44 protein-coding genes and 1 pseudogene (2 of these 45 cut by a window edge) are annotated in these 57671 nt (G+C 42.5%); 37 read left to right on the forward strand and 8 right to left on the reverse strand.

Annotated features, from left to right (window positions below; translation table 11 throughout):
• The 14 genes from QVC79_RS16015 to QVC79_RS16080 form a co-directional block, all read left to right on the forward strand.
• A protein-coding gene (locus QVC79_RS16015; protein WP_270595438.1) for a hypothetical protein crosses the window boundary here: on the forward strand, nucleotides 1-255 show its 3' portion. It extends 9 nt beyond the left edge of the window; the window shows 255 of its 264 coding nt (coding positions 10-264); its start codon lies beyond the left edge, outside the window; the stop codon is at nucleotides 253-255.
• Nucleotides 252-626, forward strand: a complete 375-nt coding sequence (locus QVC79_RS16020; RefSeq protein WP_270595439.1) for a DUF6266 family protein — start codon at nucleotides 252-254, stop codon at nucleotides 624-626. The genes QVC79_RS16015 and QVC79_RS16020 overlap by 4 nt, the downstream gene beginning before the upstream one ends.
• Complete coding sequence (locus QVC79_RS16025; RefSeq protein WP_270595440.1) at nucleotides 623-991, forward strand: 3TM-type holin; 369 nt, start codon at nucleotides 623-625, stop codon at nucleotides 989-991. Before QVC79_RS16020 ends, QVC79_RS16025 begins: the two co-directional genes overlap by 4 nt.
• 145 nt (nucleotides 992-1136) lie before the next feature.
• Nucleotides 1137-1742, forward strand: coding sequence for an N-acetylmuramoyl-L-alanine amidase (locus QVC79_RS16030; RefSeq protein WP_270595441.1), 606 nt, complete (start codon nucleotides 1137-1139; stop codon nucleotides 1740-1742).
• A gap of 166 nt (nucleotides 1743-1908) precedes the next feature.
• Nucleotides 1909-2541 carry a hypothetical protein gene (locus QVC79_RS16035; RefSeq protein WP_087422559.1) on the forward strand — a complete coding sequence of 211 codons (633 nt, stop codon included), beginning with the start codon at nucleotides 1909-1911 and terminating at the stop codon, nucleotides 2539-2541.
• A 10-nt stretch (nucleotides 2542-2551) separates the two neighbouring features.
• On the forward strand, nucleotides 2552-2716 hold the full coding sequence (locus QVC79_RS16040) for a hypothetical protein (protein WP_270595442.1): 165 nt from the start codon (nucleotides 2552-2554) through the stop codon (nucleotides 2714-2716).
• Nucleotides 2717-3000: 284 nt separating this feature from the next.
• A complete protein-coding gene (locus QVC79_RS16045) occupies nucleotides 3001-3609 on the forward strand; it encodes a V-type ATP synthase subunit E (protein ID WP_270595443.1) in 609 nt (202 codons plus the stop codon).
• Nucleotides 3610-3680: 71 nt separating this feature from the next.
• Entirely contained in the window at nucleotides 3681-4520 is an 840-nt protein-coding gene (locus tag QVC79_RS16050; protein WP_270595444.1) for a DUF2764 family protein, read from the forward strand.
• A gap of 9 nt (nucleotides 4521-4529) precedes the next feature.
• Entirely contained in the window at nucleotides 4530-6287 is a 1758-nt protein-coding gene (locus QVC79_RS16055; RefSeq protein WP_270546840.1) for a V-type ATP synthase subunit A, read from the forward strand.
• Nucleotides 6288-6369: 82 nt separating this feature from the next.
• Nucleotides 6370-7692 carry a V-type ATP synthase subunit B gene (locus QVC79_RS16060; protein WP_270595445.1) on the forward strand — a complete coding sequence of 441 codons (1323 nt, stop codon included), beginning with the start codon at nucleotides 6370-6372 and terminating at the stop codon, nucleotides 7690-7692.
• 35 nt (nucleotides 7693-7727) lie between these two features.
• Nucleotides 7728-8108: a four helix bundle protein gene (locus QVC79_RS16065; protein ID WP_270595446.1), complete on the forward strand. Its 381-nt coding sequence runs from the start codon at nucleotides 7728-7730 to the stop codon at nucleotides 8106-8108.
• 36 nt (nucleotides 8109-8144) lie between these two features.
• Nucleotides 8145-8735 (forward strand): V-type ATP synthase subunit D, encoded by a 591-nt coding sequence (locus tag QVC79_RS16070; RefSeq protein WP_027201693.1) that lies wholly within the window; start codon nucleotides 8145-8147, stop codon nucleotides 8733-8735.
• A gap of 15 nt (nucleotides 8736-8750) precedes the next feature.
• A complete protein-coding gene (locus QVC79_RS16075) occupies nucleotides 8751-10586 on the forward strand; it encodes a V-type ATP synthase subunit I (RefSeq protein WP_270595447.1) in 1836 nt (611 codons plus the stop codon).
• 41 nt (nucleotides 10587-10627) lie between these two features.
• A complete protein-coding gene (locus QVC79_RS16080) occupies nucleotides 10628-11083 on the forward strand; it encodes an ATP synthase subunit C-like protein (RefSeq protein ID WP_027201691.1) in 456 nt (151 codons plus the stop codon).
• A gap of 67 nt (nucleotides 11084-11150) precedes the next feature.
• On the opposite strand, the gene QVC79_RS16085 is transcribed toward QVC79_RS16080, so the two are convergent.
• Nucleotides 11151-12002, reverse strand: coding sequence for a helix-turn-helix domain-containing protein (locus tag QVC79_RS16085; RefSeq protein ID WP_270595448.1), 852 nt, complete (start codon nucleotides 12000-12002; stop codon nucleotides 11151-11153).
• Nucleotides 12003-12177: 175 nt separating this feature from the next.
• On the opposite strand from QVC79_RS16085, the gene QVC79_RS16090 reads away from it, so the two are divergent.
• From QVC79_RS16090 to QVC79_RS16130, 9 genes are all read left to right on the forward strand, one after another.
• Nucleotides 12178-14124: an alkyl/aryl-sulfatase gene (locus QVC79_RS16090; protein WP_270595449.1), complete on the forward strand. Its 1947-nt coding sequence runs from the start codon at nucleotides 12178-12180 to the stop codon at nucleotides 14122-14124.
• A gap of 123 nt (nucleotides 14125-14247) precedes the next feature.
• Nucleotides 14248-15168 (forward strand): L,D-transpeptidase, encoded by a 921-nt coding sequence (locus tag QVC79_RS16095; RefSeq protein WP_270595450.1) that lies wholly within the window; start codon nucleotides 14248-14250, stop codon nucleotides 15166-15168.
• Between the two features lie 15 nt (nucleotides 15169-15183).
• Nucleotides 15184-15879 carry a murein L,D-transpeptidase catalytic domain family protein gene (locus tag QVC79_RS16100; protein WP_416336087.1) on the forward strand — a complete coding sequence of 232 codons (696 nt, stop codon included), beginning with the start codon at nucleotides 15184-15186 and terminating at the stop codon, nucleotides 15877-15879.
• 24 nt (nucleotides 15880-15903) lie between these two features.
• A complete protein-coding gene (locus QVC79_RS16105) occupies nucleotides 15904-16506 on the forward strand; it encodes a rhomboid family intramembrane serine protease (protein WP_124317569.1) in 603 nt (200 codons plus the stop codon).
• Nucleotides 16507-16596: 90 nt separating this feature from the next.
• Complete coding sequence (locus QVC79_RS16110; RefSeq protein WP_270595451.1) at nucleotides 16597-17178, forward strand: sigma-70 family RNA polymerase sigma factor; 582 nt, start codon at nucleotides 16597-16599, stop codon at nucleotides 17176-17178.
• 45 nt (nucleotides 17179-17223) lie between these two features.
• Nucleotides 17224-18384: a FecR domain-containing protein gene (locus QVC79_RS16115; RefSeq protein WP_270595452.1), complete on the forward strand. Its 1161-nt coding sequence runs from the start codon at nucleotides 17224-17226 to the stop codon at nucleotides 18382-18384.
• Between the two features lie 106 nt (nucleotides 18385-18490).
• Nucleotides 18491-22063, forward strand: coding sequence for a SusC/RagA family TonB-linked outer membrane protein (locus QVC79_RS16120; protein WP_270595453.1), 3573 nt, complete (start codon nucleotides 18491-18493; stop codon nucleotides 22061-22063).
• Nucleotides 22064-22082: 19 nt separating this feature from the next.
• A complete protein-coding gene (locus QVC79_RS16125) occupies nucleotides 22083-23558 on the forward strand; it encodes a RagB/SusD family nutrient uptake outer membrane protein (RefSeq protein WP_270595454.1) in 1476 nt (491 codons plus the stop codon).
• Between the two features lie 29 nt (nucleotides 23559-23587).
• Nucleotides 23588-24772: a TlpA disulfide reductase family protein gene (locus QVC79_RS16130; protein ID WP_270595455.1), complete on the forward strand. Its 1185-nt coding sequence runs from the start codon at nucleotides 23588-23590 to the stop codon at nucleotides 24770-24772.
• A 359-nt stretch (nucleotides 24773-25131) separates the two neighbouring features.
• On the opposite strand, the gene QVC79_RS16135 is transcribed toward QVC79_RS16130, so the two are convergent.
• Both QVC79_RS16135 and QVC79_RS16140 read right to left on the reverse strand, forming a co-directional pair.
• Nucleotides 25132-26499, reverse strand: coding sequence for a sensor histidine kinase (locus QVC79_RS16135; RefSeq protein ID WP_270595456.1), 1368 nt, complete (start codon nucleotides 26497-26499; stop codon nucleotides 25132-25134).
• A gap of 4 nt (nucleotides 26500-26503) precedes the next feature.
• Nucleotides 26504-27205 (reverse strand): response regulator transcription factor, encoded by a 702-nt coding sequence (locus QVC79_RS16140; protein WP_270595457.1) that lies wholly within the window; start codon nucleotides 27203-27205, stop codon nucleotides 26504-26506.
• A gap of 147 nt (nucleotides 27206-27352) precedes the next feature.
• Here QVC79_RS16140 and QVC79_RS16145 point away from each other — a divergent pair, with 147 nt between their 5' ends.
• Together QVC79_RS16145 and QVC79_RS16150 are read left to right on the forward strand one after the other, a co-directional pair.
• Nucleotides 27353-29800: a TonB-dependent receptor gene (locus QVC79_RS16145; protein WP_270595458.1), complete on the forward strand. Its 2448-nt coding sequence runs from the start codon at nucleotides 27353-27355 to the stop codon at nucleotides 29798-29800.
• A 141-nt stretch (nucleotides 29801-29941) separates the two neighbouring features.
• Nucleotides 29942-30835, forward strand: a complete 894-nt coding sequence (locus QVC79_RS16150; RefSeq protein WP_270595459.1) for a lysophospholipid acyltransferase family protein — start codon at nucleotides 29942-29944, stop codon at nucleotides 30833-30835.
• Nucleotides 30836-30885: 50 nt separating this feature from the next.
• On the opposite strand, the gene QVC79_RS16155 is transcribed toward QVC79_RS16150, so the two are convergent.
• Both QVC79_RS16155 and QVC79_RS16160 read right to left on the reverse strand, forming a co-directional pair.
• Complete coding sequence (locus QVC79_RS16155) at nucleotides 30886-31884, reverse strand: GGGtGRT protein (RefSeq protein ID WP_087422584.1); 999 nt, start codon at nucleotides 31882-31884, stop codon at nucleotides 30886-30888.
• 109 nt (nucleotides 31885-31993) lie between these two features.
• Nucleotides 31994-32686, reverse strand: coding sequence for an iron-sulfur cluster assembly scaffold protein (locus tag QVC79_RS16160; RefSeq protein ID WP_027201981.1), 693 nt, complete (start codon nucleotides 32684-32686; stop codon nucleotides 31994-31996).
• Between the two features lie 244 nt (nucleotides 32687-32930).
• Here QVC79_RS16160 and QVC79_RS16165 point away from each other — a divergent pair, with 244 nt between their 5' ends.
• The 12 genes from QVC79_RS16165 to QVC79_RS16220 all read left to right on the forward strand — a co-directional run bounded on the left by QVC79_RS16165 (nucleotide 32931) and on the right by QVC79_RS16220 (nucleotide 54528).
• Nucleotides 32931-34328, forward strand: coding sequence for an alkaline phosphatase (locus QVC79_RS16165; RefSeq protein ID WP_270595460.1), 1398 nt, complete (start codon nucleotides 32931-32933; stop codon nucleotides 34326-34328).
• Between the two features lie 105 nt (nucleotides 34329-34433).
• On the forward strand, nucleotides 34434-34988 hold the full coding sequence (locus QVC79_RS16170; RefSeq protein WP_270595461.1) for an RNA polymerase sigma-70 factor: 555 nt from the start codon (nucleotides 34434-34436) through the stop codon (nucleotides 34986-34988).
• Between the two features lie 109 nt (nucleotides 34989-35097).
• Complete coding sequence (locus QVC79_RS16175; RefSeq protein ID WP_270595462.1) at nucleotides 35098-36264, forward strand: FecR family protein; 1167 nt, start codon at nucleotides 35098-35100, stop codon at nucleotides 36262-36264.
• Nucleotides 36265-36531: 267 nt separating this feature from the next.
• Complete coding sequence (locus tag QVC79_RS16180; protein ID WP_270595463.1) at nucleotides 36532-39969, forward strand: SusC/RagA family TonB-linked outer membrane protein; 3438 nt, start codon at nucleotides 36532-36534, stop codon at nucleotides 39967-39969.
• A gap of 13 nt (nucleotides 39970-39982) precedes the next feature.
• The gene (locus QVC79_RS16185) at nucleotides 39983-41485 is read left to right on the forward strand and encodes a RagB/SusD family nutrient uptake outer membrane protein (RefSeq protein WP_270595464.1); all 1503 of its coding nucleotides are present in this window, start codon (nucleotides 39983-39985) and stop codon (nucleotides 41483-41485) included.
• Nucleotides 41486-41498: 13 nt separating this feature from the next.
• Nucleotides 41499-42236 (forward strand): DUF4843 domain-containing protein, encoded by a 738-nt coding sequence (locus QVC79_RS16190; RefSeq protein ID WP_270595465.1) that lies wholly within the window; start codon nucleotides 41499-41501, stop codon nucleotides 42234-42236.
• A gap of 16 nt (nucleotides 42237-42252) precedes the next feature.
• A complete protein-coding gene (locus QVC79_RS16195) occupies nucleotides 42253-43908 on the forward strand; it encodes a PKD-like family lipoprotein (protein ID WP_270595466.1) in 1656 nt (551 codons plus the stop codon).
• Between the two features lie 102 nt (nucleotides 43909-44010).
• Nucleotides 44011-46347, forward strand: coding sequence for a S9 family peptidase (locus QVC79_RS16200; RefSeq protein WP_270595467.1), 2337 nt, complete (start codon nucleotides 44011-44013; stop codon nucleotides 46345-46347).
• 3 nt (nucleotides 46348-46350) lie between these two features.
• The gene (locus QVC79_RS16205; RefSeq protein WP_270595468.1) at nucleotides 46351-48678 is read left to right on the forward strand and encodes a S9 family peptidase; all 2328 of its coding nucleotides are present in this window, start codon (nucleotides 46351-46353) and stop codon (nucleotides 48676-48678) included.
• Between the two features lie 5 nt (nucleotides 48679-48683).
• Nucleotides 48684-51401 carry a S9 family peptidase gene (locus tag QVC79_RS16210; RefSeq protein ID WP_287642520.1) on the forward strand — a complete coding sequence of 906 codons (2718 nt, stop codon included), beginning with the start codon at nucleotides 48684-48686 and terminating at the stop codon, nucleotides 51399-51401.
• 44 nt (nucleotides 51402-51445) lie between these two features.
• Nucleotides 51446-51850, forward strand: a complete 405-nt coding sequence (locus QVC79_RS16215) for a lipocalin family protein (protein ID WP_270595593.1) — start codon at nucleotides 51446-51448, stop codon at nucleotides 51848-51850.
• Between the two features lie 179 nt (nucleotides 51851-52029).
• A complete protein-coding gene (locus tag QVC79_RS16220; RefSeq protein WP_270595470.1) occupies nucleotides 52030-54528 on the forward strand; it encodes a S9 family peptidase in 2499 nt (832 codons plus the stop codon).
• A 1151-nt stretch (nucleotides 54529-55679) separates the two neighbouring features.
• Here the strand turns inward: QVC79_RS16220 and QVC79_RS17830 are convergent.
• The 3 genes and pseudogenes from QVC79_RS17830 to QVC79_RS16235 all read right to left on the reverse strand — a co-directional run.
• Nucleotides 55680-56228 (reverse strand): annotated as a pseudogene (locus QVC79_RS17830) (PKD-like family lipoprotein); the annotation flags it as partial.
• 17 nt (nucleotides 56229-56245) lie between these two features.
• Nucleotides 56246-56938: a DUF4843 domain-containing protein gene (locus tag QVC79_RS16230; protein ID WP_270595472.1), complete on the reverse strand. Its 693-nt coding sequence runs from the start codon at nucleotides 56936-56938 to the stop codon at nucleotides 56246-56248.
• A 16-nt stretch (nucleotides 56939-56954) separates the two neighbouring features.
• Nucleotides 56955-57671 carry the end of a RagB/SusD family nutrient uptake outer membrane protein gene (locus tag QVC79_RS16235; protein WP_270595473.1) on the reverse strand. 771 nt of this gene lie beyond the right edge of the window, so the window shows 717 of its 1488 coding nt (coding positions 772-1488); the start codon falls outside the window, past its right edge; its stop codon occupies nucleotides 56955-56957.

The following is a 57671-nucleotide window of genomic DNA, read 5'->3' on the forward strand; positions in this document are numbered from 1 at the left end:
TTTAAAAATGATTTTGGATTAAACGGGAAATTGGGGGATGTGGTTATTTATCAAATAGGTAACAAGTCGTATGCAAGAAGAACGTTTCGAGCGAATAATCCGAAGACAATGAAACAACAGGAAGTGAGGGCGAGATTTTTAGTTGCAATCCGGTTTTACCAGAAGTTGAAAGAGACTTCGTTAAGGAGAATATTGAAGGTGTCTGCTCAAGGAAACAGTTTCAATGGTTATACGTTTTATCTTGAAAAAATATGAAGGTGTTCTGTGCGGATGGGCGTATCGGAGATTTCTCTCAACTTCAGTTTTCCGCGGGAAAGAGGCAACGAGTGTTTCATTTAAGAGGAGAGATTGATCCGGAAGGTCGTGTTTTATTGCAATGGGAAAAGGTGGGTGGACGAGGATTTGTGGAGGATGATGATCGTTTGATGGTGGTCGTGTTACATGAAGGGCGGGCGTTTTGTCCGAGGGTGTTGGAGAATATAGGGGGAGTGCGGAAAGATGGTGTGGCGAGTTTTACGATTGACGGGTGGAAGGGGGAAACGTTGCATTTGTATTGTCTCTTTATTTCGCCTGATGAGAAGCAGTTATCTATGAGTCAGTATGTACGTTTACAGGGAAGGAAATGAAACCGATAGCAGATGTTGTCAATGCTATTAGCGGGGTGATTAATGGCGTGACGCTCCCGGCACGGGAGAAGAAAGAGTTACAGGCGGAGATACTGAGATTGGTGTACGAGCGGGAACGTGAAATGATTGAAGCTCGGGCTGGCGTGATAAGAGCCGAGGCTACCGGAAGTTGGCTACAGCGTTCGTGGCGGCCATTGGTGATGTTGATATTTGCTGTTATTGTGCTTATTGGCACTTTCACGAGTTTGCCCATGTTGGCGGATACTTCCCGGTTCTGGGATTTGCTGGAGATTGGGTTGGGCGGGTACGTGGTGGGGAGGAGCGGGGAAAAAATCATGCAGGCATTCGCACGAAAGCCACGCTAATTTTAGATTTAGTGATTGTAGATCCTATCGATTAAGTGATTTAATGATTTTCGATTTAGTGATTTTAATCACCCAATCATCGAATCGGCAATCACGGAATCTTTTTCATACTAAACTCTAAATTTTAAACTTTAAACTTTTTATTATGGATGTATTTTCAAGTTTTAATTCATCTTTTTCAATTGTCAATCACCGGTTAATGGGTGGTGGGGTGATTCATCTGGAATGCCCGAAGAATAGACAGGGGCTAGGAGAGCCGGATATGATTATTTTACATTACACGGCAGGTGCTAGTGCCATATCTTCAGCAAAATTCTTGATAAGGCCGGATGTGAAGGCATCGGCTCACGTGGTGATCGGGCGGGACGGGCAGGTGATACAGATGGTGCCGTTTAATATCGAGGCGTGGCATGCCGGGAAGAGTAGTTACGGGGGAAGGAACGAGCTGAATCATTACTCGATCGGGATCGAGCTGGATAACCTGGGGCAGTTGCGACTGGAAGGGGGAAAGTTCGTGGCGGAATGTGGAAAGGAGGTTCCCGTGGGGGAAGTGTACACGGAAGATTCGGGAGAGGTGCCGACGTACTGGCATGATTACACGGACGTGCAGATGCGGGTGTTGAACGAGGTGTGTGGCTTGCTGGTGGATACTTATCCCATCGGGGATATCGTGGGACATTCGGACGTGACATCGAGGAAAGTTGATCCGGGACCGGCGTTGAGGGTGGCGGACTGGATTAAATTCTACTGATTTTAGATTTTAAATTTTAGATTTTAAATTCCAACAGTACGAGGCTGTGTTTCCATTCTAAATTTTAAATTCTACATTCTAAATTCCATTCTTCGTGTAGGGCCCATGCGGGGAGTGCGGAATCATTTTAAATTTTCTGATTTATTCATTTTTAAATTTTATTATTATGGCAAAATTTGATTCTTATTTATTGGGTAAGGTAACGAAAACCCTTGGTAACGTGACGATGTGTTACATGAACAAACAGAATATCGCTAGGGCGAGGATATTCTCGAGAAAGGATAAGCCGACTTCGGAGATGTTGGATCAGCGAGCCCGCATGAAGGTGTTGATCGAGTTGTCCCGTTTCTTGTTGCCGGTTGTGCAGAAAGGATTCGTAGGGATTGGGAACGGAACGACTTCGAATGCTTTCGTCGCGAAAAACATGAAAGCGGTAGACGTGGATGAGAAACACGTGGCAACGGTAGATTACGAGCGGCTGAAAATGGCTACCGGAGTTCAAGATGTTCCGGAAGTCTCGGTCACGTATTCCTCGGAAAATAAAATGTATTCTTTCGAACAGGAGATGCAGACGGAGGAAAACGGGTTCGCTTTGGTTGACGATCTGGTGTATGCCGTGGTATTCGAGAGCGTGTTGATGCGGGTGAAATTGATCTCGTTAAGAAGTCGGGGGGAGAATGGCAATACCAGCGTGGCACTTCCGAAAAATTGGAACCACGCGAACGTGAAGATCTATTGTTTTGCAACCTCGAAGAACGGGAAAAGTATTTCGCCTAGCCAGTATCTCACGGTTGAGTGATTTTAAGGTTATGATGAGCTTATACTTTTTCACGGGAATATTTTTCACGCTGAGTTTGAATGCTTTTTTCGCGCAGTTGGCAAATGATTTTGTCGCGGGTGTGTTAAGCATCGTGGGAGGAGTGATCAGTTCGGTCGTGGTGGCTTGGTGCAAACGTCGATGGGAACAACATTGATGCGGATGGGGTGGCAGAGATTCTTTGCCACTCCTTATCGTTTATAACGCGGCTTCGTTGTGCTATGAATTTTGTCTCTTTTATGGTTTGAGTGGAACCCTTGACGGTGGAATTCGTATCTGATACGGGGATATTTTCAAGTGTCCTATTGTATAATTTTTATTTGTTATTGTCAATGTTTTTTAATATCTTGACGCCGTTTTTCTGGATTACTGGCACATTTATTGACACTTAGTTTTAATGAAAGTTTGTAAGATAAAATTAATATATAACACGTTTTTAGTATGGAGAATAAATTAGATATTTTGACCCAAAAGCTTTACAACGAGGGGGTAGATAAGGCTCGCCAGGAGGCGGAGAATATCATCAACCAGGCAAAGCAAGAGGCCGAAAAGATTATTGCCGATGCGAAAGCGAAAGCAGCACAGATGAATGCTGATGCGGAGACAGAGGTTTCTAACTTGAAAAAGAAGGTCGAGTCTGAAATGACGTTAAGTGCACGCCAAGCTATCACTGCTTTAAAACAGGCAATCACGAATCTTGTTGCCGGTGATGTTGCCGGTGATGTTGCCAAGATCGGGTTCGAGGAAAAAGCTTTTATTCATGAGTTGCTTATGACGATCGTGAAGAAGTGGGATGTTGCCGGTGGAAACCTGAACATGGAAATTCTTCTTTCCGAGGATGAAAAGGCAAAGTTCGAATCGTTTGTTGCGGCCAAGTACAAGGATCTGTTGGATAAAGGTCTTGATGTAAAGGTTGGTAATTTAGAAGAAGGGTTTGTGATCCAGCCTAAAGATGGTGGTTTCCAGATTGCTTTCTCTGAGAAGCTATTTGAGGCTTTCTTTAATCAGTACATGAAGGGCTTCACGAAAAAACTGTTATTTAAGGATTGAGTGATTGGGTGATTATAGATTAAGTGATTGAATCACAAAATCGTTGAATCATTAAATCACAGAATCACAGAATGAATAATATGATATTAAAAAATAATTACTATTGTTTTATTGCAGGACTACCGGAGGTCTTTCTGGATGATCGAAAACTAGCGTTGTCCGTGAACGGGTTTCGGGAGTTGGCTCGGGAGGCTCTGAAGAAGGAGGATGTGAAGTTGATGGAGTTGTTTTTTCTGCCTGCCGATAATAAACAAGTTCTGCGGTTGCTAAATAAAATGGCTCCCGATACCAATCTTGAAACAGTATATCCATTACAACGTCTGGAAGACGAAATTACCGAACCGACGAATTCTTTACCTGCTTACCTCAATCAATTTATTGCAGATTTTAAAGGGGAACATTTGAAATATGATGTTTCTCCGGAGAATGTGTTGAGCTGGATGTATTACGATCACTTGATGAAGAGTGGTAGTAAGTTTGTCCGGAATTACGCAGAATTTGTGATGAACGTGAAGAATCTGGAGACGGCCTTGACTTGTCGGAAGTACGGGAAAGAGGTTGCCCCGGAGATTATTGGTGATAACGCATTTTCTAAGGCGCTGAGAACTTCGAACTCGAAAGATTTCGGTTTGGGGATGGAATTCCCGTACGCGGAGAAGGTGATTTCTCTGATGGGAAATACAAACCTTGTCGAACGGGAGAGAGGACTGGATTTACTTCTTTGGGATTATATCGAAGAGGCCGTGGTTTACGAGTATTTCTCCATGGAGAAAGTTTTGAGTTTCATGCTTGAGCTGATGATCGTTGAGCGATGGAGCAAGATGAGTTCCGAATCGGGACGAAAAGTCTTCATGGAAGTCGTGGATAAGTTCAGAAAGAGTTTCGAGTTTGCGGAAGAATTTAAAAATTAAAATTGAGACATGAATAAGACACAAGGAAAAGTTCATAGTATTATTTCCAACCTTGTACTTGTGCGTACCGAAGGACCGGTATCTCAGAATGAGATTTGCTTTATCCAGCTTGGAAACGAGCGGTTGATGGCCGAGGTGATCAAGGTTGTTGGGGATATTGCTTATGTACAGGTTTTTGAAAGTACCCGGGGATTGAAACCCGGTTCCCTCGTGGAGTTCGAAAACCATATGTTGGAAGTTACATTGGGTCCCGGTTTGCTGTCAAAGAATTTTGACGGTCTTCAAAATGACCTGGATAAGATGACGGGTGTATTCTTGAAACGAGGAGAGTACACGAACCCGTTGGAAGAAGATAAAAAATGGAGTTTTACCCCGTTGGCCAAGGTCGGTGATAAGGTGACCGGTGCCGATTGGTTGGGTAACGTGAAGGAGAACTGGCTGGATCATAAGATTATGGTACCTTTCAAGTTGAAAGGGGAATATACCATCGCATCAATTGCCGCTGCCGGAGAATACACGATAAAGGACACGATTGCCGTGCTGAAAGATGAGGCCGGAAAAGAGATTCCTGTTACGATGATCCAGAAATGGCCGGTGAAGGTGGCTATCCGTAATTACGTGGATAAACCTCGTCCTTCCCGTCAGATGGAGACCGGAGTACGTGTTATCGATACGATGAATCCGATACTGGAAGGGGGGACCGGTTTTATCCCGGGACCGTTCGGTACGGGAAAGACCGTGTTACAACACGCATTGTCCCGGTTTGCCGATGCTGATATTATTATCATGGCTGCCTGTGGTGAGCGTGCGAACGAGGTGGTGGAAATCTTTACCGAGTTCCCGGAATTGGAAGACCCTCGTTCCGGTCGTAAATTGTACGAGAGAACCACGATTATTGCTAATACGTCCAATATGCCCGTGGCTGCCCGTGAGGCTTCCGTGTACACGGCTATGACGATCGGGGAATACTATCGTTCCATGGGAATGAAGGTGTTGCTGCTGGCAGACTCGACTTCTCGTTGGGCGCAGGCTTTGCGTGAGATGTCCAACCGTATGGAGGAGTTACCGGGACAGGATGCGTTTCCGATGGACTTGTCGGCTATCATTTCAAATTTCTATGCTCGTGCGGGAATGGTGTATTTGAATAATGGTAAGACGGGATCCGTTACTTTTATCGGTACGGTATCTCCTGCCGGTGGTAACTTGAAAGAGCCGGTGACGGAGTCCACGAAGAAAGTGGCACGTTGTTTCTATGCCTTGTCTCAAGCTCGTGCGGATGCGAAACGTTACCCGGCAATTGATACGTTGGAATCTTACTCAAAATACTTGGAATATCCGGAATTTATCGAGTTCGCCAAGAAGAATATTTCCGATACGTGGATTGCTGATGTGAACGAGGCTCGTAATATGTTGGTTCGCGGTCGCGAGACGGCAGAACAGATCGACATTTTGGGGGATGACGGTGTGCCTTTGGAATATCACGTGGTATACTGGAAGTCCGAGTTGATCGACTTCGTGATTCTGCAACAGGATGCTTTTGACAACATTGACGGTTCTACCGCAATGGAGCGTCAGAAGTATATGCTGAACATGGTACTGGGTGTGGTTCGTTCCGAATTTAATTTTGACACGTTCGAAGAGATTAACCCCTATTTCAAACGTATCATTAATGGTTTCAAACAGATGAACTATTCCGAATATCAATCGGAAGCGTTTAAAAAGTATGAGGCAGAAGTGAACGAGATCATTAACGAAAGAAAAAAATGAGATAATTGTAAATTTTAAATTTTGAATTGTAAATCGATAAAGAAGAGCAATCTAAAATTTAAAATCTAAAATCTAAAATTATATGACGACTGCTTTTCAAAAAGTTTATACAAAGATCACCCAGATCACGAAAGCAACGTGTACGTTGAATGCCCAGGGCGTCGGGAATGACGAGCTGGCTATTGTAGACGGACGGTTGGCGCAGGTCGTGAAGATTTGGGGAAATGATATAACCCTTCAGGTGTTCTCCGGGACAGAAGGGATTCCGACGAATGCAGAAGTGACATTCTTGGGAAAAGCGCCTACTCTGAGAGTGGGAGACGATTTATGCGGGCGTTTTTTCAATGCCTTTGGCGATCCGATTGACGGAGGGCCTGCTGTTGACGGGGAAGAAAGAGAGATTGGTGGACCTTCGGTGAACCCGGTGCGTCGTAAACAACCGTCGGAATTGATTGCAACCGGTATTGCGGGAATCGACTTGAACAACACGTTGGTGTCCGGTCAGAAGATCCCGTTCTTTGCCGACCCGGATCAGCCTTACAACCAAGTGATGGCGAACGTGGCACTGAGAGCGCAGACAGACCGTATCATCTTGGGTGGTATGGGGTTGACGAACGATGACTACCTGTATTTCAAAAATTTGTTTGACAACGCCGGGGTGTTGGATCGTATCGTTAGTTTCGTGAATACCACGGAGGCACCGCCTGTTGAGCGTTTGTTGGTACCGGATATGGCATTGACGGCTGCCGAGTATTTTGCGGTGGACAAGAACGAGAAAGTATTGGTGTTGTTGACGGACATGACGTTGTATGCCGATGCTCTGAGTATCGTGTCCAACCGTATGGATCAGATCCCGTCGAAGGACTCCATGCCGGGTTCATTGTATTCCGATTTGGCGAAGATTTACGAGAAGGCCGTGCAGTTCCCTGCCGGAGGTTCTATCACGATCATAGCCGTGACCACGTTGTCTGGCGGTGACATTACCCATGCTATCCCGGATAACACCGGGTACATCACGGAGGGACAGTTGTTCCTGCGTAAAGACACGGAGATTGGTAAGGTTATTGTTGACCCGTTCCGAAGTTTGTCTCGTTTGAAACAGCTCGTGATCGGTAAGAAAACCCGTAAGGATCACCCGCAAGTGATGAATGCCGCCATCCGTCTATATGCCGATGCCGCTAACGCCCGGACCAAGATGGAGAACGGTTTCGACCTAACGGACTACGACCGCCGTACCCTAGATTTCGCCAAAGACTATTCCAACAGCTTGCTTGCTATCGATGTAAACATCAGTACCGATCAGATGTTGGATTCCGCTTGGGATCTTTTCCGCAAATACTTTAACAAGGCGGAATTGGGAATTAAGCAGGAAATCGTGGAAGAGTTTGGAGGATTTAGTGATTAGGTGATTGACGATTCAGTGATTAATTAATACAGTTTATGAATCAGATAGAGTTTAAACGTAGAACAAAACAGTTGGGGTTAGCCGTGATCAGGATGACAGAAAAGTTTCCGGGGACACGGTTAGCTTGGGTCGTGAAAGATCAGATTTTACGTTCGGCTTTATCGGTTGGTGCTAACTATCGGGCTGTGTGTCGAGCAAAATCGGATAAGGATTTCATCAATAAAATGAGGATCGTTGAAGAGGAAGCGGATGAAACAGCTTATTGGCTTGAAATTATTGAAGAGTCTGATTTACTAAAATCAGATGATTTGAGAGAACTCAAGAGAGAAGTAAATGAATTAGTGGCTATGGTTGTGGCTTCTATCCGGACTAAAAGTATCGGGCTTAACAAAGAGCAGCAATCACAGAATCATTAAATCGCAAATCACAGAATAATTTAATAATTTGGTAAGGTGATAAAGTTTCAATATAATAAGACATCGCTTCAAGGGCTGGATAAGCAGTTGAAGATGCGAGTGAGGGCATTGCCTACCATCAAAAATAAGGAGTCGGCTTTACGTTCGGAGGTGAAGAAGGCGAAACAGGTGGCGGATGAGTTTAATGTGAAGTTGGAAGAAACGCTGAATTCATTGAACGATATGCTGCAACTTTATGACGAGTATAAGGAAGACATACTTGTCGTGAAGGATGTCAGGATGTCGGTGAAAAAGATTGCCGGGGTAAAGACGCCTGTTCTCGACGGGGTGGATTATGAGGTGAAGGATTTCAGCTTGTTTAATCAACCCGGGTGGCTACTCGATGGTGTGGAATACATCAAAGAGGTAGTAAGTATCGCTTTGGAGAGGGAATTTTTCACCCGGAAAATGGAGCTGTTGGATAGGGCGAGAAAGAAAACGACACAGAAGGTGAATTTGTACGAGAAAGTGCAGATTCCGGGATTCCAAGAGGCGATTCGCAAGATCAAGCGGTTCTTGGAAGACGAGGAAAACCTTTCCAAGTCGTCACAGAAGATCGTGAAAACCCGTAAATTGATGGAGGAATAGCCTATGATAGTACCTATGATGAAATTGTCCCTGTTGATATTTTACAAGGAATATCAAACATTTCTCGGAGAACTCCGGGAAAAGGGAATGGTTCATATTCATGAGAATACGGAACGTACGGCAGAAGATACGGATCTACAGGCGAAATTGATGTTGATCAGGCGGACTGGGGAGATGATCACGCACATGCAGAGTCGGAATGACGTGGAGCAGGTGGAAAAAGTGAAGGTGGATGACGAGCATTTGCTGGATTATCTGGAAGGTTTGTATAGTCGGCAGGATCAGATCGAGCAACAATTGGCAGGTTTGGAGAAGGACCATGCGGCTTATCGTCCTTGGGGAAAGTTTTCCCGGGAGATGATCCAAAAACTGGAGACTGCCGGTTGGGAATTTCATTTCTTTTCCGTGCCGGAACAGAAGTATCAGCCGGAATGGGAAGAGATGTATGACGCTGTTATAATCAGCGAGATGATGGGACAGAAATATTTTGTTACTGTTACTCCTGCTGGGACAAGCGTGAACTTGGAGGCTGATCCTTATCTTTTCCCTCAAGCCACGGCAGAAGAGTTGGCAAAGCAAATTACGGCTTTGCGAGAGGAATCCGTGAACATCGGGAAAGAGTTGGATGCTGTTTCTCAGGATGCGATTGAACGGCTGAAAAAGTATCGTTTGAAGATTACCGAGGTGGCAGACAAGATTAAAGTGGAGGATGCCGCTCAACATCTGATTGACGAGAAAGTCATTGCTTTGGAAGGATGGGTTCCGGTGGAAAGAGAGGCTGAAATGAGAAGTTTTCTGGAAACGAAAGATGTGTACTTCGAATTCACCCGGCCTACTCCGGAGGATGATGTTCCCGTGCAGCTGAAAAACAATGCTTACTCCAAGTTGTTTGAACCGGTAACGGAAATGTTTGCCCTGCCGCAATATAGGGAGTTGGATTTGACGCCTTTCTTGGCCCCGTTTTTCATGCTGTTCTTCGGAATGTGTATGGGTGATGGCGGCTACGGGTTGATCATCTGGCTGGCTTGTTTCATTATTGGCCGGAAAGCCTCGCCTTCGGTGAAGGGTTACCTTGTGCTGGGGCAATATTTGGGAATCATGACGGTTATTGTCGGCTTACTGACGGGTTCATTCTTTGGTATCGCTTTGGATTCCGTGGAATGGCCTTGGTTGGCTGGCGTGAAGTCACTCTTCCTGACGGAAGCGAACTACGGGAAGTATCTGGGGGGATATAACCCGATGATGATTATCGCGGTTGCCGTGGGTATTATCCAGATTCTTTACGGGATGTGCTTGAATGCCGCAAGGTTAACGAAACAGTTTGGATTTAAATATGCGGTATCGACGTTAGGTTGGGTCGTTGCCATTATCCTGTTGGGCGTGTTGATCGGGTTACCGATGCTAAAAGTTGTGATCCCGGAAGGTTTGAAATACGTGCTTTACGCTTTGTTGGGCCTTTCAGCGTTGACGATTTATTTCTACAATTCTCCGGGAAAAGGGATTTTCTCTAATTTTGGGTCAGGATTGTGGGGGACGTACAACATGGCTACGGGATTGCTGGGAGACACGCTTTCATATATTCGGTTGTTCGCGATCGGGTTAACGGGAAGTATCTTGGGAGGTGTGTTTAACACGCTGGCTTTCCAGCTTACGGATGGGCTACCGTTTATCGTGAAATTCATTGCCGTGTTCTTGATCCTGCTTGTCGGTCACTCGATTAACTTCGGGTTGTGTATGATCAGTTCGTTTGTACACCCGATGCGTTTGACCTTCGTGGAATTCTACAAGAATGCCGGATTTGAAGGCGGGGGTAAACAATACGCCCCGTTCAGAAAAAAAGTAAATGATTAAAAATAAAGATTATAAAAATAACAATTAAATAGATTAGAATTATGGAACCAATTTTATTAGCTTATCTAGGTGTTGCATTGATGGTGGCATTATCAGGAATCGGTAGTGCGTATGGAGTTACTATTTGCGGTAATGCCGCGGTAGGTGCTTTGAAGAAAAACCCGACTGCATCGGGTCAGTATATTGGTTTGTCTGCGTTGCCTTCCTCTCAGGGGTTGTATGGTTTCGTGGGATATTTCCTGTTAAGTAGTTTCTTGACGAACGTGGATATGGGTTGGGGGCCTGCTTCAGCTATCTTCGGTGCCGGATTGGGTCTTGGTTTAGTGGCTTTCTTCTCTGCTATTCGTCAAGCACAGGTATGTGCTAACGGTATAGTGGCAATCGGTAGCGGTTACAACGTGTTCGGAACCACGATGGTATTGGCCGTGTTCCCGGAGTTGTACGCCATCTTGGGATTGTTGGTATTGATCCTGATTACCGGGTTGATTCCTGCATAAGGGGATCCGGTTGAATAGATGATATAGGTGGGAGGTGTGGTCGTTTGTCACACCTCCCTTGTTCATTTTACAGATTACGATATTGTTCGGGAGACATCCCGGTTATTCGTTTGAAATACTTGCCTAGGAAAGATTGATCACAAAAATTCATCTCGTAAGCAATCTGCTTAATTGTCATATCTGAATGACGCAAAAGGATTTGGATTTCAAGAATGACATATTCTTCTATCCATTGTAAGGCATTTTTTCCACTGGTTTTTTTTATCGTTGTCGTGAGATATCTGGGTGTCAAGGATAGGCATTGAGCATAAAAAGCCACGTCTCGGTGGGTCTTGTAATGTTGGTAGATTAGTTCCAGAAAGTCATGTAACAATTTTTCGTGTTGTGATGTCGTTTGTTTTTGTGCCAATTGCTGTTTATAGACTTCTCCGATGGCATAAAACATGCTAATCACTAGATGTTTGATGATCTCATTTCGGTTTTCTGCATCCTTTAATTTGGTATGCGTGCGGATGATGGAAAAAAAATCCAGTAATGGTTTCTTCTGATCGGGTTCTATTGGAAGACAGGGGACGGTGCGGGTCAAGGCGTTGAATGCATGGGTGTGGAGTAATGTTTCTTCCCAGTATGCTTTGGAAAGAATGATCCCGACACATTTGAAGTCCTCGCTACGCTTAACGATACGCACGGCATGTTCGTGGGTGAAAACGAGAATATGATTTTCATCCATTCGCATAGGGGTAAGGTTTATTTCTACATCTAAAGTTCCGGCTGAACAGATGAAGATTCCGGTAAAATTAATCTTCACGGGATATCCCAGTGCTGGGAAAAGATCGTCTTCTTCCCATAAGAGAAAAGAGTTCGCCGTGGTTTCCTGCAAGCGTCGGGTGATGATTCTGAATGTGGGTTTTGTTTCCATGTCGTTCCTTGTTTATGGGTATAAAAATACCAATTATTGGGTTTATTTGGTCTATTTGTACGGAGCAAATCATACAAATAGACCAATAAAAGTAAAAAATATACCTTTACGTGTTTTCCGTCTGGTTTTATCTTTGTTATATAGATAATGTTTTATGTTTAAATGAAAGTGTATTATGAAGAGGAAATTGTTTACCGGGGGAATAGCTGTAATGCTTTGTTTGGCTATGAGTGGGAATGCCCAACAGAAAGCGACTTCTTACACAGAAAAAGAAAATATGGCGGTGAAAACTCGTTTGAATTTTAATAATCGGGCGGATTTTGAAGATGCGCATCGGGGGTTTATCGCGACATTGGAAGATGAAGCCATTAAAAATGAAAATGGAAGTGTTTCCTATCCTTTAAATGCGTGGAAATTTCTGGAAGGAGAAGCCCCGGCGACGGCAAATCCGAGTTTGTGGAGACAGTCTCAATTGAATGCCATTCACGGGCTTTTTGAGGTGGTTCCCGGGGCTATTTACCAAGTTCGGGGATTTGATTTGGCCAACATGACTTTTGTACGAACGGATCACGGATGGATTATTATTGACGCGACCACTTCGGAAGCGTCGGCCTTGGCCGGTTATCGTTTGGTTAAGCAACATTTGGGAGATTTACCCGTGCGGGCACTGATTATCACTCATCCCCATATTGATCATTACGGGGGAATGGACGCCATTTGTCGGGAAGTTTCAAATAAAGACATGAAGATCATTGTTCCCAAGGGATTTTATGAAGAAGCGTTGAGTGAGAACGTCATGGCGGGGACTGCTATGGGACGAAGGGCTTCTTACATGTACGGGCTATTATTACCCCGTCATGCCGGGGGAAATATCGGGACCGGGTTGGGAACAACCAATTCCCGGGGTAAGAGTATGCTTGTGCGGCCAACGGATGAGATCGAAACCACGGGGGAACGTCGGGTGATAGATGGGTTGGAGATGGAGTTTATGTTTGTTCCGGAAGCGGAAGCTCCGGTGGAGATGATGATTTGGTTCCCGAAATACAAGGCTTTCTGTGCTGCCGAAGAAATTACGCATACGATGCATAATTTGTTAACCTTGCGAGGCGCCAAGGTTCGTAATGGTTTATTGTGGAGTAAGTATATTGATGACGTGATTGCTCGCTACGGGAATGACGTGGAGGTGACTTTCTCCCTGCATCACTGGCCTACGTGGGGGAATGAGAAGATAAATACTTACTGGGCCGCACAGCGAGATATGTACCGGTATTTACACGATCAAACCTTACGCATGGCAAACCAAGGATTGACTCCGAACGAGATCGCCGAACAACTTGTATTGCCTGTCGGGTTGGATTCTTTATTTGCGTGCCGGGGATATTATGGTTCATTGAGTCATAATGTGAAGTCTCAGTACCAAATGTATTTCGGGTGGTTTGATGGTAATCCGGCTAATCTGAATCCGTTACCCCCGGTGGAGTTGGGACGTAAATACGTGGAGGCGATCGGAGGGGGAGAACGAGTGATTGAAGTTGCCCGGAAAGCTTATGATGAGGGGGAATATCGTTGGTGTGCTACTTTGTTGAATAATTTAGTGTTTGCGGAACCTGAAAATCAAACTGCCAGACAATTACTGGCGGATGTGTATACGCAACTGGGATATCAGGCAGAATCTGGCCCTTGGAGAAACTTTTACCTCACGGGGGCAAAAGAGTTAAGAGGTGAAATTAATCGTCAGGTACCGAATTTGGTGAATGCTAGTTCTGTAAGTAATTTGGGTGCGGACATGTTACTGGATTTTTGTGCCATCCAAGTGAACGGGATGAAGGCTGGGGATAAACGTATTTGTATAAATCTGACTTTTAAGGATTGCGGAGAGAAGGCCATGCTACTGTTGAACAATGGAGCACTGAATCATCGGATGGGTTACACGGATGCAAGCGCATTGTTGAGTCTACAAGTGACTAGAAATGATTTTGCCCGCTTAATCTTAAAAGAGGTTCGTCCGGAAGAGTTGATAGATACGGGGAAAATGAAGATTACCGGGGATCTTAATGAGTTGAAGGTTTTGCTTTCTCTGTTGGATAGTTTTGATCCGATGTTTAATATTATAGAACCTTGACGGATGATTGTAAGAGAGAGATTGTCGTTTAAAAATAAACTTGTTAGACAGTCTCTCTCCGATGATAACATAAGACATAACAAAATTCAATTTTTGACGTATTATCATTTAAAAATGTTGTAGATGATGATATGGATAAAATGTTATACGTTGTTGTTCTTTTTAATTTGTTTAAATAGTGTTGGGTATACTGTAAAAATAGAGAAACGTTTGTTATATGACCGACACACGCTACATGATACCTATAAATACGGGAAACAGGAACGACGATTTCAATGGGATAAGATATCGGCATTCCTTGATTCATTGATGGTCTTTCAGGAGAAGAATGACGGGTATGGGGTACTTCGGAATTATAAAAACGTGAACGGGATGCCACCCCTTTCGAGAAAATACAAAATTAACAAATATAAACAGACTCGGGATTCGTTCGGCGTGGATCGTTCTCAAGGAATTCCTTTATATCAACGGGGAAATTTTAGCGTGCCGGAACGTTATGGGCGGGATGGGGCTTATGTTGCCGTGATTAGTGACAGTGCTGGTTGTTTTCAGGTGAGTTCGGCTACTTTTGCAGGGGAATGGTATGTTCCTAAAAAATACATGAAGTTAATAGGGCCTCTTTCGATTAAAAAAGTTATATTTGTAGACCGAACGAATCAGAATATTGCAACTTTAGAACAAGAAGGGGTTACTTGGTTAGTGAGAAGTATGAATCCCGTGACGACGGGAGCTAATCGACCACCTTATCAAGAAGCCACACCACCGGGAATTTATTTTGTACAGAGGAAATTGTCGGAGATGCTTTACCTGAAGGACGGGACAGATGAGAAAGGAGGGTTTGCTCCTTATGCTTGTCGTTTTACCGGAGGTGCCTATTTGCATGGGGTTCCGGTCAATTATCCCGATAACAAGTTGATTGAATATAGTTGGACGCTCGGAACGACACCCCGGTCTCATATGTGCGTGAGGAATGCGACATCACATGCCAAGTTCATGTACGATTGGGCGGAGGTGGAAAAGACGTTGGTAATTGTGTTTGATTGATGAAAAAATGACTTTATGCGTGTGTTATCGCTTATCTTGATTATCGGAGGAATTTGTTGGGGATCGCTATCGGGGATTGCGGCAGAGAGGTCGTCAGTACCGAATAGCCGGGCGCTTTATCACGAGATGGCGTTAGCCGGAACGATTGATTACGCGGTGTTCGAGCGGGCTATTGCGGGGTACAACCGGATGGGCGGTCACGACAAGGACATCCTTACGGTGATTGATTTCACGAAACCTTCCACGGAAAAACGCTTGTTCGTGATTGATCTGAAACTGAAAAAGATCCTGTTTATTTCTTACGTGGCTCACGGTCGGAATAGCGGGGAGAAATATGCCACGTCATTTTCCAACCGGGAAGGCTCTTTCAAGAGTTCGTTGGGTTTTTACAAAACAGAAAACACGTATTACGGGAAGAATGGGTATTCTTTGGTGTTGGACGGTTTGGAGCGGGGAATTAATGACAAGGCGAAAGAGCGGGCGATCGTGATGCACGGGGCGGCATACGCAGACCCGTCAACCATTCGGTCATGTGGGCGGTTGGGGCGTAGCTTGGGATGTCCGGCATTACCATTAGCCGTGAGCAAAAAAATTATAGATACAATTAAAGGTGGGACCCTTCTGTATATTCATGGAGATGACAAAACTTACGCGAGCCGGAGTACGTTCATAAAACAAGATGAGGCACAGAAGGATCGGGCGGATATTTAATAACATTATTTTTTAGAGTAGATTATGATGACTTATGTTATACTTATTGTCACGGTTGTCGTGTCAATTGCTTGTTTTAACAATTATTCCCTGTTCAATAAATTGTCGTGTAACCCCTACCGGATGGTACATTCCAGAGAGTGGTACCGAATTATTTCTCACGGTTTTGTCCATGCCGACTGGACGCACTTGATCGTGAATATGTTCACCTTTCTCTCTTTCGGGTTATACGTGGAGAACCAGTTTGTCGCGTGGGGATTCGGTAGTTCCAGTTTCTTGATCCTGTATTTCGGGGGAATGGTGGCCGCTTCGGTCTATGACGTGTGGAAATACCGGAACAATCAATATTATTCTTCCATCGGGGCATCCGGTGCGGTTTCGGCTGTTTTGTTCACGGCGATATTTTTGCATCCTTGGGATAAGATTTACTTCTTTGCGATCGTTCCGATTCCCGGTATCGTGTTTGGTTTCATCTACTTGCTTTATTGCCAGTACATGGCAAAACGAGACGGCGATAACATCAATCATAATGCCCACTTCTATGGAGCGGTGTTCGGCTTGATCTTTCCCGTGTTACTGGAACCGAGATTATTACAGATGTTCATTCAGCAACTTTTAAGGCATTAATTCGTTGCGTACAGAAATAAGAACTTCATATTATCTTTTGTTCCGGAAATTAAATCTCCTATATTTGTATAGTTCAAGTGTGGAAAAGTTATGCGTCCGATAGATCAAGAGATTTGCTCGTTATTAAAAGTGCGGAAGATTGGTGGAATGGAACTTCTGTTTCGTGAATACTACAAGCCCTTGGTGGTTTGGGCCACGACTTTTTTACATGATACCCAGCGAGCCGAAGATATTGTGCAGGACTTTTTTGTGAAACTTTGGGAAAAACCTTATTCTGCGTTCCTTCCGGAAACGTTAAAATCTTACCTGTTTACCTCTATTCGTAATCTGGCATTAAACCAGTTAGATAAAATTGATCCTTTGCGTCAGGCTTGTGATGTGGCTTACTACGATAGTCCTTGGAATGAGTATGATAACTTTGAGGACGAAGTTTTTCGGCGTGTAGAGGAAGAACTGGAAAAATTGACTCCCCGGGCGCAGGACGTGATCCGTAAGATATATTTGGAAGGGATGAAATATAAGGATGTGGCAGATAAGTTGGGAATATCTGTTGCCACGGTAAATAGCATTCTGGTAAGGGCTTTAAAAAAACTCCGTCAACAGGCTGATAATAAGGATGAGTTGGCAATCTATTTATTTTTTCTTGAAAAAAGTTTGATTTCAGAGCAATGATTTTTGTTGTTGAGCTGTATTATAGTTGTAAAATGGATTATAACTATGATACAGCAAAACGAAATAGATGAAAAATTACTGGCGTATCTTCTTGATGAGCTGGATGATGTCGAGCGGGAGGAAGTCAAGGCATGGCTCGAAGAGAGTGAAGGTAACAAGGAATATTTTCGGGAATTTCAACGGGTACATCTAGAATTTCAATGGGGTGTGTATGCCCGGGAGGTAAAATCGGATTTTAATCTCTTGCGGAAAAAATTGAGAAAGCGCTCCTCTCTTCAAGTTTGGAATGGCGTGGCCGCAGCCGTGGTGATATTACTGAGTGTGGGTGGAATACTATTATGGAATTCGGGTGAGATAGAGGAAAAACCGGTACAGGTGGCAAAAAAGGTAACCATTCAACCGGGAAAATCACAGGCCATATTAGTGTTGTCTTCGGGAGAGGAAGTGGCGATGGGCAATGTTTCCCGGCAATTGGAAGAAAAGGACGGAACTTCAGTTGTGGTGAGTGAGACGGGTCGAATCTCTTACCAGTCAGCCGAAGGTAAAGGAGGAACAACCAAGGATACGGCAAGAGTAATGAATCGTTTGGTTATCCCGAGAGGGGGAGAATTTAATCTAACCTTGTCCGATGGAACCCGTGTGTGGCTGAATGCCGAGACCGAGTTACGTTATCCGGTACAATTCAATGGAAAAGAGCGGGTCGTTTATTTGAAAGGAGAAGCTTATTTTGAGGTTTCCAAGAATAAGGAAAAGCCTTTCTTGGTACAGGTTGATGATATGTCTGTCAAAGTGTACGGAACGGCATTCAACGTGAATACCTACAACAAGATCGAGACGGTTCTCGTGACGGGAAGTGTGAGTATGAATCAAGGCGGGAAAGAGGTCTTGCTGAAACCCAATCAGAAAGGAGTGTTTGATCAGACCTCGGGAAAGATCACGGTGGAGGATGTGGATGTATTGGCTTATGTGTCGTGGAAAAACGGGGATTTCATTTTCCGGAATGAATCTCTGAATTCGATCATGGATAAATTGAGTCGGTGGTACGGGTTGGAAGTGCTTTATCAAGATGCCGGGTTACAGGAGGTACGATTGTCCGGAAACTTGAAACGTTACAAGGACGTACGGGAATTGTTTGTTTCTTTTGAAAAAATATCAGATGCACGTTTTAAAGTACAAGGAAATAAAGTAATAGTAAGTAGTAAATAAAAAAAGTGAAGATGTTTCCCCCATCTCCACCTTTTGAAAGATCAATGAATAGGTCCATTGGCAAACGGATACCTATTCAGAATGTATAATCTTTAATAACAAAGTTATGAAATCTAATTGGAAAAGCGCTGTTTTCAGCGTGAAAAAATCAAAGACTTTTAAAATTATGAGACTGTTGATGATTTTTTGTTTCTTTTTCGTTTCCGGGGCCATGGCGAATGGTTACTCGCAGGAGCAAGTTGTTTCCCTCAATTTGCATCAATGCGACGTGAACACGTTGTGTCAGGAAATATGGAAACAGACAGGGTTACGCTTCATTTACAATGAAGAACACGTGAAAAATCTGACAGCTTTTGACGTGAAGGCGGACAAGAAAACGGTGCGGGAAGTGTTGGATCAGGTTTTTGACAACACCTCGTTGCGTTATTTCTTCGAACAGGATGTGATTTATATCCTCGCGAAAAGCGATCAGGTAAAAAAGCCGGAAACAAAACAGGCTTCCGGAACGGTAAAAGATAAAAAAGGAGAGCCACTCCCGGGGGTAACGGTGTTGATTAAAGGAACTCACAACGGGGTGGTAACCGACATCGACGGAAACTTTATGATTAAGATTCCGAGTGACACGGTCACTTTTGTTTTCTCTTTCGTGGGAATGAAAAAGCAAGAGGTGAAATATGCTCCCGGCAAAAAACTGAACATCGTGATGGAAGAAGACGTGGAGCAGATGGAAGAAGTGGTCGTGACGGGATACCAAACCTTGTCAAAAGAGAGAAATGCCGGTTCTTTCGGTATTGTTTCCGGTAGCGAGATTAAAGAGCGTGTTGGTCTGACCGGTAGTGTGTTGGAAAGTATGGAGGGGTTGACTTCCGGTTTGAATATCAACTATGCTGACGGGCAGGATAAATACTTGATCCGGGGATTAACTTCAATTTCATCCAATCGAAGCCCGTTGTTTGTGGTTGACGGGGTGGCCATGAGTTCCGAGAATTTCGAGAACATGGTAAATAGCAATGACATTGAAAACATTACGTTTTTGAAAGATGCAACGGCAGCATCTATCTGGGGAGCCCGGGCGGCTAACGGTGTTGTCGTGATCACGACGAAAAAAGGTAAAGATACCGATCGGAAGATTAAAATCAGTTATGACGGTTCCTTTACTTATAAAGGAATGCCTGATTTCGGTTATATGCAGTATATGTCAAGCGGCACGTTAATCAAAAGTGCGACAGAAATCTTTGATCCGGAATTTTATACTTGGAATGCGGTAACGACAACCAACAACGGTATTGGCGGATTCCTCCCGATCGTGTATCCTCACGAACTCCCGATGTACAAGGCTGTCAATAAGGAGTACACTGAGGCCGAAAGGGATGAGGAACTCGCGAGACTGGCCTCTCTGAATAATCGTTCGCAAATTGAAGATTTGTTCATGCAACCGGCTTTTTTCACCAATCATAGCCTTTCCTTCATGGGGGGAAGCGGGGTACATCGTTATTACGGATCCTTGGGTTTCGGTAATGACCAGACCAATGATAAAGTGCGGACAAATAAATACATGCTAAACCTGAAGCAGGATTTTAATTTCACCGATTGGTTGAAAATTGATTTAACCGTCAATCTGGCCATGACAGACAAGAAAAATAAATCGATGTATTCGGTAGATAACAGCATATTACCTTATATGATGTTCAAAGACGAGAATGGAAATGCACTTTCTCATTCCGTGTTGAAGTTCTACGAGCCGGATCGCTTGAATTACGAAAATTTAAGTGGAGTTAGTCTGGATTATATTCCTTTGGAAGATAATCGGGATGGATTCAATAAATCGACACTTCTGAATGCCCGGGTGAATGCCGGAATTGAAATCAAACTGTGGAAGGGCTTGAGTTATAGCGGTCGTTTCCAATACCAACGCAGCGAAGGTAAAGCCGAACAATTTGATGACCAAGAATCCTTCTCCGTGCGTCGGGAATTAGTGGAATTTGCCCAAGCAGCCACGACAGAGAACGGGGTACCCACGTTCTATTTGCCGGAAACCGGAGGTCATTACACGAATACCTCGACGTATAACACGGACTGGACTGTACGTAACCAGTTAATGTATGATCGGAACTTTGAAGAGAGTGTCTCTCACGTGACCGGTCTTGCCGGAATGGAGGTGCGGGGAACCTTGACCAATAGTCATGGCACCTTCTCTCGTGGATATGACCCGCAGACGATGACGTATAATTCTTATGACGAGGGCGAATTAATAAAGAACGGGATCAAGAATCCGATTTTAAAACAAGGAACGTCTGCCGTGAACAAATTGACAAAGAAACATTTCACGGACAGCGAGACGGAATATCGTTTTGTTTCTTTCTATGCGAACGGGGCGTATACCTATAATTCCAAGTACACGCTGAATGCCAGCATCCGTGTGGACCAGTCAAATCTATTCGGGAGTGATCCGAGTGTTCAATACAAACCGGTATGGTCCGTCGGTGGTGCATGGACCTTGGGACAAGAAAACTTCATGCAGAACATTAGTTGGTTGGATCGCTTGGTTCTTCGCTTTAGCTACGGTTTGGGTGGAAATTCTCCGGATCCGGGTTTGGGCGGACCGTATGATGTATTGATTGTGACGCAGGATGCAGCCTATCCGGGTAAGGGGTATAACGTCGTGACTCCTGCCAATGATAAATTGACTTGGGAAAAGACCCGGACCGTCAATGCTGGGGTGGATTTCTCGGTGTTACAAGGACGTTTGAACGGAAGCTTGGATGCTTATTTCAAAAAAACGACCGATTTGTTGGGTAACGTGCCGTTGAATCCTGTTACGGGTTGGGTGAACGCCTTGGCAAACTTGGGAACGATGACGAATAAGGGATTTGAATTCTCGTTGAATAGTCAGAATATGAGTGGCGTGTTTAATTGGTCAACGAATTTTACTTTGACTTACAATAAAAACAAGATTGAAGAGTTATCCGTTGCAAATGCTTTATCTCCTTCCAGCATTATCTATGAAAACTATGTAGAGGGATATGCCGCCGGTAGTTTATTTGCTTACCGCTGGGCAGGTTTGGATAATATGGGAGACCCGCAAGTGTACGATGAGAACGGGGAGAAGGTGAAACTGACACAGGACCTTACCGATTTGAAATGTATGCGCTACATGGGAACCATGCAGGCTCCTTGGTATGGAGGTTTGACAAACACGTTTAGCTACAAGGGGATAGAATTGTCATGTATGTTTGTCTATAACTTGGGACATAAAATGCGGAATGATGTCAATCAATTTTATGCCGGACGTATCACCTCGAACCTGCACAAGGATTTCGACAAACGGTGGCGTCAACCCGGGGATGAAAACATTACGGACATTCCTTCTTACGAGGCGAACACGAAGACTTCAACTACTCGTCGGGATATAAGTCTCTATCGTTTCTCGGATCAACAGGTGTTGGATGCGTCGTACATAAAATTGCGTAATCTATCCTTGGCCTATGCTTTACCTAGTGGAATCTGTGATCGTCTGTCGGCAGAAAATATCAAGATACGTTTTCAAGTATCCAATTTATTCTACTGGGCGGCCAACCATCAAGGTATAGACCCGGAGGCAATGAATCTACGGAATGGCGTGCGGGCAACCCAGTTCGGACCCTCTTGGTCGATTGGATTAACAGTTAATTTTAAGTAATAATATAATGCGAAAAGATATGAAAACGAGATATAATATATTTTTTCTGATATGGGGGTTTTTGCTTTGCGGGTGTGATGATTTCCTCGATGTGAAGCCTAAAGGGAAGGATATTCCGGAAAAGATTGCTCATTATGACGGGTTGTTCAACAACACGATCCTGTCAAACCTGATCTTTTCAAAAGTAAATGAAAACGGTTCTATTACCGCACAGCAGTCCGAGATATATTTTATTTACATGACGGACGAATTGATCACGGATGAGGCTTCATACGCTAATATGGGACGTTCGGCCCGGGCGGCATACACGTATGATCCGGATATATTCTTGGAAGAAGATTACAGTGCCGAGTGGAGTGCGGCCTATCAGCAGATTTATTTATACAATGTTATCGCCAACGGTGTGATGGATGCCGAGGACGGAACAACCCAAAAGAAAAAGGAGCTTTTGGCCGAGGCCAGGGTGGGACGTGCATTCATGCATTTTTATCTGACCCAATTCTTCTGTAAACCTTATCAAGAAGCGACGGCAGCAACTGATCCCGGTGTGCCTGTCGTGACAAAGGCTAATTCAGGGGAGACCTCTTTCTCCCGGGGAACGGTAAAAGACGTGTATGATTTTGTTACCAAAGAACTGGAAGAAGCTTGTCCTGATTTACCGTTACAGACTCAACATCGTCAGCGGGTGTATCGTGCCGCCGGTTATTTCATGTTAGGTAAAGTGTATATGGCAATGGGTGAATACGGTAAAGCTTTGGAGGCTTTGGAAAGTGCCTACAAGGGAACTCAAAATTCATCCATTACCTTGGAATTGTTTGATTATAACCAAGAGATTTATAATTGGGGCTACACGGGAGCTTCCAATACATGGGGAATGACGTGTACCTATCCGATTAACTTGAGTGAAGATAATAATGAATTGATATACAACAAACAGGTAAGCATCCTGCCGATTACCTTATTCCTGTATCCCCCGCAAGTGTACGTGAAACCGGAATACATGGCTTTGTACTCGAAGAATGACCATCGGGCGAAGTTTTTCAGTGACAAGGATTATACCGGGGTAACTCAATGGCCTTATTCGAAGAGAGTATGTCGTTATATGTTTACCGTTTGTGGCGATCTCCCGGATTTGTACTTGATGCTGGCGGAATGTAAGGCCCGTACGGGGGACGAAACAGGAGCGAGAGCGGATTTACTGACACTGAGAGAAAAGAGGATGCCGGCAGTAGAGGCCGCTATCCCGGCAAGCGTGAATAGTAAAGAAAAATTGCTTCGTTTCGTGTTGGAGGAAAGAACACGTGAATTCATGATGAGTGGTATGCGCTGGTTCGATATCCGCCGCTTGTGGAATGATCCGCTTTTCCAAGATGATAAGAAAAATTATACCCATAAGGTGGGTGAACAAACCTACACGTTGACCGAAGATCGGTTGACTTACCGGATCCCGCCTAAGGTGATGAGCTTTAACAGCGGATGGGTGAATAATAATTGATAGTTAGTTGTGACATGAATTGAAATATGATGAAAAGAATAATATTGATCGGATTCATTTGCTTGTTTTGTGGAATACAGCAAATGATGGGGCAGACGGATAGTTACACGGTGAAAGGGAAATTATCCGGGATGAGTGAAGATATAAAAATTATCGTTTTGGACAGGCAGGGTGGAAATTCCAAGTTTGATACCTTGAAAGTGGAGAACGGTGAGTTCGTGTACTCCGGGAAAGCGGATCAACGACAACAACTGACGTTTATGCGTTTATCCCAAAAAGAGCAGGAAGCAAGTCGGGCGAAATGGAAAGGGAAAAGGGGAATGATTTTGTCCGGGAAATTTGATTTGACCTTTTTTGTCAGTCCCGGGGCCCAAATTGAGATTCAAGGTGACCAGAAAGATTTTCCTTTCGTGGAGGTGGTAAGCGAGGATGAATTTAACCAAGGGATGATGGAATTACAACATCTGAATCTGAAAGAGCTGAATGAGATAAACGTTTTACACGATGCGTTGAATGATGCCGTGTTGGCCGATGATTCGGTGGCCAAGATGGATGTTTTCGAGCAACAAAATGCTTTGCGGGCACGAATTTCTCAACGTACAACGGAGTGGATTACTTCTCACCCGAATCGGGAATACGCTATGTGGTTATACTTGAATTCCGGTTTGACCAGTAAGACTGCGGGGGAATTGAAACAACAATATGATCGGTTTTCAAACGAGGTGCAACAATCTGAAGCCGGAAAGAAACTTGCGGAATTGATTCGGGTTAGAACGGCTTTGGCTCCCGGAGCTCCGGCTCCTGATTTCACGTTGAAGAATATTTACACGGGCGAAGATATTCATTTGGCAGATTACAGGGGAAAATACGTGTTATTGGATTTCTGGGCCTCTTGGTGTGTACCTTGCCGGAAAAGTCATCCCCATCTGATTCAAATTAATCAAAAATACAAGGGTGAAAATTTTGTTCTTCTGGGAATTGCTTCGGACCGTAAGGATGAGGTCATTAAAAAAGCTGCCCAAGAAGATAAAATAGACTGGCCACAAATGAATATTTACGAAAAACGGGACCAGCAAAAACAACTCAACGAGATGTATGATATTTCAGCAATTCCGACTAAAATTTTGATTGATCCGGAGGGAAAGATTGTGGTGAAATATGTTGGCGACTCGGCTGGGCTTGATCGAGAATTAGAAAAGATATTCAAGAAATAATTAGCGTTGATATAGGGAAATTTTAGGTTTTTCATAGATTATTTTTTTTAATCTATGGAAGACCTAAAATTTTTGGATACAGTTGGATGGGAATTTGAGAGGAGGATAATAATAATTTCATGATGATTAAATGATTACTACTGCATGAATAGTCTAAGATATTTTTTTGATAGAGTTTAATAATACTTTATGAACCTTATTATATATAAGGTTCATATAAGGTTTTTATAAGGTATTTATAAGGTTCATGACGGTGTTCATCAGGTAATGATCAACTTGTAATAAAGAATTTAGGTATTAATTGGGATTAAAAAGTGGGTGTCTCCAAAAGTCATTTTTTAGTTGTTCCGGAAAATGTGTTATTCTGGTAGCAATATTTCAGTTGAAAAACCGTGTGGCTGTAAATTGTGAAAACAGATTTTTCCTTTATGTAGTTTCACGATCTGGCAAACAATGCTTAATCCCAAGCCGTGTTCCTGCCCGGGAAGGAGGTCCGGGATTTCCCCTTGAGCCAAAGTTTGTAATTTTTGCAGGAAGGCAGGAGAAACTCCTTTGCCGTTATCGGAAACGGAAAAGCGGTAGAAACCCGATTGATAGGTCAGGCTCAACGTTAATGTCGTTCCTGCCGAGGTGTGCTGGATACTGTTGTAAAGCAAATTGTTGATGGCCCGGGAGAGTAGGCCGGGGTCTCCATGCAGGGTGCTTTTTTCGATGTTCGGGTCTATACGGGTTTCAATTTGATAATATTGGGTGCGAGGGTCGTTGTTTAGAAAAGCGGCAATGGTTTGCCGGAAGAAAACGGAGGGGGGAAAGGTTTCTTCCCGCAAGGGTTGAGTCCCTTTTTCGAGTTGAGAAAAGAGGTTTAGGTCGTTGATGAGTTCCCGTAATTTAAGCGCTTGATTCTTGATATAAAGAGCCTGTTTACGAGTCTCTTCCGAGGAATAGTCTCCGTCTTCCAGTTGTCCGGCACGTCCGAGAATGACGGACAAAGGGGTGCGTACGTCATGTGACACGCCTGCGATCCAGTTTTCCCGATAAGCGGTTTGTTTATGCAAAAGGTCTGATGTCTGGTTCAGACAAGAGGCAACATCCGAGAAGATACCTTTTTCATTCACCCGGACGGTTTCCCCGCGAGATAATCTTTGTATCCCGCCAAGAATACTTTTCAGGGAATGCAGCATACGGCGATCAATGAACAAATAGCCTAAAATCAACACGGAAATGTTACCCAAGATCAAGAGGTGGTTGAGAACCGGGAAGAACTTCATTTCCGTGATTTGTTGCATGTTGTCGAAATTTGGAGAGTTATCATTTAGGTCGCTGGCAGCGAACATCTCTTCGTCTCTTTTGCAACCTGCAGGAGAATCGTTTTTCAGATGGGATTTTGCGAGCGTGGAGATGTCTCCTAGCGTGGTGGTGTCCGGTAATAATCCGGGGAGATTGACGGCCCAGCGGATATTTCTTTGCTTGTCATCAAGTAGCATGACCCATATTTGCTGTTCCTTGACCTGCACGAGTAACAGGGAGTCGACCTTGAAATTATTATCCTCGATGTGCAAGCGATCAGCCAGCTTGCGGATAAATTGTGCTGGCGGCTGGGAAACCCCGGCTTTCAGGTAATAGTGGACGACGAGCGAGTAGATGAGAATGTTCACGGAGATTAGCAAGATGGCCCCGATGAGAACTCGTTTCCCGATACGCTTTATGGAATGTTGCAGGTCTTTCATGGTTTTATAGGATAAGTTTGTAACCAAGCCCCTTGATCGTGATGAGAGATTCCGGGGAGGAAGGGGTCATTTCTATCTTTTCCCGGATACGCCGGATGTGGGCCATAAGGGAATTTTCATACCCGTAGAGATTATCGCCCCACGCTTCCGCGCAAAGGGCGTCCATGGTAACGATGCGGTTGGCCGATTTGTAGAGTACGTTCAAAATGGCGTGTTCTCTGGCGGTGAGCGGGAAGGTCTCACCTTGGCGGTTTATTTCTGCCTTGTCGAAATCGATGGTGCAATGGGCCAGCTCGATCACTGTTTTCTCATTTTTGTATGATCGGCGAAGAATGGCACTCAGCCGGAGAAGGAGTTCTTTGGGAAGAAACGGTTTGGTCATGTAATCGTCGCCCCCGGCATCCAGTCCCGTGAACATATCTTCGGGCTTGTCCCGGGCGGTTAGGAACAGGATGGGAATATCCTTGATCTGTCGGATGTCTTTCATCAGGGAGAACCCGTCTTTATCCGGAAGATTCACGTCCAAGATGGCGAGATCGGGGAAGGAGGTGTGGCAGGCGACAATGGCTTCTTGAGCGGAACCAGCGGTGGTGATGGAAGAGAACCCGTCGTCCCTGAGAATGCTCTCGATGAGGTCGAGTAATTGTCGTTCGTCATCGACAATCAGGATGTGTTTTCTTTTGATGAAATTGAATTCTTTATCCATAGTGACGCCGTTTTCCATGATTCTCTATACAAATCTAGGGAAAAAAAACGTGAAATCTAGCGGGTGGGATGAAATGTAAGGTAAATGTAAGGAAGGCGTAAGCTACTCGCAAGGATTCGGGAGTATATTTGTTAAAAAATCGAACGAATGGAGATCAATAAATATTTAGGCTTGATTTTATTGTTTTGCGTGACGTCGGTGGCGTATGCGCGGCAAGATGAGAAAGGATGTATCGTGAAAGGATGGGTGAAGGACACGGTGTCGTTGAAAGCGATCGCATATGCCACGGTGCAGGTGGCGGAGGCGGAACATCGAACAATTCCCGTGAAGCTGACGGTGACCGATACGAATGGCTTTTTTAAGGTGGGACCTTTGGCGGTAGGGAAGTATGTACTTACTTTTTCTCACGTGGGTTATCGGGGGGTAGTGTGGGAATTCCGGGTTGAGGCAGGACGGGACGAGATGAGTGTGGGAACATTGTACATGGTGGCGTCCGCGGAGAGATTGCAGGAGGTGGATGTGGTTGCTAGGAAGTTGCCGATCCGGTTTGAGGTGGATAAAATTACTTATGACATGGGGGATGATCCTGACGCGAAGAATGAAAGCGTGCTGGAGGTGTTACGTAAGGTTCCATTGGTGACCGTTGACGGGATGGATGGCATTGAACTGAACGGGAGAAAATGCAGTATTTATATAAACGGACGCCCGTCGGGGCTGGTGAAACAGCAACCGGGAAAGGGATTGAAAGGGATTCCCGCCGTAGCGGTGAAAAAGATCGAGGTGATCACGGACCCGGGTGCGAAATATGATGCATCGGAGGTGGGTGGTATTATAAATATTGAAATGGCGAGGATGGGGCTGGAGGGATATTCCTTGTATGTCGTGGGAGGCGGGGATGATTACGGGACTTGGAATGTGGCCGCGAACGGGATGTTGAAGTATGGTAAATTGTCGTTGTCGTCTTTCTTGTCTTATTATGACGTGGGGGCGAGGAGGTCGGAGTATCATAACGTGTTGGAGAACCTGAACGATCAGGAGCAACGTTATCTCGTGTGGGATATGAATAGCGAGGTGGTCCAGCCGATGACTTGGGGAAATGTCGAGATGAGTTACGAGGTGGATTCGTTGAATTTGTTGACGTTTTCTTTTTCTTCCCGGCAGACGGATTCGAGGTGGAAACAGACGGGATGGAATGAGGCGCGACGAGAGGATCATGCTTCTTTGTATGAATACGGGGTGTCAGAGAGAATCGGGATGGACGATGGAACACGGGAGCTGGCGTTTAATTATCAACGGACGTTCGAGAATCCGGATCACGTGTTTACGCTTTCTTATATGTATAATCGGACGCCCTCGGAAGGATATACAAACCGGGACGTGTTTGATTTCCAAAAGATGGATGAGGGGGTGAAGTTTTCTCCTTATGAAACTCGGAACCGGAATAAGGCTTACACGGGAGAACACACGGTGCAGGCAGATTACGTGAATCGGTTTAGTGCGGTACACGCTTTGGAGAGCGGGGTAAAGTATATTCGGAGGAACACGTCGAGCAAGAGTTTTTATCGGGAGCGAACGGATGCGGGAGCGGATTGGGGAATGCAGGCTGAACGGATGGAGAAACTTTTGCACGTGCAGGATATTTATGCTGCCTATGCCGCTTATTCGTTCAACTATAAGAAGTTCGGGATGAAGTTGGGGACTCGTTTTGAACAGGCAACTTTGGATGTTTCTCTGTACCCGGATACGCAACCGGATTTTGATGCCCGTTTTTCTAATTTGGTACCCTCCGTGGCGTTATCGTTTCAGGCGGCCCGGACACGGGTGTGGAAGTTGGGGTATAATATGCGGATCATGCGACCGGGAGTTGGTTTGCTGAACCCGTACCAGTCGGAAACGAATGCCAGCGTGGTGTCTTACGGGAATAGTCGTTTGAAGGCGGAACGCTTTCATCATGTCAGTTTCGGGTTTAGTTCCTTCGCTTCGAAATGGATGGTGAACGCCAGTCTCGATTATCGTTATGCCGGGAACGCGATTCAAGGGTATGGCTTTGTGAGCGAGGAAGGACGGGTGGAGAATACCTACGGAAATATCGGGAAGGAGAATAGCGTGGCGTTGAATCTGTTCGTGAATTGTAATTTGAAGAGTAAGACCAGCGTGCGTTTGAACGGAAACGTGGCATATATTGATTTGGAGAGTAAGGAAGTACCGTCAAGCGCATGTGGGTGGCAATATTCGGTGACGGGGATGGTACAACAGACGTTGAGATGGGGTATCCGGACGATGGTGCAGGGTGGTTATATCGGTTCCCGGGTCAGCCTGCAAACGGATTATCCGGGGAGTTATTACTACGTGTTGCAGGTGAATAAGAGTTTCTTGAAAGATCGTTTTACCTTGTCTTTGGCGGCTAGTAATATTTTTGATAATGAACGGAAGTCGGAAGGGAAGAAAATAGGAGCGGGGTATGTCCAGCATTTTGGGAATGTCATGGAATATTCGAGTGTTCAGTTTTGGTTGTCTTACCGGATCGGGAACTTACGGGCCGCGGTGAAGAAGGTAAAAAGAGGAATTGTGAATGACGATGTGCTGAAAGAGTGAGCGGGGGCTTTAGAATGCAATTTGTGTAGAAAAAGTATAAATATTGGATCATTTTTGTCAGATGGTTGATAATTGTGTTATCTTTGATTGACTTGCTGTAGGAATCAAGTTTAAAATGCGTGTGAAATTTATACTTTTTAGATGAAATTATTAGTTAATCTATGTTCGTATTTGGGATATGGAATGTTGTGGGGAGTTAGTTTTTTACCTTTACCCGTGATGTATCTGGTGACAGATGTGTTGTTCGTTATTTTGTTTTATGGTGTTCATTATCGTCGGAAGGTGGTCGATATGAATTTGCGAAATTCTTTCCCGGAGAAGAGCGAGGAAGAGCGAAAGGGAATCGCCCGGAAGTACTATCGCCATTTGTGTGATACTTTTGCCGAGTTTTATAAATTGTGGCATATCTCGGAGGACGAGATCAAGAGGCGTTGCGTGATGGTGAATATGGATGTACCGCACCGTTATTTCGAACAAGGACGTAGCGTGATTGCTTTTTCCGGGCATTACGGGAATTGGGAGATGATGTATTCTTATAAGTTGTGGGAGAAGGATGTCGAATTGATCCCGATTTATAAACCGATACATAATAAGGTGTTTGATCGGATGACGTGTAAGATCAGGAGCCGCTTCGGGGCCACGCCTTTGGCAAAAGCGGATACGCTACGGGTGATGTTGAGGAATCAACAGGAGGGAAAGATTACGATGACCGGGTTTATTGGTGACCAGACACCTAATAAACGCTCTCTTCATTTCTGGACTCGTTTCTTGAATCAAGACACGGCCGTACTGGAGGGAACGGAAAGGATCGCCCGGAAGTTAAACCAGCCGGTGGTTTTCGTGAATATGCGTAAGGTGAAACGGGGCTATTATCATGCCGAGTTTTACGACTTGTGTTCCGACCCGCAAAGTTTGGAACCGGGGGAGTTGACTCGTATGCACATCCAGATGCTGGAACGTTTTATCCGGGAGGAACCTGCCTATTGGTTGTGGTCACACCGGAGGTGGAAGCACAAGAGGGTGGTTGTTGCATAAAAAAATCCAGGACTGAAATCCTGGATTTTTTATGAAGTGATGTTTTAACACTATTTCATTGCTTCTTCGATGGAAACAGCGACAGCAACGGTTGCTCCAACCATCGGGTTATTACCCATTCCAAGGAATCCCATCATTTCCACGTGTGCGGGAACGGAGGATGAACCCGCGAATTGGGCGTCTCCGTGCATACGGCCAAGCGTGTCGGTGAAACCATAGCTAGCCGGTCCGGCTGCCATGTTGTCCGGGTGAAGGGTACGTCCGGTACCACCACCAGAGGCGACAGAGAAGTATTTTCTTCCGGTTTCCATACACTCTTTTTTGTAGGTTCCGGCAACCGGATGTTGGAAACGAGTCGGGTTGGTTGAGTTTCCGGTGATGGAAACGTCCACTCCCTCGTGACGCATGATAGCTACGCCTTCCCGAACATCGTCAGCCCCGTAGCATCTTACTTGGGCACGTTCGCCTTTAGAATATGCTTTTTCTTTTACGATTTTCAGTTCTCCGGTGTAGTAGTCGAATTCGGTTTGCACGTAAGTGAAGCCGTTGATGCGGGAGATGATCATGGCAGCGTCTTTACCCAAGCCGTTCAAGATTACTTTCAACGGTTGTTGGCGTACTTTATTGGCTGATTTTGCGATACCGATGGCACCTTCTGCCGCGGCGAAAGATTCGTGTCCAGCAAGGAATGCAAAGCATTTGGTTTCTTCACGGAGTAACATGGCAGCCAAGTTTCCATGGCCTAAACCCACTTTACGATCGGCAGCAACAGATCCGGGAATACAGAATGACTGTAAACCTTCTCCGATTGCTTCTGCGGCTTCAGCAGCTTTTTTGCATCCTTTTTTGATTGCGATAGCTGCACCGACTACATAAGCCCAAGCTGCATTTTCGAATGCGATGGGTTGAATATCTTTACACATTTTGTAGGGGTCGATCCCTTTGGCATCACAGATGGCTTTTGCCTCTTCGATGTCTTTTATTCCGTAATTATTTAGAACCGTGTTAATTTGATTAATCCGACGGTCGTAACTTTCAAATAAAGCCATAATTAATTTTAGATTTAATGATTACAAAGTCGCGGGCGACTTTTGTGATTTCAGATTTTTTGATTAGGTGATAATCACTTAATCATAAATCGTAAATCACTAAATTGTTTTATTCTTGACGCGGATCGATGTATTTTACTGCATCTGCGAAACGACCGTATGATCCTGTTGCTTTTTCGACAGCTTCTTTGGGATCAATACCTTTTTTCAACATATCGGTAAATTTACCCAAGTGGATGAATTCGTAACCGATGACTTCTCCGTCTTCATCAAGACCCATACGGGTTACATAACCTTCGGCCATTTCAAGGTAACGGGTACCTTTGGCTTTGGTTCCGAACATGGTTCCTACTTGACTTCTCATGCCTTTACCCAAGTCTTCGAGGCTGGCCCCGATGGGAAGTCCGCCTTCCGAGAAAGCACTTTGGCTACGGCCGTAAACGATTTGCAGGAAGAGTTCGCGCATAGCTGTGTTGATGGCATCACAAACGAGGTCCGTGTTCAAGGCTTCCAGTAAAGTTTTGCCCGGTAAAATCTCGGAGGCCATAGCCGCGGAGTGGGTCATTCCGGAGCAACCGATCGTCTCGATCAATGCTTCTTCGATAATCCCGTCCTTGATGTTCAAGGTCAATTTACAAGCTCCCTGTTGTGGGGCACACCAGCCGATACCGTGAGTCAATCCTGAAATGTCCTTGATCTCTTTGGAACGAACCCATTTCCCTTCTTCCGGGATAGGTGCCGGACCGTGATTCGGTCCTTTTTTCACAACACACATGTGTTGTACTTCATGTGAGTAAATCATTGTTTTTGTTTTTTTGTTGATATATTGTTAAATACCTTGTCTTTGTTTTAAAGTCGGGCAAAATTAACACATTTGTTTTGGATAAAAAACATCTTATAAAACATAAAATCGTGCATACGTTTGCATGATAAAATATTGTAATATAGTGTATTATTGGTGGAGTTTCAATGGAAAGGAAATAATGATTGTTGTGTTTGGCTTTTTGTTTCTTTATGCCTAGTTTTGAGGAATAAAATGTAAGAGGATGAGAAAGTTGTTATTTATTTGGCTTGTTGGAGTATTGGTTTTCCTTTTCGAAAGTTGTAGCGAGCCCCGGCATGTAAAGTACGTGTTCTATTTTATCGGTGATGGTATGGGGGTCAATCAGGTGAACGGGACAGAAATGTTTCTGGCCGAGTTGGATAGTGTTATCGGGGTGAAAGGGCTGAATTTTGCCAGTTTCCCGGTTCGTAATTACGCAACGACTTATTCTTCTTATCATGGTGTTACTTGCTCCGCTGCCGCCGGAACAGCCTTGGCTACCGGGGAGAAGACGAAGAATGGCACGATCGGGATGGATAAGGAACAGAAAGAGCCTTTATATAGTGTTGCCGTACGGGCAAAAGAAGCCGGACGTAAAGTGGGAATCATTACTAGTGTCGGGATGAATCATGCCACTCCGGCGGCGTTTTACGGGCATCAGCCCCGGCGGACGATGTATTTCGAGTTGGGGAAAGATGCCATCAAGGCCGGGTTTGATTTATATGGCGGTGGAGGTATTATTCAATCCGTATCCCCGAAAGATTCCACGAATCTTTTTGATTTGTTGCATGAGTCGGGATATTTGGTTGTTCGGGGAAACGAGATGTTTCGGGAAAAGATGGTTGAGTTGTCTAAACTGGTGGTCATTCAAGGCGGATTACAGACAACGTTACCTTACGCGATAGATCGGGAAGAGGATGATTTCACGTTAAGTCAGATGACGGAAGGGGCGATAGATTTTTTGAGCCGGGGAAAACAGGGTTTTTTCCTAATGGTGGAGGGTGGTTTGATTGATTATGCTTGTCATGTGAATGATGCTGCCACGGCTTTTCGAGAAGTGGAAGATTTTGCTGATGCGGTACAAAAAGCATACGAGTTTTATTTGAAACATCCGGATGAGACGTTGATCGTGGTTACTGCCGATCACGAGACGGGAGGCATCGTTCTCGGGACTGGCTCGTATCAATTGAATCTTCGGGTATTGGAGAATCAGAGGGTGTCTCTGGAGAAATTGACTCGTGAGATTCGGGAATTACGAGATATGAAGAGTAATCAGGTGGCGTGGGAGGATGTGCAGGAGCTTCTGGCGAAGAATTTAGGTTTCTGGAATACCGTAAATTTATCAACGGAAGACGAACAGGCCTTGAAGAATTGTTATCGGGAAACATTCTCGGGCAAGACCGTTGAAATGGTTAAAAATTTGTATTCGGAGAATGAGCCGATCGCTCAATTGTCCATCAATATACTGAATCGTCTTGCCAAAATTAGCTGGGCCAGCGGGGGGCATTCGGCGGGAGTTGTTCCGGTATATGCAATCGGGGTTGGTGCGGAATGGTTTAATGGACGCTTGGATAACACGGATATTCCTAGAATAATTGAGGCTTTGGCAAAATATGAGTAGTATTTAATTAACAATGTTTATTTTTTATTAGATGTTATTGGGTGGCGTGGTGTCGTTGAATTTAATTCCTTTATCAGTTTTTATTTCGTCAATAAAATTGATAGAATGGAAAAGCGAGAGATTACTGGAGTACAAGGTCAAGTTAACAATATTGAGGTAATATTCAAAGAGTATTACGGCTCTCTTTGTTATTTCGCTTCCCAGTTCTTGAAAAACGAGGAGGTGATAGAGGATCTTGTACAAGATGTTTTTATCGCTCTGTTGGAGAAAAAGATGCTTTTTCAATCCGAAGTACATTTGAAAAATTTCTTGTATTTATCCATTCGGAATTCTTGTTTAAATTATATCCGCAATACCCGTTCGAAAGATCGGTATATTGCTTCATTGGCTCATGAAGAACAGACTGAAGATTTCGAGGAAAGCATTATTTTAGCTGAAATTCATAGAGAATTGGCCACTGCTGTTGAAAAATTGCCGGAGGAGTGCCGGAAGGTCTTTCAGCTTTGTTATTTTCAAGGGTTGGATAATGAAAGTGCCGCACAAGAACTTGGATTGAGTGTTAATACTGTAAAAGCACAAAAGGCTCGCGGAAAAAAGATTTTAAGAGAAAATTTGAAAGATATTTTCCCATTATTAATGTTACTAAATCCCTTGTTCTAAGGGATAAACGTGGTGTGTGAAAATTAGGCGTAGGTGTGAATTGTATTTTTTTTGAAAAAAATGCGATCCCGTTTAATCCTTTCGAGGTAGGGTTGTGTAATAATAATGTATGAAAAATAGTATTAACACATATCCGTATGACATTGCCGCGATAATATTAGCTTATTTGCGGAGTGAAATAGATGAGAAAGGACAACAAAAACTAGATGCATGGTTGGAGGAGGCCGATTCTCATAAAGCTCTTTTTGCCCGGATTCAGGATGAAGCGATGCAATATGAAGACATTCAGAAAATATTGTCTTATGATGCTGGCGGAGCATGGCAGATCGTGAAACAAAAAGCAGCCCGGAGAAGGAGAAAACGTTTGATGAGGGTATATCAAGTTGCGGTTTCTGTTGTGGTTGTTTTGGGAGTGGCAATCGCTTTCTTGTTGAAGGAAGAGGCTACTGTTGTTCCGGTTGCCAAGGTGGAAGAGATTACTCCGGGGCGTTCCATTGCTAAACTGACTGTCGCATCAGGGGACGTCTATCATTTGGATTCATTGAATCAGGTCGATCTCGTTACTTCTTTGGCAGAAAATAACGGAAAAGAGGTTGTTTTTACAGATCGACAATTGGAGGAAAGTGTGAGAGAAATAAGGTATAATAAAGTCGAGATTCCAAGAGGGGGAGAGTATCAGATTGTGTTGGGAGATGGAACCCGGGTGTATTTGAATGCACAGACGGAACTTCGTTTCCCGGAAAGTTTTGCTAATAGCGAGCAGCGTTTGGTGTATTTGTCCGGAGAGGCTTATTTCGAGGTGGCTAAAAATCCGTCCAAGCCTTTTATCGTACAATGTAAGGATTATGCGGTGAAGGTTTTGGGAACTTCGTTTAACGTGAATAGTTACGAGGGAGACGAAACTTCTAAAACAACGTTGGCTACCGGTAAGGTCGAAATTGATATGGATGGGAAACAGACGATTTTGAATCCTGGTCAACAGGCGATTATAAAAGATGGAGAAGTGAACGTGAGGGAAGTGGATGTTGAGGTGTACACGACTTGGATGTATGAGAATTTCCGGTTTAAAAGTGAAAGTATTCAGGAGATTATGACGAAACTTTCTCGCTGGTACACGATAGATGTGTTCTATATGAACGAGGCTGTCAAAAATTATCACTTTACCGGTTACTTGCCTCGTTATGCCAAGATTGCTGATGTGTTGGAATTATTGAGTTTAACAACAAATATAAAATTTGATGTAAAGGGTAGAACAGTGACAGTAATGGAGAAGTAGTGAAATAGTAAAGCCGAAGCTGCAACTCCGACTTTACAAAAATGTGTACTAAAATAAACCCAAAGGGGATTTCACAAATATACTTGATTTTTCTCCAAAACAAAATGATGTGTCTCAAACAATGGAAAATAATTTCATTGAAGGTGCGTGTTATGTTTGAATTTTTAAGTTTTAATAAACATCAATTGCTTGGGCCAGAGGCAAATTCTTTGAATTTGCCGAAACGTCCGGGTGTATGTGTGCAAAAATGACCTAAATAAATTATCAATGAAAAGTAAAATTAAAAACTGCATGTTGGGTGGTAGCAAACGATCATTAGTCTGCAAGCTAATGATGATGATGCTATTGCTTACACATTTGGCATTTTCGGGCGAAAATGCGTTCAGCCAGCAGAGCATTACAGTTCGGTTTGAACAACAGTCTTTGAGCGAAGTCTTGAATGTTCTAAAACAAAAAACAGGTTACGAGTTTCTGTATAATGATGAGGAGATTAAAGGAGTGACCGGAATTACACGTTCATTCTCTAATGCCTCTCTTCAGGACATTCTGAATAGTTGTTTGTCAGGAACGAAGTATACTTTTAAGATTGTTGACAATCTGATTGTAATTACTCCCGACGACAAAAAAGATGAGGTAAAAAAAGTGACGGTACAAGGGAAAGTCGTTGATGATCGAGGAGAGATTCTTCCGGGTGTAACTGTGCTTTTGAAGGGTACAGCAGTTGGTGTTGTGACGGATATTGATGGAAAGTTTAAAATTGAATTACCCAAACGGGATACGATGGTGTTGATTTTTTCTTTCGTGGGGATGAAGTCACACGAGGTGGATTTGAATAAAGTAAGGGATTTAGGCAAGGAGATTTCTATTAAAATGTTTCCGGACACGGAGGATTTGGAAGAAGTTGTTGTGACCGGATATGCTAATGTGAAGAAAGAGAGTTTCACGGGTAGTTCCATCTCTGTAAAACGAGAAGATTTGCTAAAGGCTTCACCAACGAATGTGGTGCAGGCATTAGCCTCGTTCGATCCATCTTTTCGAATACAGAAGAGTAATATTTGGGGATCGGACCCGAATGCGGTACCTGAGATGTATATCCGGGGACGGTCGGGAATTGGTGTGAAAGGATTGGATAAGGATGCATTGTCAAAATCGTCTTTGGAGAATAATCCGAACTTGCCAACTTTTATCATGGATGGATTTGAGGTGAGCGTTCAAAAAGTGTATGATATGGATCCGAACCGGGTGGAAACGATTAATATATTGAAAGATGCTGCTGCTACGGCGATGTACGGTTCTCGTGCTGCCAACGGTGTGATCGTGATCACGACGAGAGCTCCGAAACCGGGAGAAGTGACGATTTCTTACAATTTGACGGGATCGCTTTCTTTGCCGGATTTGTCAGATTATAATTTGGCTAATGCCCAGGAGAAATTGGAGATAGAGAGACTTGCGGGGATATATGAACCGGAGAATGGATATTACGCTAATCGAGAAGATGCTATCCGGGCTTATAATAAACGTTTGGTGAATGTGCAGAAAGGGGTTAATACGGATTGGTTGTCATTGCCCTTGCGTAATGCGGTGAATCATAAACATAGTTTGTCGATAGAGGGGGGGAATGTTGATTTGCGTTATAACTTGGAGTTAGGGTACACAAACGAGAATGGTGTGATGAAAGGTTCTTACCGGGATAATGTGGACGTGGGTTTTACGGTAGACTGGAGGTTGAAAGATAAATTGCAGGTATTGAATAAGATTTCGTATAATTTCACGGATGCCCCAGATTCTCCTTATGGAAGTTTCTCGGATTACGCTCACTTGCAACCGTATGATCGTTTGTATAATGATGAGGGAATTTTGGTACAACAGCTTACGTTTTCAAGAGATAGGGGGGATAAGCAATTGAATAACCCGTTCTACGAAGCTAAATTGAATAATTATAACTGGAATAAACAGGATGAAATTATCGAACAGTTTATGTTCCAGTGGTTTATTAATAATTATTTAACCTTGAAGGGGCAATTGGCATTGACAAAGACTATGGGGAGAACGGAGCGTTTTATTGACCCGAAATCCTCTAACGCTACGGCAAGAACGGCGAATACCAGTACTAGTGCAAATTCTTCTTTATTGGGGGATCTTTACACAACTAGTAGTGATAACACGAAATGGGACACGCAGTTCTCATTGTATTATTCCAGATCGTTGGGGTTACACAATCTGAACGTGTCGGCTATTGTAAACGCTCAGTCCACGAAGTCTGAATCTACTTCGGCTCATTATAGAGGGTTCCCGTCGGGAGCATTCCATTCTCCGAACTATGCGGCAGAGATTTATCAGAAACCGGGTAAGAGCGAGAGCTTGAAACGTTTGGTCGGTTTTTTGTTAAGTGCCAACTACACGTGGAATGATATTTATTTGGCTGACTTATCCGTGCGTTTCGACGGTTCATCGGAGTTCGGGTCAGATCAAAAATGGGCTCCCTTCTGGTCTACCGGCGTGGGGTTGAATGTCCATAATTATGGTTTTTTGAAAGATAATGACGTGATAAACCAGTTGAAAGTGCGTGTGTCTTACGGGCAGACGGGTAAAGTGAATTTCCCATCGTATTCGGCCAAGACGGTTTATGCAACAAATGACCGTTGGTATGCGACCGGATTCGGAACACAGTTAAAAGCATTGGGGAATCATAATTTGAAATGGGAAACGACGAATAAGTTGAATATGGGTACGGACTTGCAGTTTTGGCACGAACGTATCTCGTTGAATTTTGATTATTATTACAACAAGACGGTAGATTTGATCACGGATGTGTCATTACCTGCGTCGGCTGGATTCACTTCTTATAAAGATAACCTAGGGGAAACATTGAATAAGGGATTTGATATTCAAGTACGTTTTGACGTGTATAAGGATAAGGATTGGAATGTGTCGTTGTGGGGTAATTTGAATCACAATAGAAATGAAATATTGAAGATTTCAGATGCTTTGCGAGCTTATAACCAACGAGTGAACGAGAAGTATGAGGCAGCGGAAAATGCGCAAGGTAATGTCCATTTATCTGAATGGGGGTCAGAGTATTCAGAACCGGAAATGAAGTATGAAGAGGGAGCCTCGTTAACCTCTATTTTTGCTATACGTTCGTTGGGTATTGATCCCATGACAGGTAACGAGTTATTCTTATATAGGGATGGTTCTGTCTCTTCACTTTGGAAAGCGACTGAAACAGTGCGTGTGGGTGACGAGGAGCCTAAAGCGAGTGGTTCATTTGGGGTGAACCTGACATACAAAAATTTGACGTTGTTTGCTTCATTTGCATACGATTGGGGAAAACAGACATATAACCAAACCTTGGTGGACGGAGTAGAAAATGCCGACATCGAGAATAGTAATGTGGATCGTCGGGTGTTAACTCAACGTTGGCAAAAACCGGGAGATATTGCTCCTTTGAGAAACATTAAGGATATGAACACTTCGACAATGCCGACCTCTCGTTTCGTGCAGGATGATAATGAATTGTCATTAAGTGCGTTGACGTTGAGTTATGATTTTAATACGGATTGGTTGAAGAAGATTCGTCTGAAGATGTTGCGTTTAGAGTTGAGTACGAATGACCTTTTCAGGGCGTCTACGGTAAGATTGGAACGGGGAACGAGTTATCCGTTTGCCCGGACATTTAATTTCTCTTTGAGAGCCACTTTCTAAAATGGGAAAAGTTATGAGAAAATATAGATTATTATCATTGTTGTTTTTAACGCTGTTTGCATATTCTTGCAATAGCTGGTTGGATGTGAAACCGGAAGACGAGCTTGATGAAAGTGATATGTTTGCTACCGGAGATGGGTATCGGCATGCTTTGAATGGTATTTATTATGGAATGAGTGGTCAGGCTCTGTATGGGGAAGATTTGACTTGGGGGTTGGTTGATGTATTAGGGCGTACCTACACGACATATAGCGTTTATGGCGGCGGTAATCGGGCTCTAACTATGTTTTATTATGGAATATATAAAAATAATTGGGATAACGATTTATTGAAACCGGAGATTGAGTCTATTTGGGAGAAAGCTTACAAGATGGTTGCCAATTGTAATAATTTGATTCAAAATATCTCGAAGGAGGATCCCAGTAAATTTGCATATAAAGAGCGAGAACAGAAGATGATCTGGGGGGAGGCACTTGCACTTCGGGCTTTTATTCAGTTTGATATGTTGCGATTATTTGCTGCATCTCCGGCAATGAATCCTGGAACAACGAAGTATATCCCATATATTTCGGAGTACCCGTCATACGTATCTATCCCGTTGACCGTGGATAGTTGTTTGAATAGTGCAATCCGGGATTTGAAGGTGGCACGGGAGTTATTATGGAAGGCTGATTCAGCAACAACTTTCACGGCGCAAAGACGTTTCGAGACGACTTCTTCAAAAGATGACTTTTTCTTAGAGCATAAGAGAGGTTACCGATTGAATTATCATGCGGCAACCGCTATTCTCGCCCGGGTCTGTTTGTATGCACAGCGGGAGGATGAAGCCTATCAATATGCCAAAGAATTGATTGATTACAACACGAAGACGAATAGCTTTACTGTGAAATACAGTAGTGTCAAAGATGGAGATATCAAGTTGTACGGAGATGTTCTCTGGGGGGTAGAGTCATTAGATGTGATAGAGTATATTAATATTTATAATGATTTGACGGATCCGAGCCCCTATAAACATACCTATTTAATGACAACTAATCTAGATGATATTTTCGAGGGAGAGGGAACTAAAGACATGCGCTATAAGAAATGGCAGAATAATAGTTCGGGCGAGTATCGTTTTAGTAAATATGAAAAATATGATGCTGGTAATACAGAAGCTAATATAAGCAATTATCTGGTGCCATTGGTACGCATGTCAGAGGCATATTATATTGCGGCAGAAACTATTTACAAGAAAAATTTGGATGAGGCAAAGGGATATTTGCGGGCAGTGAAACAGTCTCGTTATTCTTCTTATAATAGTCTTTCGCTAGACAAAGTGAATAATGCCGATGAGAATAATTTTATGGATGTGTTGATTAATGATATGCGTAGAGAATGGATTGGGGAAGGGCAAATTTTTTATTTGTATAAACGTTTGAAGAAGGATATTCCTTTTGAAGGTAGCGAGGTTGTGCCGATTGAAACGAAGTATGTAATTGTGCCGATTCCGGATACAGAAACGAATCTTAAATAAAATAGTAGAGAGTATGAAAAAAATATATGTTTATTCGATCATATTGTTCCTGTTTTTCTTGGGAGCTTGTTCGAAAGAAGAAATAAAATTATATAGCGGAGAAACCGTGTATATTTCTTTCGTGAAAAATTCAACGCAGGATAGCGCAGTGTATTCTTTCAAAACGTACCCGGAAGGAGAGATTGTGGCTGAAATTCCGGTGCAGATCCATGGGGCTTATTTGACCGAACCTCGTAAGTTCACGATTTCCCCGACAGATTCGACCACGCTTCCGGCGACCGCCTATGAGTTGCCGATGGCATGCGAGTTCACTCCCGGCCAGGATGTTGATACGATACGGGTGAAGTTCTTCAATAATTTTGACGAACTGGATAATAAGTCTTTCCGGTTGTTTTTGAAGATAGATAATAGCGAAAGTGTAAAGCAAGGGGATCGAGATTACCAAGTAGCGAAATTTTACGTGTCTGATAAATTAGAGATCCCTATTTGGTGGAGTCGTAATGATGGTACGGTAGACCGGCCATCTAATATTGTGGAAGATGTTTATCTGGGAGAGTATTCGGAAACAAAATATATCATGTTCTTGGAAGAGTTAGAAAAAGGAGGGGAGTCATTTGACGGTACGGATATGAATGTAATGAAGAAGTATGCAATCCGCTTGAAATATACGTTGGAGGAATACGAAAAGGTGAATGGTGAACCGATGAGAGATGAGAATGGGCGTGTAATAACAGTGCCTGTTGCAGGATAATTTAAATAGAAAAGTTATGAAATATATATTGTTTATATTTATATCGGTGTTTATTGCCGTGTCTTGTATTGATGATGAGACAAACTTGGATTACAAGGAGGTAAACGAGTATGAAAATTGGAAAGTAGAGGGGATTGATGCAAGTTATTCATTGTTTCCCGGGGAGTCGGTGACACTAACACCTAAAGTCCGTTTGTCAATTGACTCATTAAATCCAGATTTGAGTTACTCTTGGTTGTTGGATGGAAAAGAGGTATCTACGGAAGCTTCTTATACGTTCACGGCAGATGTGTACGGAGACTACGAATTGATCTTTAATGCTATTGATAACAAAACGAGTGTGGCTTTCCCGAAAGGGACTACCATGAATGTGACACCATTGTATAAATTGGGGTGGTTGTTTTTGGGGCGTACGGCTTCTGGAGCTAGCCGTTTGGATATGTTGATCACGAAAAGGCAAACGATTCATTATCTTCTTGATGGTAAATATGATCGGTGGAGAGATTCTTTATTGAATGTACAATTTGCCACAGGGCTAGGAGAACAATTAGGAACGGGGCCGATAAAATTAGTTGAAGAATTTTCCTATGATGATTATGTTTCAACTGAAAATTCGGAAGTAATGGTGTTGCAAGAAAGCGGTCCGGTTGAATTAAGTGGTAATGCATTAACCTATACCGGACGTCCGTTCGATGAATTTATGGGAACTTTTCCGGAAAATTTAGTCATTCGGGATGTAGCTCTTTCTAAAACAAGTAAATGGTTATTGGCGGAAAACGGGCTGTTGTATTACGCCGTTGCTAATGTGATGACGGATTTGCATTCGGGACGTTATAATGATGACCCGGCATTTAATGGAATGAAATTTACATCTTTAATTCAAACATCGAAGGCTGATAATGATTATTATATAAACGTGGTACCTGCAATTGATACAGAAGGAACAATGTGGGCATTTTATGATGAGTCTAGCAAGGATAATAAAACCTTTATTCTTGATCCGAAGAATGAAGTAGGACGGAAATTGGAGATTCGGAATAATACAGCAGGCGAGTTTGATATGAGTTTGTTTCAAAAGTTCAAAGGAGAGCGTATCAAGGATTGTTTTGTCAGTAAACATGATTATCTTTTATCGTTGCTGAAGTTGGAAAATGGAACTTGTGTATGGCATCGGTATGCTTTTGGTGATCATAAAAAAGCTGCGGATTTTATAGGTTTGGAAGAGTCTCAAGTGAGAGCGTTTGCAAATCAGTCAATGTTTACGGATTTTAAAGATGCTGCTTATTTCCATTATACTTATGGTTATGATCCTAATACTTATGACGATTATGATTGGCTATTTATTGCTGCCGGGAATCAACTTTACGGATGTAGTATGGTATGGGAAGGAATAGGGCAACAGCCTAGCGAGCATTTCTATACAGCGCCTGTAGAGATTCAATCTATAAAAATCCGATATATTAGGGACTTGGATTACATATTGGTTGGGGTGCTAATGGTAGACGGAACTTTTGAGGTGTTAGAGGTAAAACGGTCTGAAGAGGAAAGATTTGTGTATAAGAGTGTGTATAAAGAAAACTTGAAGACTCTGGATCCGGAGATGATGGACGTGGTTGATTTTATTCCTAAATGGGGAAGTGGGGCTAACCTATACCAAGGAACTTGTTTGTAATTCTGGTTGATGGAAGTTAATGCTTAAATGAGCCTCGCTTGCCCGTCATGCGGGGAGGCGGGGTTCATTTTAGATGTTGTATGTATGTTTGTTTTTACTTGTATGAAAAAGATATTTTTTTTGTTGGTCGGTTTGACGATGACCTCATTATTGTGGGGACAACAAAAAGCAAATTTTAAGTTAGCAGATCGTTTCACGAGTAGTAATTTTCGGGTTGCGGATGGAAATAGCATGAGTATATACCCTATGTATATCAATGACGGGGAATGTTTTTGGTATTCGTTCACGACAGAAGAGGGAAAACGTTATTACTATGTGAATCCAGAGAAAGGGGAAAAACGCTTACTGTTTAACCCGGAGAAATTGTTTGGATTTTTAAATCAGGAAACACATGGGGTGTGTGATGCAAAGAATTTCACGTTTCAAGAGTTGAAATTTGATAAAAAGGGGACTTCTTTTACGTTCAATTTTGAAAAGCGCAAGTATCGTTATAATATGATAACAGAGGACGTGACGAAATTGGATACCGTGATTAACGAGGGATTTGGGGACTCGTGGAAAAAATATTCACCGGATAGTACATATATAGTGTTTGCCCAACGGCATAATCTCTATGTCATGGGTAATAAGGATAAAGGGAAAGATACCACAATCGTGCAGTTGACGACGGATGGGGAGAGATATTTTTCTTACACCAAGGACGAGGACGAGATTGCGGCAGACACGTTTCCAACTGCACCCATAGCTGTGTGGATGAAGGATTCAAAAAAAATATATGCATTGCGTTGTGATAACCGACACGTGGATGAATTGTTTCTGGTAGATGTGATGACAGATCCCCGTCCCATGCTGAAAACTTACAAATATGCTATGGCAGGGGACCAGAAATTGGAAAAGTACGAGTTAACGGTTATTGACGTGGAAACGAAAGAGGTGAAAACGATTGATATTAATGGTTGGCAAGACCAGTACGTGGATATACTTTACACCTCAAAAGATGGCAATAAGATTTACTTTGAACGGAAGACCCGGGCTTTTGACGAACAAGAGGTTTGTGTTGCCAATCTCGCAACGGGAGAGGTGAAAGTGTTAATTCATGAAATAGACAAACCTTTTATGGATTATAAAATGGCGAATATTATGTTCCTGAACGACGGGAAAGATATTATTTATCGTTCCGAGCGTACGGGATGGGGACATTATTATCTCTACGATAACGAGGGGAATTTTAAACATGCCATTACTTCCGGAGAATGGGTGGCAGGACCTTGTGCGGAAATCGATACGGTGGGACGTACTCTTTATTTTTATGCATTGGGGAAAGATAAGAATATTGATCCCTATTATTATATTCCATGTAGGGTAAATATTGATAAGCCGGAGAGCTTGACTCAATTGACTTTTGATAACACGAATCATCAAGTGCATTTCTCGAAATCTTTCAAGTATTTTGTGGATATTTACGAGCGAGTGGATATGGTACCTCGTATCGTGTTGAAAAACCGGAATGGGGGAGAGATTATGGAATTGGAAAGGCCTGATATTCGCCGGGCGTTAGAGATGGGGTGGAAAGCTCCGGAGCGCTTTAAGGTGAAAGCTGCCGATGGAATGACAGACCTTTACGGGGTGATGTGGAAACCGTTTGATTTTGATTCGACGAAAGTTTATCCGATTATCTCTTCCGTGTATCCCGGTCCTTTTTATGAATACGTTCCGACGCAGTTCCGATTGATTCATGATGAAAATACCCGTTTGGCCCAATTAGGATTTATCGTAATTGCCGTGGGACATCGAGGTGGAACGCCTATGCGGGGGAAATTTTATCACACGTATAGTCATGGGAGATTGCGGGATTATCCGTTAGCGGATGATAAATATGCAATTGAGCAATTGGCTGATCGTCATTCTTTTATTGACGTGACGAAAGTGGGAATTTACGGCCATTCCGGGGGAGGATTTATGTCAACTGCCGCTATTTGTACCTATCCGGATTTTTATAAGGCTGCTGTGTCATCTGCGGGAAATCATGATAACCATATTTACAATCACTGGTGGGGGGAAACTCACAACGGCGTGAAGGAGGAAAAGAAAGTGATTAAGGATAGCGTGAATGGTGATCGGACCGAATCGACCTTTAAATTTAGAGTGGGGACGAATATGGAATTGGCAAAGAATTATAAAGGCGGTTTGTTGTTGGTACATGGTTGGATGGATGATAACGTACATCCGGCTCACACCTTGCGAGTGGCGGATGCGTTGATTAAGGCCGGTAAGAATTTTGATATGATTATGTTGCCGAGATCGAATCATGGTTTCAGTGGAGAGGAGAATACTTTTTATGAGCGTAAGATGTGGTTCCATTTTGCCCGCCTCCTGTTGGGGGATAATACCGGGGATTACTATTATGAAATTGAACAATACAAGAAATCTGATAAATAGGATATGTTAAAGAAATTAGTTATTAGTCTGTTTCTGCTTGTTTCTGTTGGAACATTCGGGCAGCAAAAAGCGAATTATGAGCTTGCCGAACGTTTCCGGCGTATAACACAAGTGCCTTTGACGAAGAATAGCTTGGAAGTGAATCCTTGTTTTATTAATAACACGGATCGTTTTTGGTATTCTTTTCGCACTAGTGAGGGGAAAAACTATTATTTAGTTGATCCGGCTAAGAAAGAGAAACGTTTGCTTTTCGACAATGCAGAGCTATTGATGAAAATCAGTGAGATCACTAAAAAGGGATACAATCATAAGGACTTGGAATTGAATTTTGACTTCGATGAGGATGGGGAAACTATTCGTTTCTGGTTTGATAGGAAAGATTTTACTTATAATATCAAAACGAAAGAATTAAAACTAGAGGAAAAGCAGAAGGGGCGGACGAAGTATGATCCTTATTGGATGTATTATTGTCAGGATAGTTCTTATATGTTGTTTGCTAAGCGGCATAATCTCTATATCGTGGGGAATGCGAGCAAGGGTAAGGACACGACTGAAGTGCAATTAACGACTGACGGGGAACGTTATTATACTTTTAATCGAGAGGATGAAGGCGAAGTAAATGAACGTATGGGATGTTCTGCCCAATGGTTTAAGACGGGACACAAGTTTTACGCTGTTCGAGACGATTCCCGTAAGGTGGAGGATTTGTGGTTGATTGATGCTTTAGCAGAGCCTCGTCCTCGCCTGAAAACTTATAAGGCAGAATTAGCGGGTGATAAAAACGTGATTCAATTTGAATTATTAATTGGGGATGCGAATACTCGGGAGGTAAAAAAGATTAATATTGATCGTTGGAAAGATCAATATGTAGATATTTTGTATGCTAGTAATGATGCAAAACGACTTTATTTTCAGCGTTACAAGAGGACGTGGGATGAATGTGAGATTTGTGTAGTCGATACGGAAACGGGAGAGGTGAAAGTGTTGATTCATGAAGTTGACAAGCCTTATTTAGATTATCAAATGCGAGCAATCCATTTCTTGAATGATGGAAACGAGATCCTTTTCCGTTCTGAACGTAGTGGGTGGGGACATTACTATTTGTATGATAAAGATGGAAATTTGAAAAATCAAGTGACATCTGGAGCATGGGTGGCCGGACCGATTATGAAGATTGATACCGCCCGTCGACAGATTTATTTTATAGGTTTGGGAAAAGAGAAAGAGATAGATCCTTACTATTATGTCCTTTACCGTGCTGATTTGGATAAGGCTAATGCAATAACATTGTTGACCCCGGAAGATGCTTCACATGACGTGGATATATCTCCATCAAGCAAGTATATTGTGGATTGTTATTCCCGGGTGGACATGGAGCCCGTCAACGTGGTGCGTGACCGGAAAGGAAAAGTGATTCTGGAGTTGGAGAAATCGGATTTGGAGAGCCTTTATGCTTTCGGATGGAAAAAGCCCGAGCGTTTTAAAGTGAAAGCTGCTGACGGGGTAACGGATATTTATGGTGTGATGTGGAAACCTGCGGATTTCGACTCCACGAAAATCTATCCGATTATTTCGTCTGTTTATCCGGGTCCTTTCTTTGAATACGTGCAAACTCGTTTCACGATAAATGATGATTTAAATACTCGTTTGGCCCAGGTCGGTTTTATCGTAGTTTCCTTGGGACATCGGGGAGGAACGCCTATGAGAGGTAAATATTACCATACATATGGGTATGGCAACCAGCGAGATTATCCTTTGGCTGATGATAAATATGCAATTGAACAATTAGCAGAACGTTATTCTTTTATAAATGGGGAAAAAGTGGGTATTTTTGGTCATTCCGGAGGTGGATTTATGTCTACGTCGGCTTTGTTGACTTATCCTGACTTTTATAGTGCTGCGGTGTCGTCTGCTGGAAATCATGACAATAATATTTATAATAAAGGTTTTGTCGAAATTCATTACGGGGTGAAAGAGAATAAGCGAGTCGTCAAGGATAGCGTGAATGGAGATAGAGAGGAGATTACTTTCGAGGCGAAGAGTAAAACGAATCAAGAATTGGTAAAGAATTATAAGGGAGGATTATTGATTGTGACGGGCGATATGGATAAGACTGTACATCCTTCGCATACGTTACGGGTTGTGGAAGCTTTGATTCAGGCCGGAAAAAATTTTGATATGATTGTACTGCCTGGTAGTACGCATGGTTTCTTTGGAGAAAATGGTGATTTCTTTGAACGGAAAATGTGGTTCCATTTTGCTAAATATTTGCTGGGCGATGATTCAGCCAATTATCAAGGAGATATCGATTACTTCATGAAAAAGCATTGATCTAAATGAGGAAAGGTATTATGTTTTTATGCAGTCTGCTATTTATTGGAATTGCAGACTGTATGTCTCAAAAAAAGCCTTTGGATATGGAGGCTTATAAATTGTGGCGAAGAGTGGAGGGACAACAGATGTCGGAGGATGGGAAATGGGTAACTTATCGCTTTGTTTTTATTGATCAAGAAGGGCATGATAAGGATGTTCCTGTTACTTATTTACGAGACATGACGTCTGGTAAGGTGTACAAGTTGCCGAATGTCCGGGAGGTGAGGTTTTTTAACCGTGGAAAGGGACTGAGGTACGTGGTACAGCCCTCTCCACTTGATACGTTGAAAGAAAAAAAAGATTCTCTTTTCTTGCTATCCTTGAAGGATATGAGAAAGACTTGTTGGGATAAACCTTACGGTTTTCGAGAGTCTCCCAATTCTCCCTTGATTTCTTATTCCTACCCGATTGATCAGAAAGGTAAGAACCGGGCACTTCGTCGGTTGATTGTTTGGAATTTCGAGACAGGAGATTCTGTACGAATAGATAGTGTGGAAAACTATTTTTCTGCAGATGATTATAAAACTGTAGCTTACATTCAAAATGTGAATGGGAAGAAATTTTTACGAGTGGGGCCAGTAAAAGGGCAACATCGGGTTATCTATGATGACGAAAAGGCTGTTGTTACTAATTTTTCTCTGAACCAAGGGGGACTGGAAGGCGTGTTCTCGGTGGCGTCGGATTCTTCTTATTTGAGTGAACCGGATTTGTTATATATGTTTTCAGTAGTAGATGGGAAGTGTCTGTTGGTGATGGATACAAAAAAAGTGGTTGTGTCGGACGAATATAAAGTTCGGGGGGGGATTTATTCTGTTTTCAATAATGGGAAATATATATTCGTGGACGTGGGATTACAGCAACCGGAGGAGCGGAAGTCGAAAGCAAAGCCGGATAAGAGTTTCGAGTTGGAGTTGTGGAAATGGGATGATGAAATTTCACAGAGTAGACAGTCGTATGGATCAGGGGGAGGTAGACGGAAGATGCCTAAATACGTGTACCATGTGGATACAAAAAAATGCATTTTAGTAGCCCCTCCTCATATGGATCAGATGTATCAGCCGGATTGTGACGAGTATAGTCATGTTATTATTGCAGATGAAACTCCTTATCGGGCGTTTACAGATTGGCGGGATGGAGTAACGGCTGACTTGTATTTGGTAAATTTGGAAACGGGTGAACGGACATTATTATTTAAAGATTTTCGGCAACATCCCATTTGGAGTCCGAATGGGAAATATGCCATGCTGTATCATGCTGAGAAGAAGGTATGGTATAAGTTGAACCCGAAAACGGGAGAATTGACTGATGTTTCGACACCAATAGGGTTTGCCATGTACAATGAAGAACATGACTTACCAAAACCTGCAGCTCCTTATGGTATTGCAGGTTGGTTGGCAGATGGAGATCAGGTTGTCCTGTATGATAAATATGATATGTGGGTGGTGGATCTTACTGGTAAACAACCCACGTATTCATTAACGGATGGTTGGGGACGAGAACATGGTATTTCTTTGCGTTTGTTGAAAGCGAATCGAGAGATACGTTGGATTAATCCGAAACAGGATATTTTATTGCGTGGTTTGGATCGGAAAACTTTGGATCAAGGTGTTTATGTGTTGACACCTAACCGGAAAGTAAAAAAACGGATGTCTGGAGCTTATGATTTGTATTTTAACCAACAGTCTGAGGATGGTAAATTTTATCTGTTTACCCGGCAAAGCTATACTGAATTCCGGGAGCTTTGGTGGAGTAAGAATGATTTCACACGTCCCGTACGAATAACGAACACAAATCCTCAGCAAGAAAATTATTTGTGGGGAAGCGTGCAATTGGTAGAGTGGACGAATTTTGAGGGAAAATCGAATCGGGGTTTGTTGTATTTGCCGGAAAATTATGATTCAACAAAGCGTTATCCTGTCATTGTAAATTTCTACGAGACTCACACGGGAGATCTTCATACTTACCAACTTCCCTCACTGAGTAGTGCGATGATTAATACGGTGACTTATGTGAGTAATGGGTACGTGGTGTTTATGCCGGATGTACATTTTACTATAGGAGCCCCAGGTGAAAGTTGTTATAATGCGGTGGTCAGCGGAACTCAAATGTTGATTGACCGTGGAATTGCGGATAAGGATCGTATTGGAGTACAAGGGCATAGTTGGTCCGGTTATCAAGTGGCTTATCTGGTGACACGAACCAATATGTTTAAATGTGCCAGTCCGGGAGCTGCTGTGTCTAATATGGTTTCTGCTTACACGGGAGTCAGGACGGGAAGCGGTATGCCTCGAATGTTTATGTACGAGGAAACACAAAGCCGGATGGGGAAGACACTTTGGGATGACCCGGAGGCGTATATCAAGAATTCACCTATCTTTTATGCGGATAAGATTCAGACTCCGTTACTAATATTTCATTGTGATGGGGATGAGGCGGTGCCGTATTCTGAAGGGTTGAACCTTTTCTTGGCAATGAGACGGTTGCATAAGCCTGCGTGGTTATTGAATTATAAAGGAGACAGACATTTCCTTTATAATAAGGCAGCAGAGATTGACTGGACGATTCGTTTGCGGCAATTCTTTGATTATTATTTGAAAGATGCCCCGATGCCTCGTTGGATGAAAGAAGGAATTAATGTGAATGAGCGAGGGGTAGACCAGAAGTATGACTTTGTGAAATAAATCATGTGTTTAGATAAATATAATTTTAATTTAAAATGGAAAAGATGAAAAAGTTATTATGTATTAGTTTGATCTTGTTTGCTTTTGCTTGTGCAAGTGATCCTCAAAAAGAAATGGAAAAAGCAATTGTCGGTGAGTGGTGTAATCCGTATACATATCAATCTACAGGTGAATTGAAAGGTTTTAATTTCAAAAAAGGTGGTGTTTGTGAGGCAATTAATATTCCTTCTTTAGAATTGAAATCTTGGGAAATAAAGGATGGGTATCTTATCGTGAAAGGATTTGAGGTTACAGAGGATGGAAGCAAGACCGAGTATGCAACAAAAGAGAAGATAGGTCAATTAACCACCGATTCTTTATGTTTGGTTGTGCAAGAGGCGAACCCCCGTCTGGCTTTTTTGTACTTGAATTCAAAGGTTATTAAAGAACGTGTTAATGCTCAGAAGTAGTTTTTTTTGATAGACAAATGAATATGTATCGTGTTATTTTTATTTCAGTTGTTTTATTTGTGATAACGTTGTCTGGTTATTCTCAAAAGAAAGAATTAGATGAAGAAGCTTATAAGCAATGGCGCCGTGTTGATAATTATGAATTAGCAAATAACGGAGCATGGGTAAAATTCCGATACATGTTTTATGATAATGATTCGTTAAATAGTCTTATTTGCAATACCTATTATTTTTATGAATTAAAGTCAGGGAGAATCCGTATCTTAAGGGATATCGATTCTCCCGAATTTTTTGCAGGGGGGGATTGGATTGCTTTTTTTAGAATAAGAGAGGATGGAACAAGTGTTCGTGTCACTCATAGATTAAAAGATGGACATGAGATTCATATACCTGCGGATGCAGAATTGAATTATGTCGTTCCACAGGTGGCCTACAAGGAGGATGATCGCTTGATTATTTTGAATGTGGCTGAGCGTGACAGTACGATATTAACCGGTGTTATTCAATATTGTTTGTATGGTGAAAAATGGAAGGTGATTTGCGTACACCAAGAAGATCAAGGCTTCGTGTTGCGCTATGGGGGAGACGGGAATAGCGTGGGGAAAGTGCTCTATGTGGATAAAACGAGAAGTTTAGATAACTTTTATTTTTATGAAGGGAAACTAGAAGGGAACTTTTTTGTTTGTGCAGATACGAATACTAAAGAGAAACAAGATTATTACACTTTTTCGTTGACGGATGGAAATGTAGAAAAGGTTCTAGGATCTGAACAAATGGCACAATTGTCATTAGATAAATATTCAATACAATTCCTCGAGGGAAATAAACGATTTATGTATCGAAAAGAGGGAGTACAGAGGGCAAGGTCAAAGAAACAAGTGAAAGATGAAAGTTTTCAATTGGAGCTTTGGAGTTGGCATGATCCGGTGGTCCCTTCTGAACAGGCTAAAGGGGGCTTTTATAAAAAGCGGTCTCAACCAGCGGTATATTTATATAATTGTGAAAACGGGAAAGATTATAAAGTTTGCGCGGAGAATCATTCGGGGGTATATGTTGCTGAAGGAAGGGAGCCTGTTTTTGCTTATGAAAAAGATGAAAAGCCTTATTTAGGGCAGAAGGATTGGAGGCATGATCAACGTTTTGATCTTTACCTTGTGGATTTGAGAAATGGAAATCATCATTTGTTAGCGAAAGAATTGACTCGGTCGGTTCATTGGAGTCCCCAAGGAGATCATCTTCTTTATTTTGATAATGCGAAATTATCTTGGATTGCTGTAAATCCATTGACAAGGCAACAAAATATATTAACAGATGTTATCCCTTTCGCTTTGCATGATGAGCTATATGATCGCCCTAATCCAGCACCTCCCTATGGATTGGCAGGATGGAGCCGGGATGGGAAGAATGCGATTGTTTATGATCGTTTTGATATATGGGTCATTAATTTGGATGAAATGCAGAAATCATATTGTTGGACAAAGGGGGAAGGGCGCAAAAATAATACCATATTGCGGTTATTAGATCCTTGTAGAAATGGGTTATCCGTTGATTTATCACGGGATAATAAGGTGGAGATGTTTGATTGGAAAAATAAGAATCAAGGATTGGGTAATTTATCTGCCAATGGGAAGTTAACCCCGTTGATTCAAGGGAGTTTTGCTTTTTCTGTTGTTCAAGAGGCAAAGAATGCTAATACTATGTTGTGCATGAAACAGAGTTATACAGATGATCGAGATTTGTGGGTATGTGATGGACAAGGGCGTCGTCTAAGAAAGGTTACTGACGTTAATCCCCAGCAATGTAATTATAAATGGGGTTCTGCTCAATTGGTGGAATGGACAAATTACAAGGGTAAAAATAATCAAGGAATCCTTTATTTACCTGATGGATACGATAAGAATAAAAGTTATCCGACTATTGTTACTTTTTATGAAACACATTCTTCGGAATTACATATACATCCCGTACCCGGATTGAGTCAAGCTATGATAGATATTCCAACGTATGTTAGCAGGGGATATGTTGTTTTTCAGCCAGATGTTTATATCGAGATTGGAAAACCGGGCGAGAGTGCTTATGATGCAGTCGTTAGTGGAACTCGGGCATTGGCGGATAGAGGAATTGTCGATTCGTGTCGGATCGGTTTGCAGGGGCATAGTTGGTCGGGTTTTTTAGTTGCTTATCTCGTCTCTAGAACAGATTTGTTTAAATGCGTGAATATTGGGGCGGCAACTGTGAATTTAACTTCCGTGTATACGGCTCTTCGTGAAGGAAGTGGTCAGCCGAATATGTTTATGTTTGAGGACTGGCAATGTCGTATGGGAGCAACTTTATGGGAAGATTTAGATAGTTATATTGCTAATTCCCCTTTACTTTTTGCTGATAAAATACATACTCCAACTTTGATTTTCCATTGTGATCAAGATGAAGCTGTTTCATTTTATGATGGACGTAATCTTTTTTTAGCTTTGAGGCGCTTGCAGCGTCCGGTTTGGATGTTGAATTATATGGGGCAAGGACATTTCTTGACTTCACGTCCAGCTGAAGTGGATTGGACAATTCGTTTGCAGCAGTTCTTTGATCATTATTTGAAAGATATCCCGATGCCTCGCTGGATGAAAGAAGGGATTAATATTAATGAGCGAGGGGTGGATCAGAAGTATGATTTGGTGGAATAAGTTTAAATTTATAGAATATTCCCCGTAAAACGAGATATTTTACAGGGAATATGATTTCTTTTTTAAGGTACGTTACCTCCTACTTTTAGTGTAACATCAACAATTTTTCCAAGATCGACTTCAGGGCCGGATTCCCAGCGGAACTTTTCAGCATTTGTTGTTATGTTTTTGGCATTGTTGGAATTTAATAGTAATACTCCGCCATTGTCTAATCCAACAAATAGTTGCTCTCCGTAATGTTCTCGTCCATCCATATCAACTACATTGGCTTTACAGGTGTAGTAATGTCTGATTCCGTTTTCTGGAGAAGTTCGATCTAGAAAATAGATATCTTTTCCGTAAGCGATGAAAATGTATTCGTTTTGGCGAGATGCAATATTACAAAATACACATTCTTCTAATGGAATAGGAGAAGTTATCGGAAAAGAAATTAGCATTTCCTGTTCTTTACCAGCAATTGTTTTTTTCGGATAGGAGAGTTTTTCTCCACTATATTCACGTTCTAATTCAAATGCTTGGTATTGATAACTTCCATCTGAATTTTTGAGGAACATGGTATAACCTGGTTTTTTAGTATTTCCTGTATTATACTGACTTATATTAATAACTTGACAATTTCCTAGATCTGTTAAGGGTCTGAAGTTTTCCGGCCAACCTTTGGTCGGTTCAGGTAAGGCGACTACTTTTCCAGATACATTGACGTCTGTAAACGAATATTGAAGATCGTGTACTAATAATAATCGGTTTTCAGGATTTTCCGTTGTACCGATTGAATGAAGTAAGGTGTATGGTTTATCATTGGCTAGTACTGAATTAATAATATGAGCTCGAATTTCTTTATTCTCAAACATTAATGGTGTATGTATATAGTATCCGCTTTGGAATAGTTTATAACTCTCTTTTATTTTGGAATAAATTTTACCGTCATGATTCTCGATTAAGTGCGTGTAGGTCATCATTTCGGCATTTGTCGGATGAAAATCTGCGGGATAACTTCCTTTCGAGAAAGATTCGACAAGTAGGATGTCTTTTTTCATGGAAGTTCCATCTAAATCAACAGATCCCTGACCTCCTTCTTGGAATACAATGACATGCCCCTCAGATGGAAATATTTTAGCGATATGCTCTTGGATGAAGAGAGGTTTTGAACCGAGTTCGTCTTTGTTTTCATTATAATAAATGTCTTCATAGACTTGGTTAACAAGAACCGGACGGTCAAATTCATCATAGATGGTTTCGCCACTTGCGTCTTCTTTTTCGTCATATCTTACAAATGAAAGTATTGATTTCCCGTTTTTTTCGGATAGTACAAGATAGCTATTGTACCAAGTATATATACTTGTGGGACGTACTATTGTTGAACCCATATATACCATGTTGTCATCAATATTAGTTACATATAAGGCGATTTCAACTTGTTCATTCGTGTCCACTTGCCAAACTAATTGTCTGTTTTCCCCTATGACCCGTTCACCGATAGCCCATTTGTAGGATAAGTTTAGATTTGCAGTATCCTTGTATTTGTAAGTGAATTTCGGATACAATTTGAATGTTTCTCCGATGACTTGTTCAAAGTTATAGTCCGGAAATGATATTTCAATGTCATTGACTTGCTTGTACTCGTAATTCCCTTTGTCGTCATAACAACAAATAAAATTGAATGTTACAAGGAATAGGAAAGTTATATATATTATTTTCATAATCAGTAAAATTTTAATTAATAAGCTGGGATTCCGTCAATCATAGGAGTAACTCCATCCTCTTCTGTGATATTATTTTCAATTAGGTATACTTTGAATATCATTACTAATTCTCTAACTTCAGAAAGGCTCATGTCCGTGAGATCATTTACTTTTGTTGCAAAGACAAAATGTTCAAATTTTTTAGGAGAATATTTTCCAAGTAACAATTTTTCAACGTCTCCACTCCACCAGAGCGGTGGACTCTGGATATTATCGAAGATAATACGAATCATTTGTTTCCCGGATAAACCTGGTGCAAAGTTTTCGTTTTCCACAATCTTGAATGTTACATGTACCTTTTGAATTTTTAAAGCTTCCCGAACATTATTACATTGGATGGTTAATTTGTCCATCGTTGCTCCTGCTGTGAATGTAAGTTTTCCGGGAAGATCATAATCTTCAGGGAGAGCTGTCGTTAGAGAATCAACAACTTCTAATTTATATTGTAGGTTTTCCGTTGCAGGGAGTCCGATTAATGCAACATGAAATGATGCATCATGAGTTGTTTCTCCGGGATAATGGGAAAAGGAAAATGCGACAGAGTCTAATCCTTTTGCAGAGTCTGGAAAAAATAGATACCTTGATGAAGAATAAACTTCAATTTCTTCCGTGTTACAGGCAAATATTCCCATCAAGATCAGGAAAATATATATAATATGTTTTTTCATGTTTTTTGTTTTTTAATTAATGGATCAGTTCGTTGTCTGGTTTGGGCAATACCATGTCGGACGCTGTCATGTCACTCTTTGGAAATAATTTTAAATGTTTGTAGTAGAAGAATACTTGTCCTTCTTGCATGAAATCTCTTGCAGCTTCTTTTACCATTTCTGTTTTAAAGGAAACTAGATCTTTGATTTTTTGGTACATTTGTCCGGAACTTCCGGTTTGACAGTTTCGAGCATCTCTTACAATATCCATTTTATTAATAGCTCCGGAAATATCACCTTTGCGGCAAAGATGTTCTGCTTGAATATAATAGAGTTCACTTAACCGAATCATGGGAAGCATATCTTTGCAGTTAGAATATAATGTGGATTGTCCATCAGGAGGAATGTTTTTTGTACAAACTTGATAACTACCTTTAGCGCGGGTTAATTCCGTTTGGCGAATGTCTGCGTTGTCATCAAACATTGTGTTTGCCGGTTGTAGATAAAAGTAGTAATTGCCATCAGATGTAATTGTTGCATAGTCTTCTATTAATTTCTGGTTGGAAAGACAGAAGATAACCCCATCATATAATTTTCGATTTTCTTCGGCATTATAATAAGGAGTGAAAGCTAATTTTTTAAGATCTGAATAGCCCTTTGGATCAATGACAAAGTTTATGAGATGATCACACATGTCATACGCTTTTTGGTAATAATTGTCATTAAGATCTCCCATGTAATTATAGACTCTGGC

The sequence above is a fragment of the Butyricimonas sp. genome, from assembly GCF_019423355.1.
Taxonomy (GTDB): Bacteria; Bacteroidota; Bacteroidia; order Bacteroidales; family Marinifilaceae; genus Butyricimonas; species Butyricimonas faecihominis.

Coding starts and splice junctions, on each gene's coding strand:
- QVC79_RS16020 (WP_270595439.1), top strand. CDS start 252: ATGAAGGTGTTCTGTGCGGATGGGCGTATCGGAGATTTCTCTCAACTT.
- QVC79_RS16025 (WP_270595440.1), top strand. CDS start 623: ATGAAACCGATAGCAGATGTTGTCAATGCTATTAGCGGGGTGATTAAT.
- QVC79_RS16030 (WP_270595441.1), top strand. CDS start 1,137: ATGGATGTATTTTCAAGTTTTAATTCATCTTTTTCAATTGTCAATCAC.
- QVC79_RS16035 (WP_087422559.1), top strand. CDS start 1,909: ATGGCAAAATTTGATTCTTATTTATTGGGTAAGGTAACGAAAACCCTT.
- QVC79_RS16040 (WP_270595442.1), top strand. CDS start 2,552: ATGATGAGCTTATACTTTTTCACGGGAATATTTTTCACGCTGAGTTTG.
- QVC79_RS16045 (WP_270595443.1), top strand. CDS start 3,001: ATGGAGAATAAATTAGATATTTTGACCCAAAAGCTTTACAACGAGGGG.
- QVC79_RS16050 (WP_270595444.1), top strand. CDS start 3,681: ATGAATAATATGATATTAAAAAATAATTACTATTGTTTTATTGCAGGA.
- QVC79_RS16055 (WP_270546840.1), top strand. CDS start 4,530: ATGAATAAGACACAAGGAAAAGTTCATAGTATTATTTCCAACCTTGTA.
- QVC79_RS16060 (WP_270595445.1), top strand. CDS start 6,370: ATGACGACTGCTTTTCAAAAAGTTTATACAAAGATCACCCAGATCACG.
- QVC79_RS16065 (WP_270595446.1), top strand. CDS start 7,728: ATGAATCAGATAGAGTTTAAACGTAGAACAAAACAGTTGGGGTTAGCC.
- QVC79_RS16075 (WP_270595447.1), top strand. CDS start 8,751: ATGATGAAATTGTCCCTGTTGATATTTTACAAGGAATATCAAACATTT.
- QVC79_RS16080 (WP_027201691.1), top strand. CDS start 10,628: ATGGAACCAATTTTATTAGCTTATCTAGGTGTTGCATTGATGGTGGCA.
- QVC79_RS16085 (WP_270595448.1), bottom strand. CDS start 12,002: ATGGAAACAAAACCCACATTCAGAATCATCACCCGACGCTTGCAGGAA.
- QVC79_RS16090 (WP_270595449.1), top strand. CDS start 12,178: ATGAAGAGGAAATTGTTTACCGGGGGAATAGCTGTAATGCTTTGTTTG.
- QVC79_RS16095 (WP_270595450.1), top strand. CDS start 14,248: ATGATGATATGGATAAAATGTTATACGTTGTTGTTCTTTTTAATTTGT.
- QVC79_RS16100 (WP_416336087.1), top strand. CDS start 15,184: ATGCGTGTGTTATCGCTTATCTTGATTATCGGAGGAATTTGTTGGGGA.
- QVC79_RS16105 (WP_124317569.1), top strand. CDS start 15,904: ATGATGACTTATGTTATACTTATTGTCACGGTTGTCGTGTCAATTGCT.
- QVC79_RS16110 (WP_270595451.1), top strand. CDS start 16,597: ATGCGTCCGATAGATCAAGAGATTTGCTCGTTATTAAAAGTGCGGAAG.
- QVC79_RS16115 (WP_270595452.1), top strand. CDS start 17,224: ATGATACAGCAAAACGAAATAGATGAAAAATTACTGGCGTATCTTCTT.
- QVC79_RS16120 (WP_270595453.1), top strand. CDS start 18,491: ATGAAATCTAATTGGAAAAGCGCTGTTTTCAGCGTGAAAAAATCAAAG.
- QVC79_RS16125 (WP_270595454.1), top strand. CDS start 22,083: ATGAAAACGAGATATAATATATTTTTTCTGATATGGGGGTTTTTGCTT.
- QVC79_RS16130 (WP_270595455.1), top strand. CDS start 23,588: ATGAAAAGAATAATATTGATCGGATTCATTTGCTTGTTTTGTGGAATA.
- QVC79_RS16135 (WP_270595456.1), bottom strand. CDS start 26,499: ATGAAAGACCTGCAACATTCCATAAAGCGTATCGGGAAACGAGTTCTC.
- QVC79_RS16140 (WP_270595457.1), bottom strand. CDS start 27,205: ATGGATAAAGAATTCAATTTCATCAAAAGAAAACACATCCTGATTGTC.
- QVC79_RS16145 (WP_270595458.1), top strand. CDS start 27,353: ATGGAGATCAATAAATATTTAGGCTTGATTTTATTGTTTTGCGTGACG.
- QVC79_RS16150 (WP_270595459.1), top strand. CDS start 29,942: ATGAAATTATTAGTTAATCTATGTTCGTATTTGGGATATGGAATGTTG.
- QVC79_RS16155 (WP_087422584.1), bottom strand. CDS start 31,884: ATGGCTTTATTTGAAAGTTACGACCGTCGGATTAATCAAATTAACACG.
- QVC79_RS16160 (WP_027201981.1), bottom strand. CDS start 32,686: ATGATTTACTCACATGAAGTACAACACATGTGTGTTGTGAAAAAAGGA.
- QVC79_RS16165 (WP_270595460.1), top strand. CDS start 32,931: ATGAGAAAGTTGTTATTTATTTGGCTTGTTGGAGTATTGGTTTTCCTT.
- QVC79_RS16170 (WP_270595461.1), top strand. CDS start 34,434: ATGGAAAAGCGAGAGATTACTGGAGTACAAGGTCAAGTTAACAATATT.
- QVC79_RS16175 (WP_270595462.1), top strand. CDS start 35,098: ATGAAAAATAGTATTAACACATATCCGTATGACATTGCCGCGATAATA.
- QVC79_RS16180 (WP_270595463.1), top strand. CDS start 36,532: ATGAAAAGTAAAATTAAAAACTGCATGTTGGGTGGTAGCAAACGATCA.
- QVC79_RS16185 (WP_270595464.1), top strand. CDS start 39,983: ATGAGAAAATATAGATTATTATCATTGTTGTTTTTAACGCTGTTTGCA.
- QVC79_RS16190 (WP_270595465.1), top strand. CDS start 41,499: ATGAAAAAAATATATGTTTATTCGATCATATTGTTCCTGTTTTTCTTG.
- QVC79_RS16195 (WP_270595466.1), top strand. CDS start 42,253: ATGAAATATATATTGTTTATATTTATATCGGTGTTTATTGCCGTGTCT.
- QVC79_RS16200 (WP_270595467.1), top strand. CDS start 44,011: ATGAAAAAGATATTTTTTTTGTTGGTCGGTTTGACGATGACCTCATTA.
- QVC79_RS16205 (WP_270595468.1), top strand. CDS start 46,351: ATGTTAAAGAAATTAGTTATTAGTCTGTTTCTGCTTGTTTCTGTTGGA.
- QVC79_RS16210 (WP_287642520.1), top strand. CDS start 48,684: ATGAGGAAAGGTATTATGTTTTTATGCAGTCTGCTATTTATTGGAATT.
- QVC79_RS16215 (WP_270595593.1), top strand. CDS start 51,446: ATGAAAAAGTTATTATGTATTAGTTTGATCTTGTTTGCTTTTGCTTGT.
- QVC79_RS16220 (WP_270595470.1), top strand. CDS start 52,030: ATGTTTTATGATAATGATTCGTTAAATAGTCTTATTTGCAATACCTAT.
- QVC79_RS16230 (WP_270595472.1), bottom strand. CDS start 56,938: ATGAAAAAACATATTATATATATTTTCCTGATCTTGATGGGAATATTT.